This window comes from Stenotrophomonas maltophilia group sp. Smal12 (assembly GCF_037079935.1).
Taxonomy (GTDB): Bacteria; Pseudomonadota; Gammaproteobacteria; order Xanthomonadales; family Xanthomonadaceae; genus Stenotrophomonas; species Stenotrophomonas sepilia.
In genome coordinates, this window is sequence record NZ_JBAWUK010000020.1 from 1 (window position 1) to 55,928 (window position 55,928).

Annotated in this window: 54 protein-coding genes (1 of these 54 running past the window's edge); 29 read left to right on the forward strand and 25 right to left on the reverse strand. The window is 66.4% G+C overall.

The features are described from left to right. The first annotated feature begins 315 nt into the window (after positions 1–315). The 3 genes from WDC87_RS10660 (at position 316) to WDC87_RS10670 (ending at position 2,823) form a co-directional block, all read left to right on the forward strand. Complete coding sequence (locus tag WDC87_RS10660; RefSeq protein ID WP_252744465.1) at positions 316–1,464, forward strand: pyridoxal phosphate-dependent aminotransferase; 1,149 nt, start codon at positions 316–318, stop codon at positions 1,462–1,464. A gap of 14 nt (positions 1,465–1,478) precedes the next feature. Beyond that, positions 1,479–2,285 (forward strand): amidohydrolase, encoded by an 807-nt coding sequence (locus WDC87_RS10665; protein WP_061478015.1) that lies wholly within the window; start codon positions 1,479–1,481, stop codon positions 2,283–2,285. Between the two features lie 103 nt (positions 2,286–2,388). After that, complete coding sequence (locus WDC87_RS10670) at positions 2,389–2,823, forward strand: hypothetical protein (RefSeq protein ID WP_061478014.1); 435 nt, start codon at positions 2,389–2,391, stop codon at positions 2,821–2,823. Here the strand turns inward: WDC87_RS10670 and WDC87_RS10675 are convergent. Together WDC87_RS10675 and WDC87_RS10680 are read right to left on the reverse strand one after the other, a co-directional pair. Continuing rightward, entirely contained in the window at positions 2,810–3,103 is a 294-nt protein-coding gene (locus WDC87_RS10675; RefSeq protein WP_088496667.1) for a hypothetical protein, read from the reverse strand. The genes WDC87_RS10670 and WDC87_RS10675 overlap by 14 nt on opposite strands. A gap of 95 nt (positions 3,104–3,198) precedes the next feature. Beyond that, the gene (locus WDC87_RS10680) at positions 3,199–4,326 is read right to left on the reverse strand and encodes an MFS transporter (RefSeq protein WP_252744464.1); all 1,128 of its coding nucleotides are present in this window, start codon (positions 4,324–4,326) and stop codon (positions 3,199–3,201) included. A gap of 90 nt (positions 4,327–4,416) precedes the next feature. On the opposite strand from WDC87_RS10680, the gene WDC87_RS10685 reads away from it, so the two are divergent. Beyond that, positions 4,417–5,205, forward strand: coding sequence for a helix-turn-helix transcriptional regulator (locus tag WDC87_RS10685; protein WP_088496669.1), 789 nt, complete (start codon positions 4,417–4,419; stop codon positions 5,203–5,205). A 116-nt stretch (positions 5,206–5,321) separates the two neighbouring features. Here WDC87_RS10685 and WDC87_RS10690 read toward each other — a convergent pair whose 3' ends face one another. From WDC87_RS10690 to WDC87_RS10700, 3 genes are read right to left on the reverse strand one after another with little or no spacing between them, the layout of a single operon-like run. Next, a complete protein-coding gene (locus WDC87_RS10690) occupies positions 5,322–6,923 on the reverse strand; it encodes a pseudouridine synthase (RefSeq protein ID WP_252744463.1) in 1,602 nt (533 codons plus the stop codon). Then, the gene (gene scpB, locus WDC87_RS10695) at positions 6,916–7,791 is read right to left on the reverse strand and encodes an SMC-Scp complex subunit ScpB (protein WP_151355268.1); all 876 of its coding nucleotides are present in this window, start codon (positions 7,789–7,791) and stop codon (positions 6,916–6,918) included. The genes WDC87_RS10690 and scpB overlap by 8 nt, the downstream gene beginning before the upstream one ends. Before the next feature lie 13 nt (positions 7,792–7,804). Beyond that, positions 7,805–8,710 (reverse strand): ScpA family protein, encoded by a 906-nt coding sequence (locus WDC87_RS10700; protein WP_252744462.1) that lies wholly within the window; start codon positions 8,708–8,710, stop codon positions 7,805–7,807. A 374-nt stretch (positions 8,711–9,084) separates the two neighbouring features. On the opposite strand from WDC87_RS10700, the gene WDC87_RS10705 reads away from it, so the two are divergent. The 10 genes from WDC87_RS10705 (at position 9,085) to WDC87_RS10750 (ending at position 22,937) form a co-directional block, all read left to right on the forward strand. Beyond that, complete coding sequence (locus WDC87_RS10705; RefSeq protein ID WP_005417634.1) at positions 9,085–9,384, forward strand: YciI family protein; 300 nt, start codon at positions 9,085–9,087, stop codon at positions 9,382–9,384. Continuing rightward, a complete protein-coding gene (locus WDC87_RS10710) occupies positions 9,381–9,656 on the forward strand; it encodes a BolA family protein (protein WP_005417632.1) in 276 nt (91 codons plus the stop codon). Before WDC87_RS10705 ends, WDC87_RS10710 begins: the two co-directional genes overlap by 4 nt. A gap of 148 nt (positions 9,657–9,804) precedes the next feature. After that, positions 9,805–10,842 carry a LacI family DNA-binding transcriptional regulator gene (locus tag WDC87_RS10715; RefSeq protein WP_252744461.1) on the forward strand — a complete coding sequence of 346 codons (1,038 nt, stop codon included), beginning with the start codon at positions 9,805–9,807 and terminating at the stop codon, positions 10,840–10,842. 77 nt (positions 10,843–10,919) lie between these two features. After that, the gene (locus tag WDC87_RS10720; RefSeq protein WP_061478011.1) at positions 10,920–13,976 is read left to right on the forward strand and encodes a TonB-dependent receptor; all 3,057 of its coding nucleotides are present in this window, start codon (positions 10,920–10,922) and stop codon (positions 13,974–13,976) included. Between the two features lie 249 nt (positions 13,977–14,225). Beyond that, on the forward strand, positions 14,226–15,830 hold the full coding sequence (locus WDC87_RS10725) for a glucoamylase family protein (protein ID WP_061478010.1): 1,605 nt from the start codon (positions 14,226–14,228) through the stop codon (positions 15,828–15,830). Between the two features lie 4 nt (positions 15,831–15,834). Beyond that, positions 15,835–17,175, forward strand: a complete 1,341-nt coding sequence (locus WDC87_RS10730; protein WP_252744460.1) for a sugar ABC transporter substrate-binding protein — start codon at positions 15,835–15,837, stop codon at positions 17,173–17,175. Continuing rightward, positions 17,172–18,053, forward strand: coding sequence for a sugar ABC transporter permease (locus WDC87_RS10735; RefSeq protein WP_005410323.1), 882 nt, complete (start codon positions 17,172–17,174; stop codon positions 18,051–18,053). Before WDC87_RS10730 ends, WDC87_RS10735 begins: the two co-directional genes overlap by 4 nt. Further along, entirely contained in the window at positions 18,050–18,886 is an 837-nt protein-coding gene (locus WDC87_RS10740; protein ID WP_005417620.1) for a carbohydrate ABC transporter permease, read from the forward strand. The genes WDC87_RS10735 and WDC87_RS10740 overlap by 4 nt, the downstream gene beginning before the upstream one ends. Next, a complete protein-coding gene (locus WDC87_RS10745; RefSeq protein WP_252744459.1) occupies positions 18,883–22,050 on the forward strand; it encodes a discoidin domain-containing protein in 3,168 nt (1,055 codons plus the stop codon). Before WDC87_RS10740 ends, WDC87_RS10745 begins: the two co-directional genes overlap by 4 nt. A gap of 2 nt (positions 22,051–22,052) precedes the next feature. Beyond that, a complete protein-coding gene (locus WDC87_RS10750; RefSeq protein ID WP_252744458.1) occupies positions 22,053–22,937 on the forward strand; it encodes an endonuclease/exonuclease/phosphatase family protein in 885 nt (294 codons plus the stop codon). A gap of 167 nt (positions 22,938–23,104) precedes the next feature. On the opposite strand, the gene WDC87_RS10755 is transcribed toward WDC87_RS10750, so the two are convergent. After that, positions 23,105–26,347: an Rne/Rng family ribonuclease gene (locus WDC87_RS10755; RefSeq protein WP_301655232.1), complete on the reverse strand. Its 3,243-nt coding sequence runs from the start codon at positions 26,345–26,347 to the stop codon at positions 23,105–23,107. Between the two features lie 407 nt (positions 26,348–26,754). Between WDC87_RS10755 and WDC87_RS10760 the strand changes: the two genes are divergently transcribed. Further along, a complete protein-coding gene (locus WDC87_RS10760; protein ID WP_252745089.1) occupies positions 26,755–27,729 on the forward strand; it encodes an RluA family pseudouridine synthase in 975 nt (324 codons plus the stop codon). Positions 27,730–28,076: 347 nt separating this feature from the next. Here WDC87_RS10760 and zupT read toward each other — a convergent pair whose 3' ends face one another. The 3 genes from zupT to WDC87_RS10775 form a co-directional block, all read right to left on the reverse strand. Beyond that, a complete protein-coding gene (zupT, locus tag WDC87_RS10765; protein ID WP_252745090.1) occupies positions 28,077–28,886 on the reverse strand; it encodes a zinc transporter ZupT in 810 nt (269 codons plus the stop codon). 98 nt (positions 28,887–28,984) lie between these two features. After that, a complete protein-coding gene (locus WDC87_RS10770; RefSeq protein ID WP_005417613.1) occupies positions 28,985–29,401 on the reverse strand; it encodes an energy transducer TonB in 417 nt (138 codons plus the stop codon). Beyond that, the gene (locus WDC87_RS10775; RefSeq protein WP_021203009.1) at positions 29,398–29,748 is read right to left on the reverse strand and encodes a 4a-hydroxytetrahydrobiopterin dehydratase; all 351 of its coding nucleotides are present in this window, start codon (positions 29,746–29,748) and stop codon (positions 29,398–29,400) included. The genes WDC87_RS10770 and WDC87_RS10775 overlap by 4 nt, the downstream gene beginning before the upstream one ends. Before the next feature lie 90 nt (positions 29,749–29,838). Here WDC87_RS10775 and WDC87_RS10780 point away from each other — a divergent pair, with 90 nt between their 5' ends. Continuing rightward, the gene (locus tag WDC87_RS10780) at positions 29,839–30,438 is read left to right on the forward strand and encodes an NfuA family Fe-S biogenesis protein (RefSeq protein ID WP_049417239.1); all 600 of its coding nucleotides are present in this window, start codon (positions 29,839–29,841) and stop codon (positions 30,436–30,438) included. A gap of 10 nt (positions 30,439–30,448) precedes the next feature. Beyond that, entirely contained in the window at positions 30,449–32,206 is a 1,758-nt protein-coding gene (locus tag WDC87_RS10785; RefSeq protein WP_252745091.1) for a hypothetical protein, read from the forward strand. A 130-nt stretch (positions 32,207–32,336) separates the two neighbouring features. Here the strand turns inward: WDC87_RS10785 and WDC87_RS10790 are convergent, their stop codons facing one another. Together WDC87_RS10790 and WDC87_RS10795 are read right to left on the reverse strand one after the other, a co-directional pair. Further along, on the reverse strand, positions 32,337–32,750 hold the full coding sequence (locus WDC87_RS10790) for a barstar family protein (protein ID WP_088496677.1): 414 nt from the start codon (positions 32,748–32,750) through the stop codon (positions 32,337–32,339). Continuing rightward, on the reverse strand, positions 32,750–33,202 hold the full coding sequence (locus WDC87_RS10795) for a ribonuclease domain-containing protein (RefSeq protein ID WP_061478000.1): 453 nt from the start codon (positions 33,200–33,202) through the stop codon (positions 32,750–32,752). Before WDC87_RS10795 ends, WDC87_RS10790 begins: the two co-directional genes overlap by 1 nt. A 218-nt stretch (positions 33,203–33,420) precedes the next feature. Here WDC87_RS10795 and WDC87_RS10800 point away from each other — a divergent pair, with 218 nt between their 5' ends. After that, complete coding sequence (locus tag WDC87_RS10800) at positions 33,421–34,032, forward strand: superoxide dismutase (RefSeq protein ID WP_005410310.1); 612 nt, start codon at positions 33,421–33,423, stop codon at positions 34,030–34,032. Between the two features lie 71 nt (positions 34,033–34,103). Here WDC87_RS10800 and WDC87_RS10805 read toward each other — a convergent pair whose 3' ends face one another. Next, complete coding sequence (locus WDC87_RS10805; RefSeq protein WP_072168362.1) at positions 34,104–34,952, reverse strand: endonuclease/exonuclease/phosphatase family protein; 849 nt, start codon at positions 34,950–34,952, stop codon at positions 34,104–34,106. 162 nt (positions 34,953–35,114) lie between these two features. On the opposite strand from WDC87_RS10805, the gene WDC87_RS10810 reads away from it, so the two are divergent. Together WDC87_RS10810 and WDC87_RS10815 are read left to right on the forward strand one after the other, a co-directional pair. Further along, positions 35,115–36,680: an oligopeptide:H+ symporter gene (locus tag WDC87_RS10810; protein WP_061477998.1), complete on the forward strand. Its 1,566-nt coding sequence runs from the start codon at positions 35,115–35,117 to the stop codon at positions 36,678–36,680. 7 nt (positions 36,681–36,687) lie between these two features. Beyond that, positions 36,688–37,311: a rhomboid family intramembrane serine protease gene (locus tag WDC87_RS10815; protein WP_005417591.1), complete on the forward strand. Its 624-nt coding sequence runs from the start codon at positions 36,688–36,690 to the stop codon at positions 37,309–37,311. 48 nt (positions 37,312–37,359) lie between these two features. Here the strand turns inward: WDC87_RS10815 and WDC87_RS10820 are convergent, their stop codons facing one another. Next, positions 37,360–37,521, reverse strand: coding sequence for a hypothetical protein (locus WDC87_RS10820; protein WP_162911592.1), 162 nt, complete (start codon positions 37,519–37,521; stop codon positions 37,360–37,362). Between the two features lie 208 nt (positions 37,522–37,729). Between WDC87_RS10820 and WDC87_RS10825 the strand changes: the two genes are divergently transcribed. The 3 genes from WDC87_RS10825 to cfa are packed head-to-tail and all read left to right on the forward strand — an operon-like array spanning position 37,730 to position 40,086. Continuing rightward, positions 37,730–38,032, forward strand: a complete 303-nt coding sequence (locus tag WDC87_RS10825; RefSeq protein WP_252745092.1) for a GNAT family N-acetyltransferase — start codon at positions 37,730–37,732, stop codon at positions 38,030–38,032. 37 nt (positions 38,033–38,069) lie between these two features. Beyond that, positions 38,070–38,951, forward strand: coding sequence for a DUF3298 and DUF4163 domain-containing protein (locus tag WDC87_RS10830; RefSeq protein ID WP_088496687.1), 882 nt, complete (start codon positions 38,070–38,072; stop codon positions 38,949–38,951). 19 nt (positions 38,952–38,970) lie between these two features. Beyond that, positions 38,971–40,086, forward strand: a complete 1,116-nt coding sequence (cfa, locus tag WDC87_RS10835; RefSeq protein WP_072168359.1) for a cyclopropane fatty acyl phospholipid synthase — start codon at positions 38,971–38,973, stop codon at positions 40,084–40,086. Positions 40,087–40,213: 127 nt separating this feature from the next. On the opposite strand, the gene WDC87_RS10840 is transcribed toward cfa, so the two are convergent. Next, positions 40,214–42,382: a M3 family metallopeptidase gene (locus WDC87_RS10840; RefSeq protein ID WP_227836965.1), complete on the reverse strand. Its 2,169-nt coding sequence runs from the start codon at positions 42,380–42,382 to the stop codon at positions 40,214–40,216. Positions 42,383–42,512: 130 nt separating this feature from the next. On the opposite strand from WDC87_RS10840, the gene WDC87_RS10845 reads away from it, so the two are divergent. Beyond that, positions 42,513–42,992: a glutathione peroxidase gene (locus tag WDC87_RS10845; RefSeq protein ID WP_252745093.1), complete on the forward strand. Its 480-nt coding sequence runs from the start codon at positions 42,513–42,515 to the stop codon at positions 42,990–42,992. Between the two features lie 94 nt (positions 42,993–43,086). Here WDC87_RS10845 and WDC87_RS10850 read toward each other — a convergent pair whose 3' ends face one another. From WDC87_RS10850 to WDC87_RS10865, 4 genes are all read right to left on the reverse strand, one after another. After that, positions 43,087–43,866, reverse strand: a complete 780-nt coding sequence (locus WDC87_RS10850) for a ferredoxin--NADP reductase (RefSeq protein WP_005417572.1) — start codon at positions 43,864–43,866, stop codon at positions 43,087–43,089. A gap of 79 nt (positions 43,867–43,945) precedes the next feature. Then, entirely contained in the window at positions 43,946–45,817 is a 1,872-nt protein-coding gene (locus WDC87_RS10855) for an ABC transporter ATP-binding protein (RefSeq protein ID WP_252745094.1), read from the reverse strand. Between the two features lie 360 nt (positions 45,818–46,177). Then, positions 46,178–46,627, reverse strand: a complete 450-nt coding sequence (locus WDC87_RS10860) for a carboxymuconolactone decarboxylase family protein (protein ID WP_088496688.1) — start codon at positions 46,625–46,627, stop codon at positions 46,178–46,180. 35 nt (positions 46,628–46,662) lie between these two features. Beyond that, positions 46,663–47,559 (reverse strand): RNA polymerase sigma-70 factor, encoded by an 897-nt coding sequence (locus WDC87_RS10865; RefSeq protein ID WP_088496679.1) that lies wholly within the window; start codon positions 47,557–47,559, stop codon positions 46,663–46,665. Between the two features lie 146 nt (positions 47,560–47,705). Here WDC87_RS10865 and WDC87_RS10870 point away from each other — a divergent pair, with 146 nt between their 5' ends. From WDC87_RS10870 to WDC87_RS10880, 3 genes are all read left to right on the forward strand, one after another. After that, entirely contained in the window at positions 47,706–49,223 is a 1,518-nt protein-coding gene (locus tag WDC87_RS10870; RefSeq protein WP_005417564.1) for a fumarate hydratase, read from the forward strand. A gap of 122 nt (positions 49,224–49,345) precedes the next feature. Then, on the forward strand, positions 49,346–49,684 hold the full coding sequence (locus tag WDC87_RS10875; protein ID WP_005417563.1) for a hypothetical protein: 339 nt from the start codon (positions 49,346–49,348) through the stop codon (positions 49,682–49,684). 58 nt (positions 49,685–49,742) lie between these two features. Then, positions 49,743–50,378: a glutathione S-transferase family protein gene (locus WDC87_RS10880; protein ID WP_005417555.1), complete on the forward strand. Its 636-nt coding sequence runs from the start codon at positions 49,743–49,745 to the stop codon at positions 50,376–50,378. Positions 50,379–50,451: 73 nt separating this feature from the next. On the opposite strand, the gene arsC is transcribed toward WDC87_RS10880, so the two are convergent. The 3 genes from arsC to WDC87_RS10895 all read right to left on the reverse strand — a co-directional run bounded on the left by arsC (position 50,452) and on the right by WDC87_RS10895 (position 52,551). Next, positions 50,452–50,793 carry an arsenate reductase (glutaredoxin) gene (gene arsC / locus WDC87_RS10885; protein WP_061477988.1) on the reverse strand — a complete coding sequence of 114 codons (342 nt, stop codon included), beginning with the start codon at positions 50,791–50,793 and terminating at the stop codon, positions 50,452–50,454. Next, positions 50,793–51,947, reverse strand: a complete 1,155-nt coding sequence (locus tag WDC87_RS10890; protein ID WP_088496680.1) for a phospholipase A — start codon at positions 51,945–51,947, stop codon at positions 50,793–50,795. The genes arsC and WDC87_RS10890 overlap by 1 nt, the downstream gene beginning before the upstream one ends. A gap of 118 nt (positions 51,948–52,065) precedes the next feature. Further along, positions 52,066–52,551: a DUF456 domain-containing protein gene (locus WDC87_RS10895; protein ID WP_032958895.1), complete on the reverse strand. Its 486-nt coding sequence runs from the start codon at positions 52,549–52,551 to the stop codon at positions 52,066–52,068. A gap of 235 nt (positions 52,552–52,786) precedes the next feature. On the opposite strand from WDC87_RS10895, the gene WDC87_RS10900 reads away from it, so the two are divergent. Next, positions 52,787–52,996, forward strand: a complete 210-nt coding sequence (locus WDC87_RS10900) for a cold-shock protein (protein ID WP_005417546.1) — start codon at positions 52,787–52,789, stop codon at positions 52,994–52,996. A gap of 73 nt (positions 52,997–53,069) precedes the next feature. Here the strand turns inward: WDC87_RS10900 and WDC87_RS10905 are convergent, their stop codons facing one another. Both WDC87_RS10905 and WDC87_RS10910 read right to left on the reverse strand, forming a co-directional pair. Further along, positions 53,070–53,564: a glycine zipper 2TM domain-containing protein gene (locus tag WDC87_RS10905; RefSeq protein WP_005417545.1), complete on the reverse strand. Its 495-nt coding sequence runs from the start codon at positions 53,562–53,564 to the stop codon at positions 53,070–53,072. 136 nt (positions 53,565–53,700) lie between these two features. Beyond that, positions 53,701–54,135 carry a cytochrome c gene (locus tag WDC87_RS10910; RefSeq protein ID WP_061477985.1) on the reverse strand — a complete coding sequence of 145 codons (435 nt, stop codon included), beginning with the start codon at positions 54,133–54,135 and terminating at the stop codon, positions 53,701–53,703. Between the two features lie 79 nt (positions 54,136–54,214). On the opposite strand from WDC87_RS10910, the gene WDC87_RS10915 reads away from it, so the two are divergent. After that, positions 54,215–55,042, forward strand: coding sequence for a tRNA threonylcarbamoyladenosine dehydratase (locus tag WDC87_RS10915; protein ID WP_252745318.1), 828 nt, complete (start codon positions 54,215–54,217; stop codon positions 55,040–55,042). A gap of 76 nt (positions 55,043–55,118) precedes the next feature. On the opposite strand, the gene WDC87_RS10920 is transcribed toward WDC87_RS10915, so the two are convergent. Continuing rightward, positions 55,119–55,892: a TatD family hydrolase gene (locus tag WDC87_RS10920; RefSeq protein WP_072168353.1), complete on the reverse strand. Its 774-nt coding sequence runs from the start codon at positions 55,890–55,892 to the stop codon at positions 55,119–55,121. After that, positions 55,889–55,928 carry the final stretch of a DUF6116 family protein gene (locus tag WDC87_RS10925; protein WP_188240815.1) on the reverse strand. The gene runs 176 nt beyond the window's last position, so only the last 40 of its 216 coding nucleotides appear in the window; the start codon falls outside the window, past its right edge; its stop codon occupies positions 55,889–55,891. The genes WDC87_RS10920 and WDC87_RS10925 overlap by 4 nt, the downstream gene beginning before the upstream one ends.

The following is a 55,928-nucleotide window of genomic DNA, read 5'->3' on the forward strand; positions in this document are numbered from 1 at the left end:
GGTGGGGTCGCTCAAGCGCGCGCCACACCCCAGCGGGGCCGGGCCCCCCCCCCCCCCGCGGGGTCACCCCGGCCCGGCCGGGATGGGGGGGGTGGGTGTGGGGGGGGGGGGTGGGTGAGTCCCACAAAACCAAGCCCACGCCTGTACAGCGAGAATCGTAAATTTTGTTTTTGTGTCAGACAAAACCCCCCGGGGGGGGGCGGGCGGCGGGGGGCGCGACCCGCCGGGGCGCGGGGGGGGGCCCCGCCCCCCCCCCCCACTACCGACGCGCGGATTGCGTAAACTCGGAGGCCTTGTTCCCCACAGTCCAGGCCGATGCAACCCACCACCAAGCTGCCCAAGGTCGGTACCACGATCTTCACCGTGATGTCCCAGCTCGCCGCCGAACACGGCGCGGTCAACCTGGGCCAGGGTTTCCCGGACTTTTCCGCGCCGCAGCGCCTGATCGATGAGACGGCCAAGGCGATGGCCGCCGGGCTCAACCAGTACCCGCCGATGACCGGCGTAGCCCCGCTGCGCCAGGCCATCGCCCAGAAGGCGCTGGACTGCTACGGCGCGCAGGTGGATGCGGACAGCGAGATCACCGTCACCAGTGGCGGTACCGAGGCCATCTTCAACGCCATCCACGCCGTGGTGCGTGCCGGCGAAGAAGTGATCGTGCTCGACCCGGCCTATGACTGCTATGAACCGGCGATCGATCTGGCCGGTGCCAAGGCCGTGCATGTGTCGCTGGATCCGCAGACCTTCGCCGTCGACTGGGACCGCGTGCGTGCGGCGATCACCCCGCGCACACGCATGCTGATCGTCAACACCCCGCACAACCCGTCCGGCGCGATGCTGTCGGCGCAGGACATGCAGGCGCTGGCCGAGCTGCTGCGCGGCACGCAGATCTACCTGATCTCCGATGAGGTGTATGAGCACATCATCTATGACGGCCGCCGCCATGAATCGGCGCTGCGCTACCCGGAACTGCGCGAGCGCGCGTTCGTGATCTCCAGCTTCGGCAAGACCTACCACTGCACCGGCTGGAAGATCGGCTATGCGATCGCCCCGCCGGCGCTGACCGCCGAGTTCCGCAAGGTGCACCAGTACAACACCTTCACCAGCTTCGGCCCGGCGCAGTACGGTTTCGCCGCGATGATCCGCGATGAGCCGGAACACCACCTGGAACTGGGCGCGTTCTACCAGACCAAGCGCGACCGTTTCCGCGAGCAGCTGGCCAGCACCCGCCTGAAGGCGCTGCCGGTGCCGGGCGGCTACTTCCAGCTGGTCGACTACTCGGCCATCAGCGACCTGCCGGACCATGAGTTCGTGAAGTGGCTGACCATCGAGAAGGGCGTGACCGCCATCCCGCTGTCGCCGTTCTACGAGACTCCTCCGGCCGGCCAGCGCCTGGTGCGCCTGTGCTTCGCCAAGAACGAAGCGACCATGGACGCGGCGATCGAACGCCTGCGCCTGCTGTGAGCGGAGGCGTGGACATGCAGGATCTGCGTATTTCCCTCGTCCAGGGCGACACCCGCTGGCACGACCCGGCCGGCAACCGCGCCTACTACGGCGCGCTGCTGGCACCGCTGGCCGGCACCACCGACCTGGTGATCCTGCCGGAGACCTTCACCAGTGGTTTCTCCAACGAGGCCATTGCCCAGGCCGAAGGCATGGACGGCCCGACCGTGGCCTGGGTGCGCGAGCAGGCCAGGGCCTTGAACGCGGCGGTGATCGGCAGCGTGCAGCTGCGTGATGGCGAAGGCGTCTACAACCGCCTGCTGTTCGCCACGCCCGATGGCACGCTGGAGTACTACGACAAGCGCCACCTGTTCCGTTACGGCGGCGAGCACGAGCGTTATGCCGCCGGCCGCGAGCGCCTGAGCGTGGAATGGAAGGGCTGGCGGATCAATCCGCAGGTCTGCTACGACCTGCGCTTCCCGGTGTTCTGCCGCAACCGCTACAACGTCGAGCGTCCGCAGCAGCTGGACTTCGATCTGCAGATCTTCGTGGCCAACTGGCCGTCGGCGCGCGCCTATGCGTGGAAGACCCTGCTGCGCGCGCGCGCGATCGAGAACCTGTGCTTCGTGGCGGCGGTGAACCGCGTCGGCGTGGACGGCAACCAGCTGCACTACGCCGGCGACAGCGCGGTGATCGACTTCCTCGGCCAGCCGCAGGTGGAGATCCGCGAACGCGAACAGGTGGTGACCACCACCATCTCGGCCGATGCCTTGGCCGCGCATCGCGCGCGCTTCCCGGCGATGCTCGATGCCGATGCCTTCCACCTGGATGAACAGGCCTGAGCCACGGCCTGAACACCGCCGCACCAGCGCGCGCGCCTGCATCCAACGTGCACGCGCGCACTGCTAGATTCGCCGTCAGTCCGACCGAACTGGAAGTCCTGCCATGAACAAGCCTTTCGCCGTGCTGCTGGCCCTGTCTGCTGCAACGCTGGCCCCGGCTGCGCACGCTGCCGGCAATCTCGATTGCCAGCTGCGCTACAACCTGTCCGGCTGGTCGCTGATCTACAAGACCGCCTCCGGCAACGGCACCGTCACCTGCAGCAATGGCGCCAGCATGCCGGTACGTATCGAAGTGAAGGGCGGCGGCCTGACCGTGGGCAAGTCGAAGATCACCAATGGGCGTGGCAGCTTCACCGGTGCGGTCAGCGTCAACGAACTGCTGGGTACCTACGCCTCGGTGGGTGCGCATGCGGGTGCGGTGAAGTCCAGCAACGCGCAGGTGATGACCAAGGGTGACATCTCGCTGGCCCTGTCCGGTACCGGCAAGGGCTGGGACCTGGGCGTGGACGGCGCCGCCTTCACCATCAGCCGGCGCTGAGGCGCGTCGGCTCGGCAGTTCCCCAGCTGATGCGGATGTAGTGCTGTTCGGAGTCGCTCAACAGCCGTTCGACAACGAAACCATTTTTCAGCAATTGTGCGACCGCGTCTTCGACGAGCTGCCCGCTGGCCATTACCTGGCTGAAGCCGAACACGATGTAGCGACGGCCATTTTCCGAGCCGGCCTGGATGGCGTTGTCGAGGTCGCGGTAGAACAGTTCGATCGGGCGCTTGGCGGCGTCAGCATTGGCGCGGGCCTGTTCGGCGGTGATGGTGATCATGGGCATCTGCCTTGGGTAGGACAGCGCGCACGATAGCCAGCGAATCAAAGCCGTTCCCGGAAGCCGCGCACAGTGCGCTCCATTTGCAGCAATTCCTAGGTCGCAGCGGGACGCCGTCGCTGCAGCCACAAGGCCAGCAGGCCACACACGATAACGGTCGGTGCCAGCAACTGCACTGCACCAACCAACGCCATTGCCGCACCGATCAACAGGTAGTAGAGCAGGCCGAACAGCGCGCCTACGCTGCCGAGACAGTGTGGATAGCCGCGCAGGGCCTGGCCGAGCACATTGGGAATGGCCAAGCCGAAGCCCGTCACCACCGGCACCATCGCCGCGACCAGGGCAGGGTGATCATGCAGCAGCGCAGCCAGCAGGCCTCCCGTCAGAACCAGGCCTGCGGCGATGCGGATGCGCGTGGCCGCGGCAACGCCGGCACGCAGCAGGCGGCCATTGCCCCACGCGCCCAGTGCCGAGCCCAGTGCCAGCACCGCGCCGCTTGCACCGAACCAAGCCAGCGGCCAATGCAGTCGTTCAAACACGAACGGACCCAGCGCGTACCAGCTGTACATGGCCACGTTGAACGCCGTCACCAGCAGCGCCTGTGACCAGATCCAGCGATCGCGCAGCAGTTGCCGCAGCAGCGGCAGCATGGGTGTGTGCGCGACTTCGGCAGGGCGGCTCTCGTGCAGGCCGGATGTGCATCCGAGCATCAGCAGGATGACCATCAGCAGGAGGCCGGCCTGCACACCGGCATAGCCATGGCGGCCCACCAGCAGCGTGCCCAGTGCAAGGCCGATGGCCGGACTCAGGGCCAGGGCCATGCCGATCCAGGAGAATGCCTGCGCCAACGCCGGCCCCTGCAGATGGTCGCGCAGCACGGTCTGGGTGACCACCGAAGCGGCCGCGGCGCCGACCGCGGCCAGCGCTTGGGCCAGCAACACCGGGCCGAAGCTGCCAGCCAGCAGGCCGCCCAGTGCAGCCACGGCAAAGATGCCGAGGCCACAGAGAATGGCCGGGCGACGACCGATACGATCGGCCAGGCGCCCCCACAGCAGCACGCCTGCAGCGAAGCCGAACAGATACAGGCTCATGGCCTGGCTGGCGGTACCCGGCGGCAGGGCGAAGCGTTTGCCCAGATCGGCCAGGGCCGGGCTGTACAGGGTCTGCGCCAGCTGGGGAAACATCAGCAGCGCGATGGTGAGCAACAACAGGCGACGCGACATGCGGGCGCTCCACGAACAGGGCCGCGCATTGTGGTCGCGCCTGCAATGGCGCACTCTCTCCATCCTGTCATTGGATATATGAAATCGGACATGGCCTGGTTGCAGCCGGACGCGCCCTTCGACGCTGATGCCTGGAGCGCTCCGGTGCTGGGGATCGCGGCGTCACTGGCGGATCACGATTCGGGTTGGCACCAGCATGCACGCGCGCAGCTGCTCTACACCCGGCAGGGCTGTACGCGCCTGACCTACGGTGATCGCATCAGCCTGCTGCCGCCTGCGCGCGCGGCGTGGATTCCGGGCGGGCTGCGCCATCGCGCGCAGATGCGCCAGGCGGTCGACTACCGTTCGTTGTACTTCGACGCCACCCTGTCGGCCCAGCTGCCCCGGCAACCGGCGATCATCGGCGTAGGTCCGCTGCTGCAGGCCTTGCTGGAGCCGATCGCGCAGGCACCGTTCGACCATGACTGGCAATTGCCGCGCGCGCACCATCAACTGGCGTTGTGCGTGCTGGAAATCGCCGCTGCACCGGTGGCGCCGATGGACCTGCCTTTGCCGCGTGATCCACGCATTGCACGTTGCCTGCCGCTGGCCGAACAGCTGCCGCCCGAACTGGGCGAGCTGGCCGAGCGCGCGGGTCTGAGCGTGCGCACCATTGGCCGGCTGATGCAACGTGATACCGGCATGGGCTATCAGGCTTGGCGCCAGCAATGGCGCCTGATGAGGGCCATGGAGCTGTTGCTGCTCGGGCATCGCGTCGCGCATGTGGCGCAGGACACTGGCTTTTCCGCCGAGAGCCCGTTCATCGCCTTCTTCCGCAGCATGGCCGGCACCACGCCCGCCGCTTTCCAGCGCCACGCAAAAGGGGACGGAGGGGATTAAGTCGTTTTCGCCCCTTCGACACATGGCGTGGCGAAAACGACTTAATCCCCTCCGTCCCCTTTTTAAAGAAAAACCCCGGCCTGGGCCGGGGTTTCTCATTTCAGCGTGGCCTGTGATCAGCCGCCGCGTGGGCCGCTACGGCGCGGGCCGCCCGGGCCGCGGTTGCCACCCGGACCGCCGGGGCCGCGGTTACCTCCGGGGCCACGGTTGCCACCGCCCGGGCCGCGACCGCCCGGACGGGCGCCGTGTGCCGGCTTCGGGCTGCCATACGGGTTGAAACCCGGGGTTGCATGGTCGGACGGGAAGCTCGGAGCGTTGCCCGGATGACCGTACGGGTGCTTGTTGCCCTGGCCCTGCGAGCGGTTGCCGGCACCGGCCGGACGACCCTGGCCGCCTGCGCCGCCACGGCCTTCACCACCGAAACCGCCACGGCCCTGGCCGCCGGCGGCACCCGGGCCCTTCGGCTTGCCGTACGGACGGCCCTGGCCGCCCGCGCCCGGTCCACGGGCACCAGGGCCACGTGCGCCCGGGCCGGCATTGCGGTGCCCGCTCGGGCCAGTGCTCACGCCATCGGGCACGTACCAGGTGCGGAACGCGGCCGGATTGCCTTCCGGCAGCGAACGGTCATTCTTCGGCGCGCGCTGCTTGAACGGCTTCTGCGACTGCTTGGCTGCTGCTTCACCGCTGACCGTCAGGCCGCCCTTGAAGCCGCCACCCTTGCCGCCGCGACCACGGCCGCGGTCTTCGCGGACGTTGTCGAAACGGCGCAGCTCGCGACCTTCGTCAGCGGTGTTGTGGCCATTGACGTAGGCATTGCCGCGGCCACCTTCGCGCACGCGCACGGTGGTCTTTGCGGCGCGGCGCTGGCCGATCACCGGCTGCAGCGTCAATGCCGACGGAGCGCCTTCTTCCAGCTTCAGCTGCGCACGCAGCGCTTCCACCTGAGCGGTGCCCAGTTCCACCGAATGGCCACGGGCCAGTTCGCGCGGCAGGCTCACCTTGCCATAGCGGGTGCGCTTCAGGCGGCTGACCTGGCAGCCCTGCGATTCCCACAGGCGGCGCACTTCGCGGTTGCGGCCTTCCTTCACCACGACGCGGAACCAGTCGTGAGAATCGGTGCCGCCGATGCGTTCGATCTCATCAAACTTGGCCGGACCGTCTTCCAGTGCGACGCCACGGCTGAGGCGGTCGACGATGGCGTCGGAGACCTTTTCCTCGCCTTCCGGTGCACGCACGCGCACCACGTACTCGCGCTCGACCTCGAACGACGGGTGCATCATGGCGTTGGCCAGCTCACCGTCGGTGGTGGCCAGCAGCAGGCCGGTGGTGTTGATGTCCAGGCGGCCGATGGCGATCCAGCGCGCGCCCTTCAGCGGCGGCAGCGACTCGAACACGGTCGGGCGGCCTTCGGGATCTTCGCGGGTGGTCACCTGGCCTTCCGGCTTGTTGTAGACCAGCACGCGCGACGGCTCGGCCAGGGCAGTGGCGACGAAGCCACGGCCATCCAGTTCGATCCTGTCGCCGCTCCTGACCGACATGCCGGTCTGCGCGACTTCACCGTTGACCTTGACCAGGCCTTCGGCGATGCGCTGTTCCAGCGCGCGGCGCGAGCCGAGGCCGGCCTGGGCCAGCACCTTGTGCAGGCGCTCTTCCAGCTTGAACTGTTCGGAGGTGGCTTCGCGCTTCAGCGAGAGCTTGTTACGGGGGGTGTCACTCATCAGTTTTGCTCCGGCCGACGGTTTCGAGGTCGGCCTCTGGTTCGGAATCGGCTTGGTCAACAGCCACGGTCGTCATCGCGACGGCGTTGTCTTCGCGTTCGTTCACTGGCACCGCGCGCTCGCCCGGCGCGGAATCGGGGTGCCCATCATCGAGGGGCGAAGGTGCTTGCTCATCGGAGGCCGATGCAGGGGCTGCATTGGCGGAATCGGGGGTGTCACTGCCGGCGAGGCCGGCGTCATCGTTCGCGGCAACGCCATCGGCGCCGGCCGAGATGTCCGGACCCTCGGCACCGGCCACGGCCGGTGCATCACGGTCCAGGGCCAGCTGCGGTTCCAGCTCACCCAGGTCCTTCAGTTCCGACAGCGGCGGCAGTTCGTCCAGCCGCTTCAGCCCGAAGTAGTCCAGGAAGCCCTTGGTGGTGCCGAACAGCGCCGGCTTGCCGGGCACGTCGCGGTGGCCGACCACGCGGATCCATTCGCGTTCTTCCAGTGCCTGGATGATGTTGCTGCTGACCGCCACGCCGCGCACCTGCTCGATCTCGCCGCGGGTGATCGGCTGCCGGTAGGCGATCAGCGCCAGGGTTTCCAGGGTGGCGCGGGTGTAGCGGGTCTTGCGTTCGGTCCACAGCCGGCTGATCCAGCCATGTACTTCGCTGGTGACCTGGTAGCGGAAGCCGGAGGCGACCTCGACCAGTTCCACGCCACGACCTTCGCAGGCCTCGCGCAGGCGCTCCAGCGCACGTTCGATGCTGCCCGGCGGTGCCGGTTCCTCTTCCGGAAACAGGTCCTTCAGCTGGGCCAGGGTGAGTGGCTGGCTGGAGGCCAGCAGGGCACCCTCGACAATGCGGTCGATCAGCGATTGATCCATCGGCAGTCAGTGCTCACTCGTTGGCATTGGCGGCGTCGTTGTCGTCGAACTCGCTGCTGAACTGCAGCGGCGCGTTGGTGTTTCCAGCGGCCAGCGACTTCACGTAGATCGGCGCCAGCGGTTCTTCCTGGACGATGTCCAGCAACTGTTCCTTGGCCAGTTCCAGCACTGCCAGGAACGTGACCAGCACGCCCAGCTTGCCTTCTTCGGCGGTGAAAAGCCCTTCAAAACGATAGAACTTGCCGTCTTCCAGGCGTCCCAGTACTTCGCCCATGCGTTGCCGCACGCTCAGTGCTTCGCGCTTGATGGCGTGGCCGCTGAACAGCTCGGCGCGCTTGAGCACGTCGTGCAGGGCCAGCAGCATTTCCTTCAGGTCCACCGGCGGCGGCACCTTCACCGTGGCGCGCTCGGGCATGAAGGCATGCGCCACCGTGGTGTCGCGGTCCTGGCGGGGCAGGGCGTCGATGTCCTCGGCGGCCTGCTTGAAACGTTCGTACTCCTGCAGCCGGCGCACCAGCTCGGCGCGCGGGTCGGCCTCATCGCCTTCCTCGCTGACCGGGCGCGGCAGCAGCATCCGCGACTTCACCTCGGCCAGGATCGCGGCCATCACCAGGTACTCGGCCGCCAGCTCGAAGCGCAGCTCGCGCATCACGGTGATGTATTCCACGTACTGCCGGGTGATTTCGGCCACGGGAATGTCCAGCACATCCAGGTTCTGGCGGCGGATCAGGTACAGCAGCAGGTCCAGCGGGCCTTCGAAGGCGTCCAGGATGACTTCCAGCGCGTCCGGCGGGATGTACAGGTCCTGCGGGATCTGCAGGACCGGTTGCCCATGCACCACGGCCAGCGGCATTTCCTGCTGCTGGGGGGCGGGCGGCCGGGTTGGCGGGTTCGCGTCGAGCGCGAGTTCGGAAGTCATCTAATGGACATCAGGATTGCAACGGACCAGTCGCGGCACCGGGTTCGCCGGGCCAACGCCACGGAGCCCCAGGGCACCAGACACGCCGGGATCGGCGCGATTCCACACATATCAAACAGCAGGACGCGCCGCAGTAAACGGCAGCGACAGAACTACGGGGAGGTCGTCTACGTGGCCCGGCCAGGTGGTCCGGTTTGAAGCAGCGGATCTGTCGTCGGGGGCTGCGTGGCCGCAGAATCCGACGGGCTGCTGCATCCAGCCACGTGCAATGGAGTCTAGGGTAAGCCTTTGCTGCGCCAGTGTCCAGCCGGACCGGGGCAGGGGCTGCATTGGCTAGAATCGGCGGACCCGACAACGCGAGCGAGGAAATGCCGGTGTGGTATGTGATCGAAGGGTATGACGGCCAGGATGTGCTGGCGCAGCGGCTGCAGGCGCGGCCGGAGCATCTGGCGCGGCTGCATGCGCTGCGCGACGCGGGACGCCTGCTGCTGGCCGGGCCGTGCCCGGCGGTGGACAGTGAAGACCCGGGCCCGGCCGGTTTCAGCGGTTCGGTGGTGATCGCGCAGTTCGAGTCGCTGCCGCAGGCCCAGGCCTGGGCCGATGCCGACCCGTACGTGGCTGCAGGCGTCTACACCCGCGTGCAGGTCCGCCCGTTCCGCAAGGTGCTGCCGTGAACGCGGAACGGATCGAGCGGATCCGTGATGCGCTGCAGCAGGCGCTGGCGCCGAGCGTGCTGGAGATCGAGGACGACAGCCATCGTCACGCCGGCCATGCCGGTGCGCGCGACGGGCGCGGCCATTTCAACGTGCATGTGGTCAGTGAGCGCTTCGCCGGGCTGGGGCCGCTTGCCCGGCACCGCGCGGTCTATGCCGCGCTGGGGTCGATGATGGAGACCGATATCCACGCGTTGTCCATCCGCGCGCAGACCCCGTCAGAACAGGGCTGAGCCCTTGTCCCACGCTGTCCTGGCGGGTCCTTCATGGCCTCGCTACGGACAGGTTTTCATGTCCATTTCGGGACATTCGCCTAACGGACTGTTTACAAGCCTGGATGGAAACGCTTACATTCCGCGCCAATGCTGGTAGGTCCAAGCCGTGGAGGGCGGCTTCGTGAACAAGGCAGCTATCACAATCAAAGACGTCGCACGCGAAGCCCGGGTCTCCGTGGCCACGGTTTCCCGCGCGCTCAACGGGCATGAAAATGTCGCCGAACCGGTCCGCCAGCTTGTGCTGGAGGTGGCCGCACGGCTGCGTTACACCCCGCACGCCGCCGCCCGCAGCCTGAGCAGCCGCCGCACCAATACGGTGGGCGTGGTGCTGCCTGACCTGTACGGCGAATTCTTCTCCGAGCTGATGCGCGGCATTGACGGCGTGGCCCGCAACCGCCGCCAGCACCTGCTGGTGTCCAGCTACCACGGTGACCAGGAACAGCAGGGCGCCGCCCTGCGTGCCATGCGCGGCCGCGTCGACGGCCTGCTGGTGCTTTCGCCCTATGCCGAGAGCCCGGGCTTCCTGACCGACAACCTGCCGCAGTCGTTGCCGACGGTGTTGATCAACACCTATCTGCCCGGCCAGGACCACCCGGTGCTGAGCATCGACGACCACGCCGGCGCAATGGCGATGACCCGCCACCTGCTGGATGCCGGCCACCGCCGCATTGCCTTCATTTCTGGTCCGGACCTCAACTTCGACGCGCGCGAGCGCCTGCGCGGCTTCCGTGACGCGCTGGCGGCTTCTGGCGGTGGCGCCGAAGGCATCGAGTTGCCCGGTGATTTCGACGAAGCTTCCGGCCATCGTGCCGGTCAGGAGTTGCTGGCAGCCGGAGCGCTGCCCGATGCCGTATTCGCCGCCAACGACATGATGGCCCTGGGCTGCCTGTATGCGTTCACGCAGGCAGGGGTCCGTGTGCCGGCCGATGTGGCCCTGGCGGGTTTCGATGACATTCCACTGGCGCGTTTCGTCCACCCGTCGCTGACCACCATGCAGGTCAGCATCGCCGAGCTCGGCGACCGGGCCATGACGCGTCTGATGCAGTTGATGGACGGCACCTCCACGGATGGGGCAGGGGACAAGCAGACCCTGGTTCCCCGCTTGATTGTTCGCGATTCCACCAATCCGCCATCCGGCCGTTGAAGCCAGAGGCGTTTCTTCTTTTTTTGACTGATCGCAGGGACCGCGCAAGCGGTTACCGCCACCCGGAGATTGAGTTGATGATGCATACCACCTTCCGCATGCCGGCGCGCCGGCTGCTGAGCACCGCTCTGGTCAGCTGCCTGATGCTGGCTGCCGCCCCGAACGTCATGGCGCAGTCGGCCAACGCCAGCCTGCGCGGCCAGGTTGCCGGTGCCCAGGCCGGCACCGAAGTGACCGCCACCAACGTGGCCACCGGTACCGTCCGCCGTGGCACCATCCGCGCCGACGGCAGCTACTCGCTGATGGGCCTGGATCCGGGCACGTACAACGTGGTCGCCAACGGCCAGACCCAGAAGGTCACCGTCACCGTGGCTTCGACCGCGACGCTGAACTTCGCTGGCGCAGCCAGCAGCACCCCGGGCTCGACCGCGGCCACCAACCTGGACACCGTCAACGTTGTTGCGCCGACCCTGCTGCAGGAAGTGCGCACCTCCGAAGTTGGCAAGACCGTCAGCCTGCAGCAGATCCAGACCACCCCGCAGGTGTCGCGCAACTTCCTGGAGTTCGCCGACGCGGTGCCGGGCCTGATCTTCACCCGCGATGCCAAGGGCAACACCTCGCTGCGCGGCGGCGCCACCAATGCAGATGGCACCAACGTCTACATCGACGGCGTCGGCCAGAAGAGCTACGTCAAGGGCGGCGGCGTGGCCGGCCAGTCCGGCAGCGCCGGTAACCCGTTCCCGCAGCTGGCCATCGGCGAATACAAGGTCATCAGCGGCAACTACAAGGCCGAGTATGGCCAGGTGTCGAGCGCCGCAGTGACGGCTGCGACCAAGTCCGGTACCAATGAGTTCAAGGGTGAGGCGTTCTACCGCTACACCGATGAAGACATGCGTGCCAAGACCCCGGCCGAGCGGCAGGGCGGCAAGGAGAAGATGGTCTCGGCCGAGAAGGAATACGGCTTCGCCCTGGGCGGCCCGATCATCCAGGACAAGGCGCACTTCTTCGTGACCTACGAAGCCAAGCGCTTCGACCTGCCGGTCACCATCGCGCCGGATGGCGCGGTCACCGGCGCTGCCGGCCTGCTGCCGCCCGCCGGTGCCGCCGGCCTCGGCCCGGCCAGCCAGCCGTTCCAGCAGGATCTGATCTTCGGCAAGATCGACTTCGAGCCGACCGACAACGACCGCATCGAGCTGACCTTCCAGGACCGCGACGAAACCCAGTCGCAGTTCAGTGGCCAGACCTCGCCGGAAGCCGGCCGTGAAGTGGTCAACACCGACCGTCGTTATGCCCTGCGCTGGAACCACAGTGGTGAGCGCTACTACAACGAGTTGATGGTCACCCACGAAGACTCGTTCAACAACCCGACCCCGCTGACGCTGGCCAACGGCATCACCTACACCGCACCGGACGGCCCCGAAGACCGCACCATCGTGAAGATCGGTGGCGCCTCTGCACTGGATTCGCAGGTGAAGGGCCAGAAGGGCTGGTCGATCGAAGACAACCTGACCCTGGATGGCATCCAGTGGGCCGGTGACCACACCATCAAGATGGGCGTGAAGTACAAGGCGATCGATCTGTACGCATCCGATGCGGCGCAGATCAATCCGACCTTCACGTACTCGCTGGGCGATCCGGACTTCCCCGATTCCATTCCGTACAAGGCGCAGTTCGTAAAGCCGGTGACCGGCGTGACCGGCGTGTCCGGCGAAGTGCGTTCGAAGTCCAAGCAGTACGGCGTGTTCATCCAGGACGACTGGCAGGTCAACGATCACCTGCAGCTGAACATCGGCCTGCGCTGGGACTACGAAAAGACCCCGTCCTACCTGGACTTCGTGACCCCGCAGCAGGTGGTCGACGCCATCTATTCGCAGGATCCGCGCGCCCCCGCTGGCCAGACCTATGCCGATTCGCTGGCACTGGGCGGCCTGGACATCAGCGACTACATCAGCAACGGCCACAACCGCAAGGCGTTCAAGGACGCCTGGCAGCCGCGCCTGGGCTTCTCGTATGACATCAACGCCGACGAGCAGCACGTGATCCACGGTGGTGCCGGCCGTTCCTACGACCGTGACCTGTTCGACAACCTGCAGCTGGAAACCACCAAGCTGGCCCTGCCGCAGCCGACCATCTACTTCCGCAACCCGGCTACCGGCGCCTGCATCAACGGCCAGGCCGCCTGCTATGACTGGAACCCGAACCTGCTCAACGGGATCGGCAACCTGCAGGCCCTGGTCGGCGCGACCAGCAATGCCGGCCTGGAAGTGGACCTGCTGAACAACAAGCTGAAGGCGCCGTACTCGGATCAGTTCAGCCTGGGCATGAGCAACCAGATCGGCGACTGGCTGACCGACGCCACCATTGCCCGTACCCTGAGTTACGACGGCTTCGCCTTCACCCTGGGCAACCGCTACCCGACCGGCCAGTTCTTCGATGATCCGCGCCTGTGTGGTGGCACCTCCCCGGGCCTGAGCCAGGCCTGGAGCTGCAACGTGCCGGGCTTCGGCAGCCTGATCATCGGCCAGCAGGGCATCAAGACCCGTGCCACCCAGGTCCTGTTGTCGGCACAGAAGCCGTTCACCAAGGAAAGCGGCTGGGGCACCTCGATCGCCTACACCTGGACCACCGCGCGCCATAACCGCGACATCAACGAGAAGTACGCCTTTGACCGCGGCCTGATCGGTGACTACCCGACCATCCGCTCCAACGGCGCACCGCGCCACCGCCTGGTGGTGACCGGTTCGTACGCGGGCTTCTGGGGCATCACCTTCGGCGGCAAGATCACCCTGGCCACCCCGACCGCCGTCAACGACTGGTACCCGGTGATGCAGGCCAGCGGCTACACCCTGCCGACCCCGCAGGCGGCCGTGCCCAACGCAACCGGCAAGTTCCTGGTGGGTGGCAAGATCTTCGGCTACCGTTCGGTTGACCTGCAGGCGACGAAGACGTTCAAGCTGGCGGGCAACACCGAGCTGTACGCCCGTCTGGACATCATCAACGTGTTCAACTTCGACAACTTCTCCACCTACAACTACGTCAAGACCAACGGCAAGCTGCAGGCCAGCTACAACGAGACCGGCGACATCATCGGCACTCCGCGCCAGGTGAAGGCCGAGGTGGGCTTCCGCTTCTAAGCGGCGCCGCCTGCTGCTGTATCCGATGCCGCCGGTCCGCCGGCGGCATCGATTGTGTGAGAACGGCAATGGCCGGCCCCGTGCCGGTCCATTGCCCACGCCGCTGCCGGGCAGGGGGCAGCGGCGTGGGCAATGATCGCGGTGTCAAACCACGTTTTTCGTGGTTTTTTAAGAGCGCATCTTGTAAACGATTTCAGATCATTGGACGGTATGCTTTCCCATCGATCAGACCACCGGAGGAACCGCGCCATGCAGGCACGCCATCTGTTGTCCGCCGCAATGCTGTGCTTGGCGGTGGCCGCCTGCCAGCCGGCCCAGCAGGAACCTGCCAAGCCGCGCCCGCCGGTGATCCTGATCGAGGCCGATGCACCGCCGCGGCCGATGAAGCCGGAGTTGCCGCCGCTGTTCGATGACATCGAGCGCCGCACCTTCCAGTTCTTCTGGGACACCACCAACGAGATCAATGGCCTGACCCCGGACCGCTATCCGTCGCGGCCGTTCGCCAGCATCGCGTCGGTGGGTTTCGCGCTGACCGCCTATCCCATCGGTATCGAGAACGGCTGGGTCAGCCGCAACCAGGCGATCGACCGGACCCTGACCACGCTGAAGTTCTTCCGCGACGTGCCGATGGGCCCACAGCGCACCGGCAAGGCCGGCTACAAGGGCTTCTACTACCACTTCCTGGACATGCAGGAAGGCCGTCGCTACGACAGCTGGGTCGAACTTTCCTCCGTGGATACCGCACTGCTGATGATGGGCGTGCTGTTCGCGCAGTCGTACTACGACGGTGACGATCCGCGCGAGAAGGAAATCCGCCAGATTGCCGATACCTTGTACAAGAAGGTCGACTGGCCGTGGCTGCAGCAGCGTGCACCGCTGATCTCGATGGGCTGGTTCCCGGAGAGCGGCTTCATCGACCACGACTGGATGGGCTACAACGAGGCGATGATGGTCTACATCCTCGCCCTGGGCTCGCCCACGCACCCGGTCAGCCCGGACGCGTGGACAGTGTGGACGCGCACCTATGACAACGACTGGGGTGTCTACCAGGGCCAGGAATACCTGTCCTTCGGCCCGCTGTTCGGCCACCAGTACAGCCACGTCTGGATCGATTTCCGCGATATCCAGGACGCGTACATGCGCGAGCGCGGCAGCACCTATTTCCTCAACAGCCGCTCGGCCGCGCTGGCCCAGCGCGAGTACGCCATCGCCAACCCGATGCAGTGGAAGGACTATGGCGAGAACGTGTGGGGCCTGACCGCCAGCGATGGCCCGCAGAACACCACGCAGGAGTACCGCGGCGAACAGCGCCAGTTCCGCCACTACTCCTCGCGCGGCGCCGGCCTGCGCGAGAACTTCGATGACGGCACCATTGCCCCGACTGCGGCAATCGCCTCGGTGGTGTTCGCGCCCGAGCAGGTGATCCCGGCGACGCTGGAAATGCACAAGCGTTACGGCGACTACATCTATTCCAGCTACGGCTTCCTGGATTCGTTCAATCCCAGCTTCAACTACGACATCCCGATCAAGACCGGTCGCCTGGTGCCGGATCGCGGCTGGGTCGCCAGCGACTACATCGCCATCGACCAGGGGCCGATCCTGACCATGATCGCCAACTACCGCAACGACTTCGTCTGGGAAGTGATGAAGAAGAATCCGTACATCCGCAAGGGCCTGGAGCGGGCCGGATTCAGCGGCGGCTGGCTGGCGCCGGAAGGGTCGTTCCAGCCGCTGGAACTGCAGAAGGACGAAAAGGCCGCGGCAGCACGCGCGGTGGGTATCGCCGAATCACGCGCGGCTGCCGCGCAGGAACAGAAGAACAATGCCAACCGCACCACAGGCCAGGGCAAGTAACCCGATGCCGAACTGGATCGACCGCCTGCGCCGCTGGGCGCTGCCTGCCCTGGCCACCCTGGCCGTGGCCGGCTGCGCCCGCACCGAACCGGGCACCACCACCGTGCGCTTCTGGGCGATGGGCCGCGAAGCCGAGGTGGTCAGCGAGCTGATCCACGAGTTCGAGGCCGAAAATCCCGGCATCAAGGTGGATGTGCAGAACATCCCGTGGACCGCCGCGCACGAAAAGCTGCTGACCGCGTTCGCCGCCGATGGCCTGCCGGACGTGTGCCAGCTCGGCAACACCTGGGTGCCGGAGTTCGCCGAACTCGATGCATTGACCCCGCTGCAGCCGTTCGTGCAGCGCTCCACTGTGGTCGATCCGAAAGATTACTTCCAGGGCATCTGGGATACCAACGTGATCCACGGCGAGCTGGTCGGCGTGCCGTGGTACGTCGATACGCGCCTGATCTACTACCGCAAGGACCTGCTGGCCAAGGCCGGCTACGACCACCCGCCGCGTACCTGGGCCGAGTGGGACGAGCAGATGGCGGCGATCAAGCGCATGCAGGGCCCGAACCGCTACGCAGTGCTGATGCCGATCAACGAGTTCGAGCAGCAGCTGTCGCTGGCCCTGCAGCAGCCCGACCCGCTGCTGCGCGACGACGATACCCGCGGCAATTTCGCCAGCCCGGGGTTCCGCCGCACGCTGTCCTTCTACGCCAACATGTTCGAGCAGGGCTGGGCGCCGAAGATGTCCGAGACGCAGATCTCCAACGTCTGGGATGAATTCTTCCGCGGCTTCAACGTGTTCTACATCTCCGGCCCCTGGAACATCCGCGAGTTCAAGAAACTGCAGCCGAAGGAACTGGAAGGACAGTGGGGCACCGCTGCGCTGCCGGGGCCGGACGGTCCGGGCGCGGGCATCGCCGGCGGCACCAGCCTGGTGATCTTCCGCAAGTCGCAGCAGAAGCAGGCGTCCTGGAAGCTGATCGAATTCCTGTCGCGCCCGCAGATCCAGGCGCGCTTCCATTCGATCATCGGCGACCTGCCGCCGCGCCGCAGCGCCTGGAACGCGCCGTCGCTGGCCAACGATCCGCTGGCCGCCGCGTTCCGCGATCAGCTGGAGCGGGTCAAGCCGACGCCGAAGGTGCTCGAATGGGAGCGCATCGTGCAGGAAATGCGCATTGTCACCGAGAAGGTGGTGCGCGGTGGCCTGCCGCAGGACAAGGCCGTGGCCGAACTGGACCAGCGCGTGGACAAGGTGCTGGCCAAGCGCCGCTGGATGCATGAACAACAACGCCTGCAGGAGCGCGCGCCGTCGCCGCAATCGAGCAGCGCAGTGGCCGCCGGGAGCGCGCAATGAAACGTACTTCGCTGGCCGGCTGGATCTTCGCCGGCCCCTCGCTGATCGTGCTGGGCGTGTTCTTCGGCCTGCCGGTCGCCTCGGCGCTGGCACTGAGCGTGACCGACTTCGACCTCTATGCACTGGCCGACAGCAGCAACCTGCGCTTCGTCGGCCTGGGCAACTACATCGACCTGCTGCAGACGCCGATGTTCTGGAAGTCGCTGTGGAATACCACCTACTTCGTGCTGATCGGCGTACCGTTGTCGATTGGTGTGTCGCTGGGCGCGGCCATGCTGCTCAACGCACCGGCCGCACGCTTCAAGGCCCTGTTCCGTACGGCACTGTTCGCGCCGGTGGTGACCACGCTGGTGGCGGTGGCGGTGATCTGGCGCTACCTGTTCCATACCAGCTATGGCCTGGTGAACTACGGGCTGGGCCATCTGGGCATCAGTCCGATCGACTGGCTGGGTGATCCCAACTGGGCGATGCCGACCATCATGCTGTTCGCGGTGTGGAAGAACTTCGGCTACAACATGGTGATCTTCCTCGCCGGCCTGCAGGCGATCCCGCATGACCTGTACGAAGCCGCGCGCATCGACGGCGCTTCGCGCTGGAAGCAGTTCCTGCACATTACCCTGCCGATGCTCGGCCCGGTACTGCTGGTGGTCGGGGTGATCACCGTGTCCGGCTACTTCCAGCTGTTCGCCGAGCCGTATGTCATGACCCGCGGCGATCCGCTGCAGAGCACCGTCAGCGTGCTGTATTTCATGTTCGAGGAAGGCTTCAAGTGGTGGAACCTGGGGCGCGCCTCCGCGGTGGCGTTCCTGCTGTTCCTGATCATCCTGGCGGTGACCACCGTGATGCTGCGTTTCGGCCGCAAGAGGCAGTTGGTATGAGTCGTGAAATCGGCCAGTCGCGCTGGTATCCGTGGATGATCAATGGTGCGTTGCTGGTGCTGGCCCTGGTCAGCCTTGCACCGCTGCTGTGGATGCTCTCGGTCTCGTTCATGCCGCAGGGCGAGGCCAGTCATTTCCCGCCGCCACTGCTGCCTTCGAGCATCACCACGCACAACTACCACGAGCTGTTCGCGCGCACCGGCATGGGCGGCAACTTCGCCAACAGCCTGCTGGTGTCGCTGGCTATCACGCTGGGTTCGCTGCTGCTCAACACCATGGCTGGCTACGCCTTCGCCAAGCTCAACTTCGTTGGCCGCGAACGCCTGTTCCAGGTGCTGATGGCGGCGCTGGTGATCCCGGCGCAGGTGGCGATGCTGCCGCTGTTCCTGCTGATGAAGCAGCTGGGCCTGGTCAACAGCTTTGGCGGCGTGATCGTGCCAGCGCTGGCCAGCGTGTTCGGTATCTTCCTGGTGCGCCAGTACGCGCGTTCGATCCCGGACGAGCTGCTTGAAGCGGCCCGCATCGACGGCGCGGGGGAGCTGCGCATCTTCTTCCAGATCGTGCTGCCGATGCTCAAGCCGGTACTGGTGACCCTGGCGATCTTCACCTTCATGGGTGCATGGAACGATTTCATGTGGCCGCTGATCGTGTTGACCGACCAGGAGCACTACACTTTGCCGGTGGCGCTGGCCACCCTCTCGCGCGAGCACATCATGGACGTGGAAATGATGATGGCTGGCGCGGTGGTCACCGTGGTTCCGGTGCTGGCACTGTTCCTGGTGCTGCAGCGGTACTACATCCAAGGTCTGTTGCTGGGGAGCGTCAAGGGATGAAGCGAGCGATCGCCGTTGGACTGGGCCTGTTGTGGACTTCCCTGGCGATCGCCGCACCACCGGCACTGCCGGCGCCGAAGGTACTGGACGATTTCGACGACATCGGCGTCTGGAAGCTGGTGCTGTCCGACCAGGTCAGCGGTTCGCTGCGGCCGGTGAGCGGTGCCGGTGGCGGCCGCGCGCTGTGCCTGGACTACGATTTCCACAAGGTGTCGGGCTACGTCGGCATCCGCCGCGCGCTGGGTATCGAGTACCCGGCCAACTACCGCTTCGGCTTCCAGCTGCGGGGAGATTCGCCGGGCAACGACCTGCAGTTCAAGCTGATCGATGCCAGCGGCGATAATGTCTGGTGGGTCAACCGTCCGGGCTACAGCTTCCCCAAGGCGTGGACGCCGGTCGAATACCGCCGTCGCCAGATCGACAAGGCATGGGGGCCATCGCCGGAGAAGGAGATGGCGCGCAGCGCTGCGGTCGAGTTCACGATCTACAGCAAGGTCGGCGGCCGCGGCACGGTGTGCTTCGACAAGCTGACCCTGCAGGGCCTGCCGCCGCAGGATGATTCGGCGCTGGTGCCATCGGTGATCGCCGACACCGCCACCGCGCTGCAGGACCGGATGATCGACGGAAAGAGCGATACGTTCTGGATCAGTGGCGGGGTCAAGCAGCAGACCATCAGCCTGGACCTGCACAAGAGCCGCGAGATCGGCGGCGCGGTGATTGACTGGCTGCCGAACCTGGAAGCCAATCGCTACACCGTGCGGACGTCCGAGGATGGCCGGGACTGGCGCACCGTGCGCGAGGTGACCGGCGGTGCGGGCGGCCGCGACTGGCTGGCGCTGCCGGATACCGACGCGCGCTACGTGCGCTTCGATCTACACGATGGCCCGAACTGGCGCTATGGCATCCGTGACATCACGCTCAAGCCGCTGGCGTTCGCGGCCACGCCGAACGCATTCCTGTCCTCGGTGGCGGCCGACCTGCCGCGCGGCTCGCTGCCGCGTGCATATGTGGGCGAACAGCCGTACTGGACCCTGCTCGGCCTCGATGGCGGCCAGGAGCAGGCACTGATCAGCGAGGACGGTGCCCTGGAACCGGCCAAGGGCAGTTTCAGCATCGAGCCGTTCATCCGCGTGGACGGCAAGTTGCTGGACTGGTCGACAGTGGTCATCACCCAGTCGCTGCAGGATCGCTACCTGCCCATCGCCAATGTCGACTGGGTGCATGAGAAGGCCGGCCTGGCGGTAACCAGCTTCGTGCAGGGCACGCCGGAGCGCGCGCAGCTGATCGGCCGCTACCGGTTGAGCAATCCGGACAAGGTGGCGCACGAGTACACCCTGGCGCTGGCGATCCGGCCGTGGCAGGTGAACCCGCCGACCCAGTTCCTCAATACCGGCGGCGGCTTCAGTCGCATCGATGCGCTGGATGTGGGCGAACAGCTGGTGCGCATCAACGGTGAGCCGCGCATCTATCCGTTGCAGGTGCCGGATGCGCGCTTTGCCAGCACGTTCGATGGCAAGCTCGACGCGATGCATCTGGCCTCCGGGAAATACCCGGCCAGCACGGCGGTGAAGGACAGCACCGGCATGGCGTCCGGTGCGCTGCTGTATACGATCAAGCTGGAGCCTGGCCAGAGCCGAGAAGTGGCGGTGGTGTTGCCACAGACCGGAGGCTGGGCGCCGCAGGCGCTGGATGTGGCCAAGGCGCAGGCACAGGTCGCAGAGCAGTGGCGGCAGAAGCTGGGGGTGGTCTCGTTGCAGGTACCGGCTGCGGGCCAGGCACTGGTCGATACCCTGCGCACCGCCGTGGCGCACATGCTGATCTCGCGGGTCGGCCCGCGCCTGCAGCCGGGCACGCGCTCGTACGCGCGCAGCTGGATCCGCGATGGCGCGATGATTTCAGAGGGCCTTCTGCGCATGGGGCGCAGTGATGCGGTGCGTGATTACATCAACTGGTATGCGCCTTATCAGTTCGAGAATGGCAAGGTGCCGTGCTGTGTCGATGCACGTGGCAGCGATCCGGTGCCCGAGAACGACAGCCATGGCGAGCTGATCTACAGCATTGCCGAGTATGGGCGCTATACCGGTGACAGCACCTTCGCCGAACTGATGTGGCCGCATGTGCAGGGCGCCTACAACTACATGGAGCAGCTTCGCGCCAGCGAGCGCACGGACGAGAATCGGGCGCGCAATCCGGCGTTCTACGGGATGATGCCGGCCTCGATCAGCCACGAAGGCTATTCGGCCAAGCCGATGCATTCGTACTGGGACAATTTCTGGGCCTTGCGCGGCTACAAGGATGCGGCATCGCTGGCGGCCCAGCTGGGCAAGGTCGAAGCCATGCAGATTGCCGAATCGCGTGACCAGTTCCGTGATGACCTGCAGGCCTCGCTGCTGTCGGCGATGCAGCAGCACAACATCGATTACCTGCCGGGCTCGGCCGAGCTGGGCGATTTCGATGCGACCTCGACCACCATCGCGCTGGCTCCGGGCGGTGAACAGGGGCGCCTTCCGCAGCAGGCGCTCGATGCCACTTTCGAGCGCTACTGGAAGGAATTCGTGGCCCGTCGGGACGGCAAGCGCGAGTGGAAGGACTACACGCCCTACGAGTGGCGCAACGTGGCCGCCTTCGTCCGCCTTGGCTGGCGCGATCGCGCCTGGCAGGCGACTGAGTTCTTCTTCAAGGACCGTGCGCCGCAGGCCTGGAACCAGTGGGCCGAAGTGGTCTCGCGCACGCCGCGCAAGCCGTTCTTCGTCGGTGACCTGCCGCATGCCTGGGTCGCTTCGGACTTCGTGCGCTCGGCCCTGGACATGTTCGCCTACAGCCGTGACATGGACGATGCGCTGGTGTTGGCCGCCGGCATTCCGACCGCCTGGCTGCAGGGCGAGGGCATCGCTGTGCAGGGCCTGCGCACGCCGCAGGGCCAGCTCAACTACCGCCTGCAGCGCAGCGACAAGCAGCTGGTGCTGGAGGTGCAGCCGGGCCTGGTGCCACCGGTCGGTGGCGTGGTCTTGCCGTGGCCGTACGCCGGTGATCCGGGCGAGGCGACCATCAACGGCGAAGCGGCCGAATGGACCGACAGGGAACTGCACGTGCACCAGCTGCCGGCGCGGGTCGAGATCGATGTACCGGGCGCGGTGCGCCGCGCCGAGCGCAAGGGGCAGTAACGATGAAGCAGCAGGGGGGAAGGGTGCGCACGGCCGTGCGTGCCCTGGGACTGGCCATTGCATTGGCATTGCCGGGTGCCGTGATGGCAGCCGTGCCAACCGCCGCGACAGCGGCTGACATCGCCAGCGCACCAGGCATGAGCATGGTGACCTTCAACCTGCATCACGACCGCGAGGACTGGCCGAGCCGCCGCCGCACCATCCTGGCCGAGCTCAAGCGCCTGCAGCCGGATGCGGTTGCCCTGCAGCAGGTGATCCAGCGCCGCAACGTGCGCAACCAGGCGCAGTGGCTGGCCAGCCAACTCGGCTACAAGTACGTGTTCGTGTCCACCGATCCGGTGGGTGCGCCGAAACGTTACGGCAATGCGCTGCTGACCCGGCGGCCGATCCTCGCCCAGGGTGAGCACCTGCTACAGCCGCTGGACGACTACCGGACGGTCGCCCATCTGCGCATCAATGTGGACGGCAAGGCGGTCAACGTCTATGCCACCCACTTCAACGAGCGCAGCGACGAAAATGGCCAGCGCATCCGTCGCACCCAGGTCGAGGACCTGCTGCGCTTCATCGCCAGCACCTCAGCCGGCGCACCGGTGGTGATCGCGGGCGACTTCAACGCGCTGGTCGATGCCAGTGACCTGAGCGAGCTGCGCAGCCATTACGGTGACAGCTACGGCAGCGTGCACGTCAACACCGACCTGGCCGGGGTCAGTACGCTGAACAGGCACTACTACCCGGTGGCCTCGCGGATCGACCACATCTTCTTCCAGCAGGACGCGATGGTCGCACGTGAGGCCAAGCTCCTGTTCGACCAGCCCGATGACAGCGGTCGCTGGGCCTCGGACCATTATGGCGTGTGGACCCGCCTGCAATTCGCTCCGGCGCACTGATGTCCTGGTAGGTGCCACCTTTGGTTGGCACGGACGTGTCCGCGTTCGCTCCAACAACGGCGCCGACCAGGGTTGGCCTCTACCAGAGCGCTGCACGCGCCCGGCGCACAAACAGAAACGGCGGGGATCATCGATCCCCGCCGTTCTTTCACGCGATCAAAGCGCGATCAGTTCGCCGGCGGCGTGCGCTTGGCGCCTTCTTCGTCTTCTTCGTCGGCCTTGGCTTCGGCCGCCTGGGCTGCCGCATCGGCGTGGCCATCGGCGACCGGATCGATCGACGGTGTCACCACTGCATCGGCGACCGGGGCCGCAGCTTCCACCGGTGCAGCTTCAACTGCCACCGGAGCGACCGGCTGTTCGGCCACCGGCGCGGTCTCGACGACCGGCTTGGCTTCAACCACCGGAGCAGCCTCAACGATCTCCGGCTTGGCTTCTGCCACCGGAGCGGCTTCGGTAGCGGCCGGCTTGGCTTCAGCCACCGGTGCAGCCTCGACTGCCGCCGGCTTCGCTTCGATCGCCTGAGTGACTTCAGCCACCGGGGCTGCTTCCACCGCGACCGGCTTTGCTTCGACCGCCGGTGCGGCAACAGCCACCGGTTGCGCCGGGGTTGCTGCGTCGATGGCATCGAGCATGCTGGTCTGCACCGGCGAGGACACCGGCTCTGCCTTGGCTGCGGCTTCAACCGCCGCCGGCACTTCGGCGGTGATCGGTGCGGCAGTCTCGACCACGGCGCTGCTCACCACCGCCACCGGTGCGGCGACAGCAGCGGCGGCAGTACGGACCGGCTTCTCGGCTTCGACAGCAACCGGTTCGGCTTCGTCATCGAAATCGAATTCCGGCTGCGCACGGGTCGGCTGTGCGGCGGCGACCGGAGTGGCCGGGGCGGCACTGTCGACGTTCGGCTCGACGCCCTCGGCGTCATCACCCTCGTCACCCTCGTCCTGGTCATCGCCCAGGCCGTCACCACCGGCAGCGTTCTCGGCGCCACCGCGACGACGACGACGGCCGCCACGACGGCCGCGACGGCGGCGGGTTGCACCTTCGCCAGCCTGCTCGCCATGGGCGTCGGCTGCAGTCTCTTCACCGGCAACCGCAACCACTTCGGCCTCGCCGGCAGCGGTCTCGACCGGCACTGCGTCCACCGGAGCGGCGGCCACCGGGGCAACCGGGGCGACCGGTGCAGTGGCTTCCTGCGCGGTCACCACGTTGGCGGCGACGGCGTTGGCGGCCACAGCTGCTGCCGCGGTCACACCTTCAACCGGGGCTTCGGCGACGCTGCGCTGCGGCTTCTCGGCCGGCTTGTCACCGTCCTGCTGCTGGCGCGGCTGCTTGGGCTGCTTCAGCTTCGGCTGGTTCTGGTTCTGGCCCTGCTGCTCGTTGCGCGGCTTGTGCTGCTGCTGCGGCTGCTGCTGGCCATCCTTCTGCTGCGGTTCTTTCTGCCTGCCCTGCTGCGGCTGCTGCTGGGCATTGCCGTTGTTGCCGTTGCGGCCGTCCTTGTTGCGCTGCTCACCACGGTCCTTGCGGTTGCCGCCATCCTTCTGCTGCTGCGCGTTGCCGTTGCCACCGTTGCCACGGTTTTCGTCGCGACGGTCCTTGCGATCCTTGTTGCGATCCTTGTTGCGGTCCTTGCGACCACCGTCCTGCTGCTGGCGCGGAGCCGGGGCGGCCGGAGCCGGCGCCGGCGCCGGCTCGCCACCGAACACGCGCTTGAGCCAACCGATCACGCCGCCGCTCGAAGCCGGCGCCACGGGCGCTGCCACGACCGGAGCCGGAGCGACTGCAGCCGGAGCCGCTTCCTCGCGCACCGGGGCGGGAGAGGTGTGCTTGACCTGGGTCACTGCCGGCGGCGGGATGTTCAGCTGGCCCTTGGTCAGGGCGTGCACCGGCAGCTTGCGCGGGGTGCCGCGCTGGTAGCTGGGCTTGCTGCTCTCTTCACCGAGCTCGTTCTCACGCAGGCGGGTGACCGCATAGTGCGGGGTGTGCAGCTGCTCGTCGGCGACGATCACGATCGGCGCTTCGTGGCGTTGCTCGATCTCGCGCAGGGCGCTGCGCTTCTCGTTCAACAGGTAGTTGGCGATCTCCACTGGCGCCTGGACCAGCACCTGCCCGGTGTTCTCCTTCATCGCGTGCTCTTCGGCGACGCGGATGATCGACAGCGACAGCGACTCGACGCTGCGCATGCGGCCGTGGCCGTCGCAACGCGGGCAGACGATCTGGCTGGATTCGCCCAGGCTCGGGCGCAGGCGCTGGCGGCTCATTTCCAGCAGGCCGAAGCGCGAGATGCGGCCGACCTGCACGCGGGCACGGTCGTACTTCAGCGCGTTGGCCAGGCGATTCTCGACCTCGCGCTGGTGCTTGTTGGAGGCCATGTCGATGAAGTCGATCACCACCAGGCCGCCCAGGTCGCGCAGGCGCAGCTGGCGGGCCACTTCCTCGGCCGCTTCCAGGTTGGTCTGGAACGCGGTGTCCTCGATGTCGCTGCCCTTGGTGGCGCGCGAGGAGTTCACGTCGACTGCGGTCAGTGCTTCGGTCTGGTCGACCACGATCGAGCCACCCGACGGCAGGCGCACGTTGCGCTCGTAGGCACCTTCGATCTGCGACTCGATCTGGAAGCGGTTGAACAGCGGGATGTCGTCCTTGTAGTGCTTGAGCTTGCGCAGGGTCTGCGGCATCACCTGCTGCATGAACTCGCGGGCGTGCTCGTACATCTCCTCGGTGTCCACCAGGATCTCGCCGATGTCGGCGCGCAGGTAGTCACGCAGGGCGCGCACGATCAGGCGCGATTCCTGGTAGATCAGGAACGGGGCCGGCTTGCTCAGTGCGGCTTCGGCGATGGCGCGCCAGACGTTGAGCAGGTAGTCCAGGTCCCACTGCAGCTCTTCCGCATCGCGACCGACGCCGGCGGTACGGATGATCACTCCCATGTCGTCGGGAATGTTCAGCTTGTCCAGGGCCTCCTTCAGCGCGGCACGGTCTTCGCCCTCGATGCGGCGGGACACGCCGCCGGCGCTGGGCGAGTTCGGCATCAGCACCATGTAGCGGCCGGCCAGCGAGATGAACGTGGTCAGGGCGGCGCCCTTGTTGCCACGCTCTTCCTTGTCGACCTGGACAACGATCTCCTGACCTTCCTTCAGCAGCTCGCGGATGCCGGCCTTGTTGTGGTCGACACCGGCCTGGAAGTAGTCACGGGAGATTTCCTTCAGCGGCAGGAAGCCATGGCGGCCACCGCCGTACTCGACGAAGGCGGCTTCCAGCGAGGGCTCGATGCGGAAGATCCGGCCCTTGTAGATGTTGGACTTCTTCTGTTCCTTCGACGGCTGTTCGATGTCGATGTCATACAACGACTGGCCATCCACGATGGCAACACGCAGCTCTTCAGCCTGCGTGGCGTTGATCAGCATTCGCTTCATTGTTGCGTTCCTCGCAAGCGGCTACCGCGCGGAACGCCATGGGGTTTCGCCTCTGGACACGGCTCGCCGCCCATTCGCGCAAGCGCGGGAAGGGCGGCTTGGGTTTCCAGCGCTACGACACCACGGCAGGCCGCGGGAGCGCTTCACTCTTATGGGTTTTGGGTGTTGCAGGGCCGCAGGCAGCTGTCAGCCAGGCTGGAGCGCCACGCGGGACATGTTCAGCACGGTTGCGTGTCAGGCATCCGGCGATGGCCGGGAAGGCCGGTGAGCCGCTAACATGGCCGCCCCGCGGGCGGTGGTCGCGCACTGTGCCGGATTCGTCGGAAGCTGGGCTTCTGGCCCTGAGTAACTTCCAACGAAATCAATCCCTTATCTCGCCCCCCGAGTGTAACAGAATAAACAGCCTGATGACCGCCCAAGACCCGACCAAACCCGCTGGCGACAAGCCTTCCGTGCGCATGATCACCGTTCCCGCCGACCGCGCCGGCCAGCGCGTGGACAACTTCCTGCTCGGCCAGCTGAAGGGAGCCCCGCGCAGCCTGGTGTACAAGCTGGTGCGCAGCGGGCAGGTTCGGGTGAACGGCGGCCGCGCCAAGGCCGAGCGCAAGCTGGAGGCGGGCGATGAGGTGCGTGTGCCGCCGGTCCGTCTCAGTGAGGAAGGAGACAAGGCCGGCCCGCCAGAGGCGTTCATGCGGCGCCTGGAGCAGGCCATCGTCTTCGAGGACGCCCGGCTGCTGGCCCTGAACAAGCCCTCCGGCGTGGCCAGCCATGGCGGCAGCGGCATCAGCTTCGGTGCCATCGAGACTCTGCGCGCGTTGCGCCCGGGACAGACACTGGAGCTGGTCCATCGGCTGGATCGCGACACCTCGGGCCTGCTGATCGTGGCCAAGAAGCGTTCGGCGCTGAGCGAACTGCAGGCGCTGTTGCGTGAAGACCACGGCGCCGGCATCCGCAAGCGCTACCTGACCCTGCTGGCCGGCCGCATGCCGGACGGCGTGATGACCGTCGACGCGCCGCTGCACGTGGGCCTGCGCCAGGGTGGCGAGCGCCATGTACAGGTCAATGCGATCGGCAAGGAATCGATCAGTCACTTCCGGGTGCTGGAGCGCCGCGGCGGCCAGTCGTACTGCGAGGTGCGCATCGAAACCGGCCGCACCCATCAGATCCGCGTGCATGCCCAGCATCTGGGCCATCCGGTGGCCGGTGACGACAAATACGGCGATCCTGCGGTCAACAAGCGGCTTCGTGAGCAGATCGGGCTGAAGCGCCTGTTCCTGCACGCGGCCTCGCTGGAGTTTGCACTGGACGACGGCAAGAGCCCGTATGTGCTGAACGCGCCGCTGGCGGATGAGCTGGTCGAGGCGCTGGACCGTCTGCGCTGACGGCGGTTCGGCGGCGCCGGGTGCTCGGTCGGCGCCGTCGCTTCCCTGCGGAGAGTGGGCTTGTCACTTTCTTTGCTCGTGCAAAGAAAGTAACCAAAGAAACACGCCGCCATCCGCGAGCCGGCGCCGCGCGCCGGTGCCCTGCGCTCCTCGGTCCGCCGAGGGACGGCGCGGAACTCGCTGCGCTCAGACACCCGCGCCTCTTCGCCCTCGCCGGACCTGCGGTGCTCGGCTCGCTACAAGGCGGACCCGGACATCCGCAGCGTAGGCCCATACCCGCCCGTGACCTCTCGATACTGTGGGACGTACCAGCCGCGAAGGGGCTCAGCCCGTCGGCCGCAAACCCCTCACCATTTGAACAGCACCAGGCTGATCGCCAGCGTGCCCATGCCCGCCACCAGCCCATAAACGGTCTCGTGGCCCTTCGCATAGCGCTTGGCGGCCGGCAGCAGCTCGTCCAGTGCCAGGAACACCATCACGCCGGCAATCAGCCCGAACAACCAGCCGAAGGTGGCGTGCGACAGCGACCCGGACAGCAACCAGTAGCCGAGCGCGGCGCCCACCGGCTCGGCCAGGCCCGACAGCAGGCTGGCGCTGAACGCATAGGCCTTGTTCTGGGTGGCGAAGTACACCGGCACCGCGATCGCGATGCCCTCGGGGATGTTGTGGATGGCAATCGCAAGGGCCAGTGGCATGCCCACCGACGGGCTTTCCAGCGTGGCGAAGAAGGTCGCCAGCCCTTCCGGGAAATTGTGCGCGGTGATCGCGACGGAAGTCAGCAGCGCCACCCGCTTCAGGTACTCGCGGCTGTTCTCGCGGAACGCGGGATCCTGCTTGTCCAGGCTGTCATGCGGGTTGGGAATGAAGTGGTCGATCATCACGATCACGATCACGCCCAGCAGGAACGCGAGGGTGCCGTAGGTGAAACCGGTGCGCTCGCCATGGGCCAGTGCGAACGAAGCAATGGACTTGTTGAGGATTTCCGACAGCGACACATAGACCATCGCGCCGCCGGCGAAGGCCAGGCCGAAGGCCAGCAGGCGCGGGTTGGGGCGGCGCGAGAACAGCACCAGCAGGCTGCCGATCGCAGTGGCGAGGCCGGCCGCGAGGGTGACCGCCAGCGCAATCCAGATGTTTTCGGCGGGAATCTGCAGCATCTACCGACGCAGTCCTGGTCAACAGACAACCGCCCCGGACAGGACCGGGGCGGCGAGGGCGAGGCGGGCGCCGGCTGGCCTCGTCGGGTTGCGTGCGATCAGCCGCCGCGGCGCAGGCGCTCTTCAATGGCGAAGCACTGGTCCGGCTTCGGCTGCGGCGGGTTGAAGCTGACCGGCACCTGGATGGTGGCCGGCACCGGCTGGCCATTGCGTGTCGCGGCCTTGAACTGCCAGCCCTGCACGGCGGTTTTGGCCAGTTCGTCCAGCTGCGGGTTGCCCGCGCCAGTCAGCAGGGCGACCTCGCTCGGCTTGCCGTCGGTGCCGATGGTCACCTTGAACGTACTGGTGCCGCCCACGCCCATGCAGGCCAGTTCAAGCGGGTACTGCGGCGGCGGCGTCTTCACTGCTGCGACTTCGGTCGGCGGTGGCGGCGGTGGTGCCGGCGGTTCGGACGAGCCGCAGCCGGCCAGGCCGGTCGCAGCGATCAGGGACAGGCTCAGCAAGCGTACGTTCATGGCAGTTGCTCCGTCAGGGCCGAAGTCTTTGCCGCGCAGATGAAGTCGTTCTCGCTCAGACCGCCCACGTCATGGGTGGAAAAGCGCACAACCGCGCGGTCGTAGTGCACGCCCAGGTCCGGGTGGTGGTCCTCGCGATGGGCAATCCAGGCCAGCGCGTTCACGAAGGCCATGGTGGCGTAGTAATCCTTGAAGCGGAAGGTGCGCGTCAGGGCCTGCCCGCCCTCGCTCAGCTCCCAGCCGGGAACCTGCGGCAGCAGTTCGGCCAGGCGGGCTTCGCCGAGCTTGTGGTCGCTGCCTTTGCGTGGCACGCAACGGGCCTGGGCCAGTGGAATCAGGTCGGCCATGGGAATCTCCACCTCGTGTTGACTGAACAATGCGCCGGACGGTGTATAAACCGAATGAGCGGCTGACGCTTACTTGGCTAGAATAGCCTGATGATCCAGATCTCCGACACTGCCCAGACCCATTTCCGCAAGCTGATCGAACGCGAGGGCGTGCCTGGCATGGGCGTGCGCCTGAGCGCGGTCGACCCCGGTACCCCGCGCGCCGACGCCCGGCTGGAATTCGCCGAACCCACCGACCTGCTGGGCGACGAGTGGGCGGTGGACTGCGATGGCTTCACCCTCTATGTCGATGCCGGCAGCGTTGGCTGGCTCGACGGCGCAGAGATCGACATCGTCGCCGGCACCGCCGGTGCCCAGCAGTTGACCATCAAGGCGCCGCGCATCAAGGGTGAAGCGCCCGGTGATGCGGCCTCGCTGGTCGAGCGCGTGCACTGGGTGGTGGAGAACGAAGTCAATCCGCAGCTGGCCTCGCATGGCGGCAAGGTGGCCGTGCAGGAAGTCTCGGCCGACGGCGTGGTGCTGCTGCGCTTCGGTGGTGGCTGCCAGGGCTGCGGCATGGCCGACGTGACGCTCAAGCAGGGCATCGAAAAGACCCTGATGGGCCGCGTGCCGGGCGTGACCGCCGTGCGCGACGCGACCGACCACGACAGCGGCCACGCGCCGTACATTCCGCGCGACAACGTCGCCTGATCGCTGACGCGTGCCTCTGACCCGGGCCGAGCAACTCATCGATCTGCTGCTGGCCCGCCAGCAGCCCCGCGCCGTCCTTGAGAAGACCACGCGCCTGCCTTATGGCTGGGCGTTGTGGCTGCGCTCGCTGGGGCCGCTGCCGCGGCCGTTGCATGCCGGCGAAGTAATTGCGGTGTTGCTGCCGCGTCCGCTGCCCGGCCGGCCAGGCCAATCGCCGCAGCTGTCGCTGTGGCAAGCGTTGCGCCGTCTGTTCTGGCAGGACTGGGACGCTGCGCCGCGCGACCAGCGCTGGATGCGCTGGACCTCGGCACTGATCAGCGCACTGCTGCACCTGCTGTTCTTCATGCTGCTGCTGTGGGTGGCGGTGATCCGCACCACTGCGCCAGACGAAGAGGGTGCCGAGGGTGAGCGCGTGCAGGTGGAGTTCGTCGGCCGCGCGACCCAGGAAGGCGGGGGCGATCAGCCAGGCGCCGAAGTCGCTGCGGCCGCTGCGGCAGGTCGGGTTGCGACGGGGCAGCAGACGGGTGCCGCCACAGCTCCTGCCCCGCACCCGGCGGCTGCCGAAGCCGCCGCATCTTCCCCTGCATCCGCGCCGACCGCCAGTGTTCCTCCGCCGCCTGCCGAAGCCGAGCCGGCGCCGGTTGCCGCGTCGCCGCCTTCACCGGTCCAGGCCACCGAGGTGGCGCAGGCCAGCACGGATTTCGTGGTGCCGCCGGTCAGCGTGCCTCGAACCGAAGTCAGCGTCGTACCGCGTGACAGCACGCCCGTTGTGCGCGAGCGCAGCGTGCAGCCGGTGCAGGCGCCGCCGACGCCAAGCCAGATGCGCAGCCCGGAACTGGCCGTGCGCACGCCGCAGGTGCGTGACATCCAGGTGCGCGAACGCGAAGTCAGCATCGTCGAAGCGCCCGTCGCACCCAAACCGCTGCGCAGCCCTGAAATGCAGGTGCGCGTGCCACAGCAGGACGTGCAGGTGCGTGAACGTGAAGTGCAGGCCGTAGCCGATCCGCAGGTGCGGATGGCGGCGGTGGCCGGGCGTGAGCCCGCCGTACGCGCGCCCACCGGCCGTGATGTACAGGTGCGGGAGCGTGAAGTGGCCCCGGCACCGGCGGCGGCACCGGCATCCTCCAGTGGCAGTGCCTCCGTGACGCCTGCGGCTGCGGCGCAAGGCAGCGCGGCGCAGACGAGCAGCAGCACGCGTCCGTCGGCCTCCAGCAGCACGGCAAACGCCGGAGCGCGCCCGGCGCCCAATCCAGGCAACTGGGCCACGCCTGCCAAGGGCGACGACTGGGGTTCATCCAGCCGTAACCGTAACGGTGCCAGCAGTGGCGCCCGCCAGGCCAGCACTGCCGGCAAGGGCAATGGCCTGTTCAATGCCGATGGCAGCGTGCGCGTGCCGGGCCAGGACGGCGATGGCCACGCCGAGCGCGGTGCGCCCGGTGGCGCCAACGACGGCTGGAGCAAGGAGCGCATCGCGCAATCGGGCACCTGGCTGAAGCGCCCGCCCTACGACTACACGCCGACCTCGTTCGACAAGTACTGGGTGCCGCAGGAATCGCTGCTGGCCGAATGGGTGCGCAAGGGCGTCAAGGCGATGGAGATTCCGTTGCCGGGCACCAACTCGAAGATCTCCTGCGTCATTTCGATCCTGCAGGCCGGCGGTGGCTGTGGCCTGACCAACCCCAACATGCAGGACCAGCCGGCCGTGGCACGGCCGCCGCCGGACATTCCGTTCAAGAAGGAACTGCAGGAAGACAACGGGAGCCGCTAGGACGGCGCATCCACGCATGGCGTGGATCTACTGTGCATCCAGCTGCGCCGGGTAGATCCACGCCATGCGTGGATGATCCATGGGGGCACGCCAATGCCGACCAAGGTCAGCCTCTATCAGGGCGTTGCCCTTACGCGCTCTGTGACAGGAACACCCAGAATGGCACATCGCGACCGACCCAATCGCGGCTGGCTTCATCCATCACGTCCAGCAGGGTGTCGAAGTCCTTCTGTGCGTTGGCACGCAGTGCATCCACGTCGGCCAGGAACAGCGCGTAGCCGTTGGCTGGCAGCCATTGCAGATCACGCAGGTTGTCCGACAGTGCATCCCAGTTGCCGCCGAAACCGGCCGGGAAATCCAGTTGCGCGGCGAGCCGGGCGAGCAGGGTGCGCTTGTCCGTCACGCCTTCCAGATCGATGCGGATCACCTTGAGGCTGGCATCGCGCATTGCTGCGGCCAGTGCGCCGATGTCATCGCTGTCGATGGCATAGACGCCGGCATTGTTGATGTCATGCAGGCCGAGGCCGAAATCATCGTGGCTCATCACTGCGCTCCCTGGGCCGGTACGGTGAAGCTGCGGAACGATTCGTAGTGGTCGTCGGTGTAGTACCACGCCTCCGGCGGATCGCCGCCGGTGACGATGCGGCGCGTGCCACGCGTGCGTGCACCGGGGGTGTCGACGGTGTACTCGCGGTAGTAGCCACGCGGACGTTGTGGCAGCTGCTGCTCGCGGTTGCCGAAGGTAGTGCCGTCCTGGCGGTGCGGGAATGGACCGCCTCGCTGGATCAGGGCAATGGTCTGGCGTGCTTCGGTGGGCAGGAACGCGGGCAGGCCGTTGTCCCGTCCGGGCGTTGCCGTGGCAGGGGCCCGTGCGGTCGGTGTTCCCTGCAGGTCCGGTGCGAACTGTGGCGCCGGCGGCCGCTGCAGGAAATGGTTGGCGACCAGGCCGAGCAGCAGCAGGGCGATGGCGGTGATCAGCAGCCGGGGGTTGCGCATGGGCAGGGGCGGGCGAGGGTGGTACATGCACTGTAGCGCCTGCGCGCTGCATGGCGCATGAGGAGGGTGCCGCGTCACTGCTGCGTAACAATTGCCGTCGTGCTCACTGGCAGGACGCAATTTCCTTTACATCCCCCTTGGTAATCTGCGGGTCTGTCCCCATCATTCACGCGCACCGCCCGACATCGTCGGGTGCCCTCGCAATCAGGAGATGCATCATGGCCTACACCCTGCCCAAGCTGTCCTACGCCTACGACGCGCTGGAGCCGCATATCGATGCGGCGACGATGGAAATCCATCACACCAAGCATCACCAGACCTACATCAACAACGTCAACGCGGCGCTGGAAGGCACCGAATACGCTGACCTGCCGGTCGAAGAGCTGGTGAAGAAGCTCAAGTCGTTGCCGGAGAACCTGCAGGGTCCGGTGCGCAACAACGGTGGTGGCCATGCCAACCACTCGCTGTTCTGGACCGTGATGGCCCCGAACGCAGGTGGCAACCCGGTGGGTGACGTGGCCAAGGCCATCGACAAGGACCTGGGCGGTTTCGACAAGTTCAAGGACGCCTTCACCAAGGCGGCGCTGACCCGTTTCGGCAGCGGCTGGGCGTGGCTGAGCGTGACCCCGGACAAGAAGGTGGTGGTCGAGAGCACCGGCAACCAGGACAGCCCGCTGATGGAAGGCAACACCCCCATCCTCGGCCTGGACGTGTGGGAACACGCGTACTACCTGAAGTACCAGAACCGCCGCCCGGAATACATCGGCGCGTTCTTCAACGTCATCGACTGGAATGAAGTCGAGCGCCGTTACCAGGAAGCGATCGCCTGATCGCGGTCACGGGATGAGTGGAAAGGCCGGGGGAGACCCCGGCCTTTTCTGTTGCAGGATCCCGGCACGACCTATTCCGCCGTGGCCGTAGCGTCCTGCAGGCGCAGGGTTGCCAACACGCCCAGGCGCAGTCCGGGCAGGTCGCCGTCGGCGGGCAGCAGGATCGGCTGCTGGCGGATGCCGCCGAAGTGCTTGACCTGGAACAGCACGTCCAAGCCGTGGCCACTGGCGCCGCCGCCACTGGCCGCAGGCGGCTCGGGGCGGCCGCCGGGATTGCGCCGTGCCGGCTGGAAGCCGGGCGTGCTCCGCACCAGCTCCACCGTGCTGGCCGAAAAGTCGCCCGCGATCAGGCTCGGCATGCCTTCGGCGGTGGCGCCGATCCAGGTCATCAGGTCGCTGGTCTGGTGTTGGCGGGCAGTGGCCTCGTCCGGGTCCGGGCGCAGCCGCGCCACATAGATGTTGACTAGCGCCTCGCCCAGCTTCAGCCGCATCATGCCGGCCGCACTGAAGGTGCCGGGAGGATGCAGCAGGGTCACGCCGTCCTCGCTCACCGGCAGCCGGGTCAGCATGGCGTTGCCATGGCGCAGTGGCTGGCTGGGTGGGTCGGCGGTGACGAAGTCGCAGCTGTAGCGCAGCCGGCTGGCCAGCCAGCAGGCCGGGTTGCGGCCTTGCTGCTGCAGCACCTGCTGCACCGAGATCACGTCCGGCTGCAGGTCGGTCAGCAGTTGTGCGACCTGCTCGCGGCGCTGCTTCCATTGCGCGTCATCGCGGCTGGGCAGCTCCAGCGCGGCTACCGTCAGCTGCCGAGGTTCGCTCTCACTGGCAACGGCGGCCGGCGCCTGTGGTCGTGCCTGCGCCTGCAATGCCAGCAACAGCGCAAGGCAGCTGAGCAGGAGGCGGGCGGGGGCGAGGGGGCGCATAACGATAAGTTTACGCTTTTGCCGTGCAGGTGCCGTGACTTCCGGCAGGGCCTGCACTGCCTGCCACGGATTGGCACCGTTGTCATGCAGCCCTGCAGCGTGCTTCGCAAGCCCCGGTTCCGGTAACCTTGCGCCTTTCGCTTTGCAGGAATGCCTTACAGGATGAGCCACGACGCAGTCGCCCCCATCGCCGGCCAAGGAAAGATGCCGCGCCAGATTCCGTACATCATCGGCAATGAGGCCTGCGAACGGTTCAGTTTCTACGGGATGCGCAACATCCTGGTGCAGTTCCTGATCACCTCGCTGCTGCTGCAGGAAATCACTGCGGAAGGCCGTGCCGGTGAAGCCAAGGACATCATGCACAGCTTCATGATCGGCGTGTATTTCTTCCCGCTGCTCGGTGGCTGGCTGGCCGACAGGTTCTTCGGCAAGTACCACACGATCCTCTGGTTCAGCCTGGTCTACTGCGCCGGCCACCTGTGCCTGGCGCTGTTCGAGAACAGCCGCGAGGGCTTCTTCCTCGGCCTGGGCCTGATCGCGCTGGGTGCCGGTGGCATCAAGCCGCTGGTGGCCTCGTTCATGGGCGACCAGTTCGACCAGAGCAACAAGCACCTGGCCAAGATCGTCTTCGACGCCTTCTACTGGATCATCAACTTCGGCTCGCTGTTCGCCTCGCTGCTGATCCCGCTGGCACTGAAGAACTGGGGGCCGCAGTGGGCGTTCGGTATCCCGGGCATCCTGATGTTCATTGCTACCTTCGTGTTCTGGCTGGGCCGCAAGCGCTACGTGCTGGTGCCGCTGCCGCCGAAGGATCCGCATTCGTTCGCCAACGTGGTGCGTACCGCGCTGACCACGCGCGTGGCCGGCCAGGGCCGTCCGGGCCTGGTGATCGCCGTGCTCGGCCTGGCGCTGGCGGCGGCCTCGTTCGGCCTGGTCGGCTCGCTGGGCATCGTGATCTGCCTGTGCCTGGCGCTGGTGGCCATCCTCGCCGGCATCGGTGGCGGTACCTGGTTGCAGCTGGACCGCGCCCGTGGCCAGCATCCGGCCGAAGCCGTGGAAGGCGTGCGCTCGGTGCTGCGCGTGCTGGTGATCTTCGCGCTGACCACGCCTTTCTTCTCGCTGTTCGACCAGAAGGCCTCGACCTGGGTCCTGCAGGGCCAGCAGATGCAGATGCCGAGCTGGTTCACCGCCTCGCAGATGCAGGCGCTGAACCCGCTGCTGGTGATGATCCTGATTCCGTTCAACAACCTGGTGCTGTACCCGGCCCTGCGCCGCTTCGGCTTTGAGCCGACCGCGCTGCGCCGCATGACCGCCGGCATCGCCTTCAGCGGCCTGGCCTGGATCGTGGTCGGCGGCATCCAGGTGGTGATGGACGGCGGCAACGCCATGTCGATCTTCTGGCAGATGCTGCCGTATGCGCTGCTGACCTTCGGTGAGGTGCTGGTCTCGGCCACCGGCCTGGAGTTCGCCTACAGCCAGGCGCCACAGGCGATGAAGGGTGTGGTGATGAGCTTCTGGAACCTGACCACCACCATCGGCAACCTGTGGGTGCTGCTGTCGAACGCTGCCGTGCGCAACGATGCCGTGACCCACAGGATTGCCAGTACGGGCCTGAGCGAAGCGGCGTTCCTGATGTTCTTCTTCGCCGGTTTCGCCTTCGTCGCGGCGTTGGCCTTCGGTTGGTACGCGAAACGCTATCGTATGGTCGACAACTACCGTAGCGCCTGAGCCTGACATGACCCCCGTCAATCTGCTGTTGATCGCCATCACCGCCATCCTGTCGTGGATGGCGTTCAACAACCGCAAGCTGGCCGATCGCCTGATCCTGTGGCCGCCGGCCGTCGACCGCCATCGCCAGTACGACCGGCTGGTGACCTATGGCTTCATCCACGCCGACTGGTCGCACCTGATCTTCAACATGATCACCCTGTTCTTCTTCGGGGGATTCATCGAGAGCGTGATGGTGCAGCTGACCGGCAGCTACCTGACCTACCCGGCGTTCTACATCGGCGCGCTGCTGGTCTCGATCCTGCCCAGCTACTTGAAGAACCAGAAGAACCCGAACTACCTCAGCCTCGGGGCATCCGGTGCGGTGTCGGCGGTGCTGTTCGCCTTCATCCTGATCAAGCCGTGGTCGATCATCCTGGTGTTCTTCATCCCGGCACCGGCGATCATCTATGCCGCGTTCTACGTCGGCTACAGCATCTGGATGGACAAGCGCGGCGGCGACCGCATCAACCACAGCGCGCACCTGGCAGGTGCGGCGTTCGGCGTGATCTTCATGCTGGCCATGCAGCCGAGCATCTTCAACCACTTCCTGCGCGAACTCTCCAACCCGACCTTCCGCCTGGGCGGCTGAAGCGTGCCGGGGTCGGATCCTGTGGATCCGGCCCCGGCGTATCCGGTTTCAGGCCTGGGTCGTGTGGCCGTAGGTATCCAGCAGGCGGGCGAATACTTCCTCGCCGATGCGCTGGAAATCCTGATCCTCGGTCTGCCCTTCCACCGCCAGTTGCAGCAGGCCCTCCAGCAGGGCGCGGTCGGTATCGGAATGGGAATCGCTGGCGTGCATGGGAGCCTCCACGGTGGTGCGCATGATCAACGGTCGCAAGGGTCGTGCCAGCCTGGCCGTACCCCGCCATAGGCGATAGCGGCCGGCGACCCTCCAACTTGAGGGCGAAAACTGACGTGAATGGACTGGACTTGCCCCTGTTCAGGCTTCACGCGATCATGGCGCCCGGCTGCGCACCATCCACGCAGTCGCCGCAGGAGACAGTTCCATGGCTTCGGTCACGCCCCCCGGTCTGGCCTACGAGGTCGAACACGACCTGGCCAACCACCGCTTCACCGCCCGTGTGCGAGGACAGCTGGCGGTGCTGGACTACCAGATCAAGCGCAAGCGCATGGTGATCACCCACACCGAGGTGCCCGAGCCGATCGCCGGCCGTGGCATCGCCGGTGAGCTGACCCGCGTGGCACTGCGTTTCGCCCGCGAGCAGAAGTACAAGGTGGTGCCGGCATGTTCCTACGCCGAGGCCTTCCTGCAGCAGCACGAGGAGTACCACGACCTGCTCGTTGGCTGAGTGCCAGCGGGCCACGCTTCAGCCATGGCAGGCGATGATGTACAAACATGAACAGGGGATCCCGATGAAGATTGGAAACAACCGGCCACTGCACGTCAGCGTGCTGGCCGGCGTGGTGGGCGTGCTGTTGCTGGCCGGTTGCCAGCGTGAAAGCGAGCCGACGCCGGTGACCGACGCGGCGCCCGCCGCCGAAGCCACCGCCGCCGGCGAGACGCCAGCCACGGAAGCGCCGCTGGACCTGCGCGACGTGATCGAGAACAACGAGCGCGAAGTGGTGGGCATCAGCTACCCGGCCGGTATCGACCGTTACCCAGGTCTGGCCCGCGCCCTGCAGAGCTACGCGACGAGTGCACGCAGTGACCTGCAGCAGGCGCTGGACGGGCTGGGCAACGACAAGCCGACCATGCCCTACGAGCTGTCGCTGAGCTTCGAGAAGCTGCTGGAGACCCCGCAGCTGGTGGTGGTCAGTGCTGATGGCAGCCGCTATACCGGTGGCGCCCATGGCGAACCGCTGGTGGCGCGCTTCGTATGGCTGCCGCAGCAGCAGCAGATGCTCAGTGCCGACAAGCTGGTGGCCGATGCCAAGGGCTGGAAGGTGATCAGTGAGTTCGTCGCCGACCAGCTGCGCGAACGCGTGGCCACGCGGCTCAGCGGCGAGGACATGGACCCGGCCCAACTGCAGGAATCGCTGCGCAACGCATCGCGCATGATCGCCGACGGTACTGGCCCGCAGGCCGACAATTTCAGCCAGTTCCAGCCACTGACCGACGACAAGGGGCAGATCACCGCGCTGCGCTTTGTTTTCCCTCCGTACCAGGTGGGTCCATACTCGGACGGCACCCAGACCGCCGATGTACCGGCGGCGGTGCTGTTGCCGCACGTGGCCAAGGACTACGTGGAGCTGTTCGCACGCGGTTGACCGCAGTCGAGGAGGTGACGTGGATACAGGGTTGCAGGAGCGGGTCGCCGGCCTGCTCCACGAAGCCGGGGTCCGCATCGGCGGTACCCAGCCACAGGACATCCAGGTGCATGACCCGCGCTTCTTCGCGCGGGTCATGGGCCAAGGCTCGCTCGGCCTGGGCGAGAGCTACATGGAAGGGTGGTGGGATGCGAACGTCCTGGATGAATTCCTCGCCCACCTGATGCAGGCGCACCTGGATGAACGGGTGCACGGCTGGCGCGAAGTGGCCGATGCGCTGAAGGCGCGCCTGTTCAACCTGCAGGCGGGGCAGGGCAGCTACGAGGTCGGGCGCCGTCATTACGACCTGGGCAACGATCTCTACCAGGCCATGCTCGGCCAGCGCCTGGTCTACAGCTGCGGCTATTGGCGCAACGCCGATGATCTCGACGCCGCACAGGAAGCCAAGCTCGACCTGGTCTGCCGAAAGCTGGGCCTGCGCCCGGGCCAGCGCGTGCTGGACATTGGCTGCGGTTGGGGCGAAGCGCTGAAGTTCGCCGCTGAGCGCTACGGTGTGAGTGGCGTCGGCGTGACGATTTCGCAGGAGCAGGCCGAGTTCGCGCGGAACCTGTGCGCGGGCCTGCCGATCGAGATTCGATTGCAGGACTACCGCGAGCTGGACGAACCGTTCGATGCGATTTTCTCGATCGGCATGTTCGAGCACGTCGGTGACAAGAACTACGCGGGCTTTTTCGAGGTGGCCAAGCGTTGCCTGTCGCCGCGCGGCCTGCTGCTGTTGCACACCATCGGCACCAACATCTCCCGGCATCGCACCGATCCGTGGATCGCGCGCTACATCTTTCCCAACTCAATGCTGCCGTCGGCGGCGCAGATCACCCGGGCGTTCGAAGGCCGTTTCGTGCTGGAAGACTGGCACAACTTCGGCACCGACTACGACCTGACCCTGCAGGCATGGCGGCGCAACGTGGAAGCAGCGTGGCCGCGGCTGGATGCGCACTACGACGAGCACTTCCGGCGAATGTGGCGCTTCTACCTGGCCGGGTCGATGGCCACCTTCCGCTGCCGGCATGCGCAGCTGTGGCAGCTGGTGCTGTCGCCGGAAGGCGTGCCGGGCGGGTACGTGGCGCCGCGATGAAGCCAGCGCGGGGTCGGAGACCCCGGGGTCAGATCCCTTTTCACAGAAAAGGGCTCTGACCCCAACCACAACAAAAAAACCGCCCGGTCTCCCGGGCGGTTTTCGTTTCACGCTAGCGCGCAGGCGATCAGTTGCCGGCGCCGGTCAGGCCACGCTTTTCCAGCAGCGGTTCGATCTGCGGCTCGTGGCCGGCGAAATCGCGGAACAGCTGCATCGCGTCGACGCTGCCGCCCTTGGACAGCAGGGTGGCACGGAAGTGGTCGCCGTTCTTGCGGCTCAGGCCGCCATTGTCCTTGAACCACTTCTGGGTGTTGGCATCAAGCACTTCCGACCAGATGTAGGCGTAGTAGCCGGCCGAATAGCCGCCCATGATGTGACTGAAGTACGGGGTCCTGTAACGCGGCGGAACCGGAGCGTAGTAGATGCCGTCCTTCTCCAGTGCGGCGCGCTCGAAGGCCATCACGTCCTTGGCTGCCGGCACCTGGTCCGGGCCGATCTGGTGCCAGCGCTGATCCAGCATGGCCGCACCCAGGTACTCGGTGGTGGCGAAGCCCTGATTGAACTTGGCCGCCGCCAGCACCTTGTCCAGCAGCGCCTGCGGCATCGCCGAACCGTTCTGGTAGTGCTTGGCGTAGTTCTTCAGGATGACCGGGTTGTCAGCCCACATCTCGTTGACCTGAGAGGGGAACTCGACGAAGTCACGCGGCACCGAGGTGCCCGAGAAGTACGGGTACTTCACGTTGGAGAACATGCCGTGCAGGGCGTGGCCGAACTCGTGGAAGGTGGTGTTCACCTCATCCCAGGTCAGCAGGGTCGGCTGGCCGGCCGGCGGCTTCGGGATGTTCAGGTGGTTGGCGACCACCGGCTTGAAGCCGGTCAGCTTGGACTGCGAGACGTAGGAGTTCATCCACGCACCACCGCGCTTGGAGGCGCGTGCATACGGGTCGAAGATGAAGATCGCCAGCTGGCTGCCGTCGGCATCGAACACGTCGTAGACGGTGACGTCTTCGTGATAGACCGGCAGGTCGGTGCGCTGCTTGAAGGTCAGGCCGAATTCCAGGTTGGCGGCATGGAACACGCCGTTCTCCAGCACGTTCTTCATTTCGAAGTACGGCTTCAGCTGCGACTCGTCGAAGTTGTACTTGGCCTGGCGCACCTTCTCGCTGTAGAAGGCCCAGTCCCACGGTTCCAGCTTGAACGTCGGCTTGCCGGCCGCCTTCTGTTCCTGGTCGATCATCGCCTGCAGGTCGGCAGCTTCGCGCTTGGCGTTCGCCACGGCGGCCGGAGCCAGCTTGCCCAGCATCGCGTTGACCGCTTCGGGGGTCTTCGCGGTCTGGTTGGTCAGGTTGTAGGCCGCGAAGTTCGGGAAGCCCATCAGCTTGGCCTTGTCGGCACGCAGCTGCATGATGCGCGAGACCAGCGCGGTGTTGTCGAACTCACCGCCACGGCTGCCACGGCTGACCGACGCTTCGTAGATCTTCTGGCGCAGGGCGCGGTTGGCCAGGTTGGTCAGCGGCGGCTGGCCGGTGGTGTTGAGCAGGGTGATCACGTACTTGCCGTCCTGGCCGCGGGCCTTGGCAGCTTCGGCGGCGGCGGCGATCTGCTCCTTGGACAGGCCGTCCAGCTCCTTGACGTCGTCGACGGTGATCGCCGAAGCGTTCACTTCCGACTGCACGTTCTGGCTGAACTTGGTACCCAGGTTGGCCAGCTCGGCGTTCATCTCCTTCAGCTTGGCCTTGTCGGCTTCGGACAGCTTGGCACCGGCGCGCACGTAGTTGTCGTAGTACTTCTCGACCAGGCGTACGCCTTCGGCGTCCAGGCCCAGCTGGCCGCGGGTGTCGTACAGCGCCTGGATGCGGGCGAACAGCTTGCCGTTCAGCGCGATCGCATCGCTGTGCGCGGCGAACTTCGCCGAGTAGTCGGCCTGCAGCTTCTTGCGGGTGTCATTGGTATCGGCACCGACCAGGCTGAAGAACACGGTGGTCGCGCGGTCGAGGATGTCACCGCTCTTTTCCAGGGCGATGATGGTGTTGTCGAAGGTCGGCTTGGCCTTGTTGTTGGCGATCGCTTCCACTTCCTTCAGCTGCTGCGCCATGCCGGCGTCGAAGGCCGGGGCGAAGTCGCTGTCCTTGATCCTGTCGAACTGCGGATAATGCAGGGGCAGCGGGCTTTCGGCGAAGAACGGATTGGCCTGCTGGGCATGGGTGCTGGCAGCCGGGGTGGCGGCGCCGGCCGAGAAGGCGGGCAGGGCAAGGCCGAGGGACATGGCCACGGCAAGGGCAAGGCGGGTGGTCAAGGCAGGAACTCCGGTAAGGCAAACAAGGGCCCGAGGGTAACCCGGCCGGCGGCGCCCGCACTTGTGTCAAAAGGCATGTTGCCGGCTCCGGGCGCGGGTACCATGCATTCACCGCCCTCGGCCCGCCACCATGACCACCGCCTACGATTTCAGCTTCCGTGACCTCGACGGCCATCCACAGGCGCTGGCCCGTTATCAGGGCCACCCGTTGCTGCTGGTGAACGTCGCCAGCCGCTGTGGGTTCACCCCGCAGTACACCGGGCTGGAACAGCTGTGGCAGGACTACCGCGAACGCGGCCTGGTGGTGATCGGCTTCCCGTGCAACCAGTTCGGCGCGCAGGAGCCGGGGGACGCGGCGCAGATCCGGCAGTTCTGTTCGCTGGACTATCCGGTCAGCTTTCCGCTTTCAGAGAAGATCGAGGTCAACGGCGAGGGCGCTGATCCGTTGTGGGCCTGGATGACGCACGAAAAGCGTGGCCTGCTCGGCAGTGCCCGCATCAAGTGGAATTTCAGCAAGTTCCTGGTCGATCGCCAGGGGCAGGTGGTGTCGCGGCATGCGCCCACCACCCGGCCGGAGCAGTTGCGCAGCGCGATCGAAGCGCTGCTGTAGAGCCGAGCCCACGCTCGGCTGCTTTTCCGGCTGACTTCGAGGGCGCGCGCCGCGCGCAAGCCGAGCGCGGGCTCGGCTCTACAGATGCGACGGGTTATTTCTCGACGAACGCGCGTTCGAACACGTAGTGGCCCGGTTGGCCGATGCGCGGCGAAACCTGGAAACCCCGGGCATCGAGCACGGTGCGAAGATCGGCCAGCATCTGCGGGCTGCCGCAGATCATCGCGCGGTCGTTTTCCGGGCTCAGTTCCGGCAGGCCGAGGGTGCGCTGCATCTCGCCGCTCTCCATCAGCTGGGTCAGGCGGCCCTGGTTGGCGAACGGCTCGCGGGTGACGGCCGGGTAGTACAGCAGCTTGTCGCCGATCATCTCGCCGAGGAACTCGTGCTCACGCAGTTCCCTCTCGAAGTAATCGCGGTAGGCCAGGTCCTTTTCGTAGCGCACGCCGTGGCACAGGATCACCTTCTCGAAGCGCTCGTAGGTTTCCGGGTCCTTGATGACCGACAGCCACGGCGCCAGGCCGGTGCCGGTGCCCAGCAGGTACAGGTTCCTGCCGGGATGCAGGTCGCTGATCAGCAGGGTGCCGGTGGGCTTCTTGCCGACCAGTACCTTGTCGCCCGGCTTGATGTGCTGCAGGCGCGAGGTCAGCGGGCCGTCCTGCACCTTGATGCTGAAGAACTCCAGTTGTTCTTCCCAGTTGGCACTGGCAATGGAATAGGCGCGCAGCAGCGGTCGCGCCTCGGTTTCCAGGCCGATCATCACGAACTGGCCGTTCTCGAAGCGGAAACCGCTGTCGCGGGTGGTGGTGAAGCTGAAGTAGGCATCGGTCCAGTGACGGACCTCAAGCACCGTTTCGGCGCCGAAAGCGGAGGACATGGGCGTATCTATCGAAAGTCGTCGGGGTGATTCTATCTCAAATGAGACAAGTTCTCATTGGGCGGAACGAGAGGCGTTCTCAGCGGTAACCCGCCGCCTGCAGCTCGAACAGCTCGGCATAACGGCCGCCCTGCGCCATCAGCTGCGCATGGGTGCCGCTGGCCTCGATCCGGCCATCGGCCAGCACCAGGATGCGGTCGGCCATGCGTACCGAGGAAAAACGGTGGGAAATCAGTACTGCGGTGCGATTATCCGCCAGTTCCCTGAACCGCTGGAACACCTCGAACTCACTGCGGGCATCCAGCGCTGCCGTTGGCTCATCCAGGATCATCACCTGCGCATTGCGCATCCATGCGCGGGCAATGGCGATCTTCTGCCATTGGCCACCGGATAGGTCCACGCCCTGCTTGAAGCGGCGGCCGATCTGCTGGTCGTAGCCGCCGGGCAGGTCGTCGATGACTTCCTCGGCCATGCCGCGTCGCGCCGCGTCAGCGATGCGTGCCTGGTCGTCCATCGCCTCGACCTGGCCGACGCCGATGTTCTCGCCGGCGCTGAGGTTGTAGCGCACGAAGTCCTGGAAGATCACCCCGAGGTTGGCGCGCAGGTCATCCAGGTCGTAATCGCGCAGGTCGCGGCCGTCGAGCAGGATGCGGCCTTCGTCCGGTTCGTACAGCCGCGCCAGCAGCTTCACCAGGGTGGTCTTGCCGGCGCCGTTCTCGCCGACCAGGGCCAGCACTTCGCCGGCGTGCAGCTGGAAATCCAGATGGCGCACCGCCCACTGTTCGGCATCGGGGTAGCGGAAGCCGACGTTCTCGAATACGAAGCCCTGGCGGATCGGTTGCGGCACGCGCACGGCCCCATCGCGCGAGTGGATTTCCGGCTGGATCTGGAAGAAAGAGAACAGGTCATCCAGGTACAGCGCCTGGCTGGCCACCTGCGAGAAGCCGATCAGCAGGCCTTCCAGCAGCTGGCGCAGGCGCAGGAAGCTGCCGGCGAGGAAGGTCAGGTCGCCGATCGAGAAGTCCCCGCGCACCGTGCGCCATGCGATGTAGGCGTAGGCGGTGTAATACCCCAGCGTGCCCAGCGCAGCCAGCAGCGTGCCCCAGAACGCGCGGCGCCGTGCCAGGGCGCGGTTGGCCTGGAACAATGCCACCGACAGGCGCCGGTAGCGCTCCACCAGGAAGCGGTGCAGGTTGTAGATCTTCACTTCCTTGGCCGTTTCCACGCTGGCGCCCAGCTGGCGCAGGTAGTCGAGCTGGCGGCGCTCGGGCGTCCACTGGAAGTTGAGGCTGTAGCCGGCCGCGTTGAAGTGCGATTCGCCGATGAAGGCCGGCACCAGTGCCAGCGCCAGCAGCAGGATCAGCCACGGCGCGTAGACCAGCAGGCCGACGGCGAGGCTGGCCACGGTGATCGCGTCCTGCACCTGGCCGAACAGCTGGCTCATCAGGTTCATCCGGCCCATGGTCTGGCGCCGCGCACGGTCCAGCTTGTCCTGCAGGTCCGGGTCTTCGAAATCCTCCAGGTCCAGCGTCGCGGCGTGTTCCATCAGGCGGATGCTGGTGGCGTTGGCGAACAGTTCGGAAAGCAGAGCGTCGGCGTAGCTGACCAGCCGGCCGAGCAGGTCCGAGGCGATGGCCAGGCCGAATTCCAGTGCCAGCAGGCCCAGCAGTGGATTGAGCAGGCCGCTGGACAGCGCCTCGCCCAGCGGCGGGTAGCGGGCATCGTGCTGGCTCAGGTGCAGGGCGCTGTCGATGATCAACTTGCCGACGTACAGCATCGCCACCGGCAGCAGGGCACGGATCAGGCGCAGCCCCAGGCTGGCCAGGGTCAGCGCCGGACTGGTCTTCCAGACCATGCGCAGGAAAGGGGGCAGATTGCGCATCGCCCTGAAGCGCTGGCGCAGGCTGGGTTTCTTCGCGGCGGCAGCGCCAGCGGTGGGGGAAGCAGGCATGCGCGTATTGTGCGCGCCTGATACGTGCAGATGGGGTCAGTGCAGCCGTGTGGCCGGCACCGGGGTCAGATCCCTTTGCCACACAAACGGTTCTGACCCTCCCGTATCCATGCACGGCGTGGATCGACCGTGTCGACCACGGTCGACACCTACCAGCAGCTCCAGTGAACTATCGAAGGCGGGGTGGGTGAGGTCGCAGCGGCGTGAGCCGCATGGATGCGGCGACCGAGCTTACCTGGACGTACTTGCAGCGTCCCCTGCGACCTGATCCACCCCGCCAACCCACAGTAGCGCCGGCTTTTGATGTTGCTCTGGTTGTTGCCTCTGCGGGTGCCGGGCGGCAGCCCGGCCAGCCCCCCGTTACGGCAGCGGCGGCAGCAGCCCCGCACCCAGCCGGTTCCAGGCATTGATCACCGCAATGCCCATGCTCAGGTCACTGATGCCCTTCTCATCGAAGTGCGGCGCCAATGAATCGAACGCCGCCTGCGACGGCGCACCGTCGGTCAGCCGGGTCAGCGCCTCGGCCCAGCCCAGCGCCGCACGTTCGCGCGCATCGAAGAAGCGGCTTTCGTGCCAGGCGGGCAGGGTGTCCAGCTTGCGCGGCTCGATGCCGCCCTTGCGCAGCGCCGTGCCGTGCATGTCCATGCAGTAGCCGCAGCCGTTGAGCTGCGACACGCGCAGGAACACCAGTTCCATCAGGGTCGGATCAATCGAGCTGTCATGCACCGCCTGGCTGGTGGCCAGCAGGCCCTTGAAGGCCTCGGCGGCCAGGCGGGTGTAGGGGACGCGGGGGGAGGTGTGATCGGACATCGTGGGCTCCACGGCGGCCACGATGGCCGCCTTCATCACAAGGACGCCGCAGCGTTGCGGTGCGTGACAACCTTCGGCAATTTTTCTGGATTCAGCACGCTGTACACGTTGGCGATGCGGCCATCGACCACTTCGATGGTGGTGACCGAGTGCAGGCGGTCGCCCTGGAAGCGCAGGATCGCCGGTTCGCCGTTGACGTAGCCCAGCTGCGCCGGATGCACCGCGCCGCGGCGGGCGATGGCCCAGAACAGGCGACCGATGCGCTCGGCGCCCAGCAGCGGGCGGATCGCGGCGGTAACCACGCCGCCACCGTCGGAGACCAGTTGCGCGTTGGCGTGCAGCAGGGCCTGGATCGCCTCGCTGTCGCCGCGCTGCGAGGCATCCATGAAGCGCGCCAGCAGCTGCCGGTGCTGGCTGGCGTCGGCGTTGAAGCGCGGCCGCCCGGCCTGCAACCGCTGCCGGGCGCGATGCACCAGCTGCCGGCAGTTGGCTTCGCTGTGGCCGATCAGCTCGGCGATCTTACGGTAGTCGTGGTCGAAGGCCTCCTTCAGCAGGAACGCGGCGCGTTCCTCGGGGCCGAGCTGTTCGAGCAGGGTCAGGAAGGCGACCGAGACGTCGTTGGCCAGCGCATGCAGTTGGGCCGGTCCGGGTGCCGGGTCGGGCTGCAGGGTGACCGCCAGCGGTTCAGCCAGCCACGGGCCGACATAGTGGACACGCTCGCGCCTGGCCGCGCGCAGCCGGTCCAGGCCGAGCCGGGTGGTGGTGGTGACCAGCCACGCCTCGGGGTCGCGGACGCTGGCCGGATCGGCGCCGGACCAGCGCAGCCAGGCGTCCTGGACCACGTCTTCGGCGTCGGCGCGGCTGCCGAGCAGGCGATAGGCCAGCGCCATCAGGCGCGGGCGGTGGGTCTGGAAAACGGTTTCGGCGTTCATGTGGGCAAGGACGCCGCAGTGGCGCGTGGCGTGACAGAGCGTCGGGGGAATCTTGCCGGCCAGCGGCCAGCACGACCACCCCGGGGCCGGGGGAGGGGGTAAAATGGGCGGATTACCCCCGCCAGCCTCGAGCAAGCGAGCAAGCCGTGACATCGATCAAGCAGGAAGACCTCATCCAGTCCATCGCCGACGCGCTGCAGTACATCTCGTACTACCACCCGGTCGACTACATCAAGAACCTCGCCGCCGCGTACGAGCGCGAGGAGTCGCCGGCCGCGAAGGAAGCGATGGCCCAGATCCTGATCAATTCGCGGATGTGCGCCGAAGGCCACCGCCCGATCTGCCAGGACACCGGCATCGTCACCGTGTTCCTGGAAATCGGCATGGACGTGCGTTGGGATGACGCCACCATGGGCGTGGAAGACATGGCCAATGAGGGCGTTCGCCGCGCCTACATGCATCCGGACAACAAGCTGCGCGCCTCGGTGCTGGCTGATCCGGCCGGCAAGCGGATCAATACCAAGGACAACACCCCGGGCGTGGTCAACGTCAAGGTGGTGCCGGGCAACAAGGTCGACGTCATCGTTGCCGCCAAGGGCGGTGGTTCGGAAGCGAAGACCAAGTTCGCCATGCTCAACCCGTCCGACTCCATCGTCGACTGGGTGCTGAAGACCGTGCCGACCATGGGCGCCGGCTGGTGCCCGCCGGGCATGCTCGGCATCGGCATCGGTGGCACCGCCGAGAAGGCGATGCTGCTGGCCAAGGAGGCGCTGATGGAACCGATCGACATCACCGAGCTGCAGGCCCGTGGTGCCTCCAACCGCATCGAGGAGCTGCGCCTGGAGTTGTATGAGAAGGTCAATGCGCTGGGCATCGGCGCGCAGGGCCTGGGCGGCCTGACCACTGTGCTGGACATCAAGATCAACGACTATCCGACCCATGCGGCCAACCTGCCGGTGGCGATGATCCCGAACTGCGCCGCAACCCGCCATGCGCACTTCACCCTGGATGGCAGTGGCCCGGTGATGCTGGACCCGCCGTCGCTGGAAGACTGGCCGAAGCTGACCTATGACGCGTCCAAGGGCACCCGGGTGGACCTGGACACGATCACCCCGGAAGACGTGGCCAGCTGGAAGCCGGGCCAGACCCTGCTGCTCAACGGCAAGCTGCTGACCGGCCGCGATGCCGCGCACAAGCGCATGGTCGACATGCTCAACAAGGGCGAGGAACTGCCGGTCGACCTGAAGGGCCGCTTCATCTATTACGTCGGCCCGGTCGATCCGGTGCGCGACGAAGTGGTGGGCCCGGCCGGCCCGACCACGGCGACCCGCATGGACAAGTTCACCGAGCAGGTGCTGGCGCAGACCGGCCTGCTGGGCATGGTCGGCAAGGCCGAGCGCGGCCCGGCCGCCATCGAGGCGATCAGGAAGCACAAGTCGGCCTACCTGATGGCCGTTGGTGGTTCGGCCTACCTGGTGTCCAAGGCGATCAAGGCGGCCAAGGTCGTTGGTTTCGCCGACCTGGGCATGGAAGCGATCTACGAGTTCACCGTGCAGGACATGCCCGTGACCGTGGCGGTGGATTCCACCGGCGAATCGGTGCACAAGACCGGCCCGCGCGAATGGCAGGCCCGCATCGGCAAGATTCCGGTGGTTGTGGAGTAAGCCCTCCATCCCGGACCAGACAACGGCGCCCCTGTGGCGCCGTTGTTGTGTGGGCAAAAATATTGATGTTCCGGTAGCGGTTGTTCTGCTACGGTCGGAACACCCTCGCACAGGACGTGTCCATGGCCCTGCATCGGTTCATCGTGGTAGGCGTGCTGCTGGCCCTGGCCGGTTGCAGCACCCCGGCGTCGTACGAAGGCGCGGATTTCCCCGCATCGGCGCAATGCCGCGTGCAGTGCCAGGCCGGCTATCGCAGCTGCATGGCGCAGAATGACTCCCTCGGCAGCCGCCAGAGCAACTGCGAGCAGCAGGTGGTGCCGGCGCCGGACAAGCGCTGCAAGGACGTGGACAATCCGGACCTGCGCCGTGCCTGCGAACTGAAGACGCACGACTGCGCGATGCGCGCGCCGATGATGTCCTGTGGCGAGCGCCGGGATTCCTGCATGAGCAGCTGCGGCTGAGCAATGATCGCGCGCGTGGGCGCATAATCGGCTGATCCACCCGCACAGGATCTTCCGCATGAGCACCACGCTGTATGGTTCGACCAGTACCGCCGCGCTGGTCGTGCACTGGCTGCTGATCGAGCTCGGCATCGAGCATGAACTGGTGCTGCTGGATTTCGACGCGCGCGAGCACAAGTCGGCGCAGTACCTGGCGCTCAATCCGGCCGGTGTGGTGCCGACACTGTTGATCGATGGCCTGGTACTGACTGAAGCGGCGGCCATCGCCCTGTACCTGGCCGATCGCCACCCGGAGGCCGGCCTGCTCCCGGTGCCGGGCACGCCGCAGCGTGGCGATGCCTACCGCTGGATGTTCTGGTGTGCCAATACGCTGCAGCCGGCCTATCGGGCCTGGTTCTATCCGCATGAAATGGCCGGCCAGGCGAACGTCGAGGCCAGCCGCGAGAGGGCGCGTCAGCGGCTCGAAGCGGCCTGGCAGCACGTTGCCGCTCACCTGCAGGCGCACGGCCCGTACCTGCTGGGCGCCACGCCCTGCGTGGTCGACTACATGCTGGTGATGCTGATGCGCTGGTCGCGCAACATGCCCAGGCCCAGTGACACCTGGCCGGTGCTCAAGGCGCATGCTACCTCGATGAAGGCGCGCCCGGCGTTCGCCGAGGTCTACCGCCGCGAAGGCATCACCGACTGGCGGTAACCAAAAAAGGGGACGGAGGGAATTAAGTCGTTTGTGCACAAACGACTTAATTCCCTCCGTCCCCTTTTTCGGGTTACAGGATCTCCAGCACTGTTTCCGGTGGGCGGCACAGCCGCGTGCCCTTGGCCGTGCGCACCACGGGGCGATTGATCAAACGGGGGTGTTCGCTCATCGCCGCCAGCAGCGTGGCGTCGTCGGCGCCGTCCAGGCCCAGTTCGGCGAACAGCGCCTCCTTGCTGCGTACCAGTTCCTGTGCGTGCAGCCGGGATTCGGCCAGTACCTGGCGCAGCGTGGCTGCGTCCGGCGGGTTGCCCAGGTAGTCGATCACCACCGGCTCGAAGCCCGCATCGCGGATCAGCTTCAGTGCGCCGCGCGAGTTGCTGCAGGCCGGGTTGTGCCAGATCGTCACGTCCATCAGAACCACTCCAGCAGAGACACGCCCACACCCACATAGGTGGCCTTGTGGTTGTAGTCGATCAGGCTTTCGCCGTAGCCGTCGAAGACCTGCACATGGCCACGCAGCAGGTTGCTGATCGGGAAGCCGTAGTCCAGCTGCAGCGCACCGTGCGAACGGCTTCCGGTGCGCAGTGAATGGCGCGCCATCAGCGAGACCTCATGCCCATTGCGGTTCCAGGTCAGGGTGGCGTCGCCGCGACCCATGTAATCCTCGATGTCCGGATTGTTGTCTTCGCTGCGGCTTTCGGGAATGCGGTACCAGGGACGCAGCACCAGCGCCCAGTTCTCGCGGTCCAGGCCGATGTTGAGCATGACCCGGTTCCAGCTGCGTGACAGCGGGTCGGCGCGGCCATTGGACTGGTGGTTCAGCGCGATGCCGGTCATGCGCCCGCGCCAGCCACCGATCGAGTAGCCGTTGCGGAACACCATCATCACTTCCGGCTCGTAATTGGTTTCGCGGAACGGGCGCGAATCCTCGCCGTTGTAAGCCTGCCAGCGCGAACTCTGGGTGTAGCCGGCCCAGATGTCGCCGTTGTCGCCGAACAGGTTCTCGACGATCTTGGTCTTGAAGCTGATCTGGAACTTCAGCTCGGCACTGTCGAGTACCTGCGGAGTGGTCACGCTGTTGGCCGGGTTCGGCGAGTGCGGCATGGTGTTGCGATCGCTGGTCCAGAAGGCGGGCAGCAGGTACACCGGCTTGTAGGCGCGCAGTTGGAACGGCCCCAGCTTGGAGTCCTCGGCCAGTTCCCAGCGGCTGTCCAGCAGCGAACCGCGGCCGGCGTTGGCCAGCGCGCTGTCCGGCGTCGCCGGGCGGAACAGGTCGCTCACCCGCTCGCGCAGCTTTTCCTCGCCCTGGCTCACGCGCGCGGTCTGCCGTTCTTCGCGGCGGGCCTGCGCAGCCGCTTCGGCGGCAGCATCAGCGGCGGCGGTAGCCTCCGGGGTATGCCCGAACAGGCGGTCATAGCAGGCCAGCCGGGCCGCGTCGGTGGTAATTGCCGCGCAGGCGGCCGGTGAGGCATCGGCGGTAGGCGCGAACTCCTGCGCAGCCAGCGGTGCACTGGCCAGGGCAAGCGCCAGCGGCGCCAGACGGGGAAACAGCGTGGGGAGGGTCATTGCAGCAGGCCCTTCGATGAATTCGGGAATCACACAGTGTGGCGGCTGTGCCGGATCGCGGCCAGCCCCACGGTTTATGCACGGTCACAGCGTGCGCGTGGCGTGAAGGCCAGGTGGCTCAGAAGAACCAGGCGAACGCGAACAGGCCCAGCATCGCGATCACAACCGCCAGTTTCAGTGCCAGGCCAAGCAGGATGCCGAGCCAGGTGGCCAGGCCGACCTTGGTTGAGCGGCCGAGTTCGCGGGTGTGCCAGTACTCGCCGAGCAGGGCACCGACCAGCGGTCCCGCGAACAGGCCGATGGGCATGAAGAACAGGCCGACGATGCTGCCGACGAAGGTTCCCCACAGCGCCTTGCGGCTGGCGCCGACACGCTGCGCGCCGACAACCGTGGCCAGCACGTCCACCAGCAGCGAAAGCAGGGTCAGTACCCCGAGCGCGACCAGGGTGGGCCAGCCGACGTGGGCGAAGCCGTCGGCCCAGGCGGCCAGCAGCAGTCCGATGAACACCAGCGGGATGCCCGGGAGGGCCGGCAGGATGATGCCGGCGATGCCTATCAGGACAAAAATGACCGCTAGCAGATACAAGATGAATGAGAGTCCCATGCTGTCCCGTATGGAGTCCGTTTTGGGGTTGACAGTGAAAGATTTTGCCAGTTGCTTTTTCGTTTTGGCCGGGTTAAGTTGCAGTCGCTGAGCTTGGCAAGGTCACCGTGGATCGTGGCCTGATGAAGCAAGATCTTCCCGATCCGCTGCATCGATGCACCTCGCTTCCCCCTTGCTTGTCAGCCGCCCACCAGGCGTTTCCAACAACAAGAGAGAGTCAAAGGGAGTTAGTGAGATGGCTGATCGCGAGACCGGTACCGTCAAGTGGTTCAATGATGCGAAGGGCTTCGGCTTCATCAGCCGGCAGAATGGCGAGGACGTGTTCGTGCACTTCCGCGCCATCGAGACCCAGGGCTTCAAGAGCCTCAAGGAAGGCCAGAGTGTGAGCTTTGAAGTCGTGCAGGGCCAGAAGGGCCTGCAGGCCGACAAGGTCCAGCCGATGTAACACCTGCCGTCCGTCGGCATGAAAAAAGGCCCGCGCAAGCGGGCCTTTTTCTTTGCCTTTGGCCCGCTGCAGGTCAGCGCAGGATGACCTTGCCGTTGACCACGCGCACATAGGTGTTCTCACGGATGCCACCCAGGTCACGCTGGTTGACCACGATGGTGCGACCATCATCCATGCGCACGCTGATGTCGTAGGTATCGCTGGTCACATTCTTCTGGATCTGGTTGCCGGCCAGGGCGCCACCGACTGCGCCTGCAGCGGCGGCAATGTTCTTGTTGCCACGGCTGCCACCGGTGTGGTCGGAGATTTCATGGCCGGCCACGGCGCCAACGATGCCGCCGAGGATCGCGCCGGTCGCGCTGGGCGCGGTGCGGCCCGAGGGCACGGTGTTGATGCGGGTGACGATGCCACAGTCCGCGCAGCGGCCCTGGTTGTAGCCGCCGTTGTTGCCGTAGCCGCCGTTGTTGTAGCCGTTGTTGTAACCACCGCCACTGTAACCGGGCGAGGTGGCACAACCGGCCAGCGCGAGGGTAGCGATGGCGCTGGCGGCGATGAGCTGGATCTTCATGGGGCGTCTCCTGGCCGTGAAGGCGGGTATGTTGGGTGGTACTGCGTCATGCAGCAGGGTGGACGAATCCTCTCCCTTTGAACGTGAACAACGCGCCAACCACGCACCCGATGCCCGGCTGCAGGATGAACGCGCCTCAGCGGAAATCCTGGTGGCAGGCCCGGCAATCGGCCTGCAGCGTTTCCACGAGCTGGGCCAAGGCCCTGCAGTCGCCTGGCGGTGCAGCCAGCGCAGTGTTGAGGTTGCCGCGAAGTCGGCTGGCGTGCTGCTGGAACTGCGTGCTGTCCTTCAGCCCGGGGAACGCCAGGTCCAGGTCATTGGACAACAGGCGTAGTGCCTGCAGCCGCGGCACGCTGTCGGCCAGGCTGCAGCGGTTCTGCTGCTGAGCCTGCTGCAGCAGCTGCGACTGCCGCTGCATCACCTGCATCAGGCTGTCCGGGAACGGGTCGCGACGCGCCTGCAGGGCGCGGCCCACCATTACCGTGGCGACCAGGCCGATCAGCAGGCCCAGGCACAGTACGAACAGGTAGCGATGGGCAGGGGACAGGCGGCGGGGCGGGCTGGCGTTCATGCGGCCTCTCCGGGCGTGCAACGGTGGGTTCAACGCCGGCGTGCTTTGGGCGCTGGCAGCTGCACGTTAAAATAGCCCGATGAACGAACAGGTCAAACAACGCTTCGCCGGCATCGAACGGCTGTATGGCGTGGGTGCGCTCGAGCGCCTGCAGGGCAGTCGCGTGGCGGTGGTCGGCATGGGCGGCGTCGGCTCGTGGGTGGTGGAGGCGCTGGCCCGTTCGGCGGTCGGTCATCTGACCCTGATCGATGCCGACGACATCTGCGTGTCCAACACCAACCGGCAGCTGCCGGCGATGGAAGGCAATTACGGGCGCAACAAGGCCGAGGCGATGGCCGAGCGCTGCCGTGCGATCAACCCGGGGATCGACGTCGACGCCGTGCAGGCATTCCTGACGATGTCCAACATGGCTCAGCTGCTGGACCGCGGGTTCGATCTGGTGATCGACGCCTGCGACAGCTTCCGGGTCAAGGTCGAGACGATCGCCTGGTGTCGTCGCCGCAAGCTGCCGCTGCTGACCGTCGGCGCTGCCGGTGGCCGCACCGACCCGACCCTGGTACGTATCCGCGATGTCTCGCGCACCGAGCACGACGCCATGCTGGCGCTGATCCGCAAGAAGCTGCGCAGCGAGTTCAACTTCCCGAAGAACGCCAAGCGCTATTTCGGCGTGCCGGCGGTGTATTCGTTGGAGAATGTGAAGTACCCGCAGGCCGATGGCAACGTGTGCGGCATTCGTCCGAACCTGGGTGCCGATGCGGCGTTGAAGCTGGACTGCGGCGCCGGTCTGGGCGCGGCGACCCACATCACCGGCGCGTTCGCCTTTGCGGCGGTGGGCAAGGCGCTGGAGATGCTGCTGGAGCCGAAGAAGGTGAAGGCCGAAGTGGTCGAGGATCACGCCGACGCGTGACGGTAGTGCCGGCCGCTGGCCGGCATCGGGTTCGTCGCGGTCGTTACAGCGTGCCGGCCAAGGTTGGCCCCCGCCTTTACGTTGCCGGCAGCGCGAACAGCCGCCGCGCATTCTCTGTCGTGGCCTGTGCCAGGGCCTCCAGCTCCATTCCGCGCAGCGCGGCCACGTGCCTGGCAATGGTTGCCAACCGTGCCGGTTCGTTGCGCTGGCCGCGGACCCCTGCGTCGGGCTGGTCGGGCGCGTCGGTTTCCAGCAGCAGCTGCTCCAGCGGCATCCCGCGTACCAGCCGTTGCAGGCGCTGCGCCCGCTCGTAGGTCAGCGGACCGCCAAGACCCAGCAGGAAGCCGTGCCTGTGCAGTTGCGCGGCCTGTTGGGGGCTGCCGGAAAAACTGTGCACCACGCCGCGCAGGCCGCCGATGCGGCGGATCGCGGCGATCACCGCATCCACCGCGCGTCGCGCGTGCACGATCACCGGCAGCTCGAACTCACGGGCCAGTTCCAATTGGCCGATGAAATATGCCTGTTGAGCCTCGGCATCCAGTCCTTCGACGAAGAAGTCCAGCCCGCATTCGCCGATCGCGCAAGGGCGTTCGCGCTCGATCCACTGGCGCAGCAGTGGCAGGTGCCCAGGCTGGTGATCGGCCAGGAACATCGGGTGCAGGCCGAAGGCCGGGTACAGCCCGGGCGCCTGCTGGCAGACCTCGCGCAGTTTCGGCCAGCTGGCAGCGGTGACCGCTGGCACCACCTGTTGGCGTACACCCACGGCCTGCGCCCGCTCGATCACCGCGGCACGGTCAGGGTCGAACGCGCTCGCGTCGAGATGACAGTGGCTGTCGATCAGCACGCTCAACGCTGTTCCAGCGGCGGTGGCGTGGTGACATTGCGG

Coding starts and splice junctions, on each gene's coding strand:
- WDC87_RS10660 (WP_252744465.1), top strand. CDS start 316: ATGCAACCCACCACCAAGCTGCCCAAGGTCGGTACCACGATCTTCACC.
- WDC87_RS10665 (WP_061478015.1), top strand. CDS start 1,479: ATGCAGGATCTGCGTATTTCCCTCGTCCAGGGCGACACCCGCTGGCAC.
- WDC87_RS10670 (WP_061478014.1), top strand. CDS start 2,389: ATGAACAAGCCTTTCGCCGTGCTGCTGGCCCTGTCTGCTGCAACGCTG.
- WDC87_RS10675 (WP_088496667.1), bottom strand. CDS start 3,103: ATGATCACCATCACCGCCGAACAGGCCCGCGCCAATGCTGACGCCGCC.
- WDC87_RS10680 (WP_252744464.1), bottom strand. CDS start 4,326: ATGTCGCGTCGCCTGTTGTTGCTCACCATCGCGCTGCTGATGTTTCCC.
- WDC87_RS10685 (WP_088496669.1), top strand. CDS start 4,417: ATGGCCTGGTTGCAGCCGGACGCGCCCTTCGACGCTGATGCCTGGAGC.
- WDC87_RS10690 (WP_252744463.1), bottom strand. CDS start 6,923: ATGAGTGACACCCCCCGTAACAAGCTCTCGCTGAAGCGCGAAGCCACC.
- scpB (WP_151355268.1), bottom strand. CDS start 7,791: ATGGATCAATCGCTGATCGACCGCATTGTCGAGGGTGCCCTGCTGGCC.
- WDC87_RS10700 (WP_252744462.1), bottom strand. CDS start 8,710: ATGACTTCCGAACTCGCGCTCGACGCGAACCCGCCAACCCGGCCGCCC.
- WDC87_RS10720 (WP_061478011.1), top strand. CDS start 10,920: ATGATGCATACCACCTTCCGCATGCCGGCGCGCCGGCTGCTGAGCACC.
- WDC87_RS10725 (WP_061478010.1), top strand. CDS start 14,226: ATGCAGGCACGCCATCTGTTGTCCGCCGCAATGCTGTGCTTGGCGGTG.
- WDC87_RS10730 (WP_252744460.1), top strand. CDS start 15,835: ATGCCGAACTGGATCGACCGCCTGCGCCGCTGGGCGCTGCCTGCCCTG.
- WDC87_RS10735 (WP_005410323.1), top strand. CDS start 17,172: ATGAAACGTACTTCGCTGGCCGGCTGGATCTTCGCCGGCCCCTCGCTG.
- WDC87_RS10740 (WP_005417620.1), top strand. CDS start 18,050: ATGAGTCGTGAAATCGGCCAGTCGCGCTGGTATCCGTGGATGATCAAT.
- WDC87_RS10745 (WP_252744459.1), top strand. CDS start 18,883: ATGAAGCGAGCGATCGCCGTTGGACTGGGCCTGTTGTGGACTTCCCTG.
- WDC87_RS10750 (WP_252744458.1), top strand. CDS start 22,053: ATGAAGCAGCAGGGGGGAAGGGTGCGCACGGCCGTGCGTGCCCTGGGA.
- WDC87_RS10755 (WP_301655232.1), bottom strand. CDS start 26,347: ATGAAGCGAATGCTGATCAACGCCACGCAGGCTGAAGAGCTGCGTGTT.
- WDC87_RS10760 (WP_252745089.1), top strand. CDS start 26,755: ATGACCGCCCAAGACCCGACCAAACCCGCTGGCGACAAGCCTTCCGTG.
- zupT (WP_252745090.1), bottom strand. CDS start 28,886: ATGCTGCAGATTCCCGCCGAAAACATCTGGATTGCGCTGGCGGTCACC.
- WDC87_RS10770 (WP_005417613.1), bottom strand. CDS start 29,401: ATGAACGTACGCTTGCTGAGCCTGTCCCTGATCGCTGCGACCGGCCTG.
- WDC87_RS10775 (WP_021203009.1), bottom strand. CDS start 29,748: ATGGCCGACCTGATTCCACTGGCCCAGGCCCGTTGCGTGCCACGCAAA.
- WDC87_RS10780 (WP_049417239.1), top strand. CDS start 29,839: ATGATCCAGATCTCCGACACTGCCCAGACCCATTTCCGCAAGCTGATC.
- WDC87_RS10790 (WP_088496677.1), bottom strand. CDS start 32,750: ATGAGCCACGATGATTTCGGCCTCGGCCTGCATGACATCAACAATGCC.
- WDC87_RS10795 (WP_061478000.1), bottom strand. CDS start 33,202: ATGCGCAACCCCCGGCTGCTGATCACCGCCATCGCCCTGCTGCTGCTC.
- WDC87_RS10800 (WP_005410310.1), top strand. CDS start 33,421: ATGGCCTACACCCTGCCCAAGCTGTCCTACGCCTACGACGCGCTGGAG.
- WDC87_RS10805 (WP_072168362.1), bottom strand. CDS start 34,952: ATGCGCCCCCTCGCCCCCGCCCGCCTCCTGCTCAGCTGCCTTGCGCTG.
- WDC87_RS10810 (WP_061477998.1), top strand. CDS start 35,115: ATGAGCCACGACGCAGTCGCCCCCATCGCCGGCCAAGGAAAGATGCCG.
- WDC87_RS10815 (WP_005417591.1), top strand. CDS start 36,688: ATGACCCCCGTCAATCTGCTGTTGATCGCCATCACCGCCATCCTGTCG.
- WDC87_RS10820 (WP_162911592.1), bottom strand. CDS start 37,521: ATGCACGCCAGCGATTCCCATTCCGATACCGACCGCGCCCTGCTGGAG.
- WDC87_RS10825 (WP_252745092.1), top strand. CDS start 37,730: ATGGCTTCGGTCACGCCCCCCGGTCTGGCCTACGAGGTCGAACACGAC.
- WDC87_RS10830 (WP_088496687.1), top strand. CDS start 38,070: ATGTACAAACATGAACAGGGGATCCCGATGAAGATTGGAAACAACCGG.
- WDC87_RS10845 (WP_252745093.1), top strand. CDS start 42,513: ATGACCACCGCCTACGATTTCAGCTTCCGTGACCTCGACGGCCATCCA.
- WDC87_RS10850 (WP_005417572.1), bottom strand. CDS start 43,866: ATGTCCTCCGCTTTCGGCGCCGAAACGGTGCTTGAGGTCCGTCACTGG.
- WDC87_RS10855 (WP_252745094.1), bottom strand. CDS start 45,817: ATGCCTGCTTCCCCCACCGCTGGCGCTGCCGCCGCGAAGAAACCCAGC.
- WDC87_RS10860 (WP_088496688.1), bottom strand. CDS start 46,627: ATGTCCGATCACACCTCCCCCCGCGTCCCCTACACCCGCCTGGCCGCC.
- WDC87_RS10865 (WP_088496679.1), bottom strand. CDS start 47,559: ATGAACGCCGAAACCGTTTTCCAGACCCACCGCCCGCGCCTGATGGCG.
- WDC87_RS10875 (WP_005417563.1), top strand. CDS start 49,346: ATGGCCCTGCATCGGTTCATCGTGGTAGGCGTGCTGCTGGCCCTGGCC.
- WDC87_RS10880 (WP_005417555.1), top strand. CDS start 49,743: ATGAGCACCACGCTGTATGGTTCGACCAGTACCGCCGCGCTGGTCGTG.
- arsC (WP_061477988.1), bottom strand. CDS start 50,793: ATGGACGTGACGATCTGGCACAACCCGGCCTGCAGCAACTCGCGCGGC.
- WDC87_RS10890 (WP_088496680.1), bottom strand. CDS start 51,947: ATGACCCTCCCCACGCTGTTTCCCCGTCTGGCGCCGCTGGCGCTTGCC.
- WDC87_RS10895 (WP_032958895.1), bottom strand. CDS start 52,551: ATGGGACTCTCATTCATCTTGTATCTGCTAGCGGTCATTTTTGTCCTG.
- WDC87_RS10900 (WP_005417546.1), top strand. CDS start 52,787: ATGGCTGATCGCGAGACCGGTACCGTCAAGTGGTTCAATGATGCGAAG.
- WDC87_RS10905 (WP_005417545.1), bottom strand. CDS start 53,564: ATGAAGATCCAGCTCATCGCCGCCAGCGCCATCGCTACCCTCGCGCTG.
- WDC87_RS10910 (WP_061477985.1), bottom strand. CDS start 54,135: ATGAACGCCAGCCCGCCCCGCCGCCTGTCCCCTGCCCATCGCTACCTG.
- WDC87_RS10915 (WP_252745318.1), top strand. CDS start 54,215: ATGAACGAACAGGTCAAACAACGCTTCGCCGGCATCGAACGGCTGTAT.